This is a genomic window from Pseudonocardia sp. T1-2H, assembly GCF_038039215.1.
Taxonomy (GTDB): domain Bacteria; phylum Actinomycetota; class Actinomycetes; order Mycobacteriales; family Pseudonocardiaceae; genus Pseudonocardia.
In genome coordinates, this window is the sequence record NZ_JBBPCL010000001.1 from 3414676 (window position 1) to 3471510 (window position 56835).

At 71.0% G+C, this 56835-nt stretch carries 50 protein-coding genes and 4 pseudogenes (2 of these 54 cut by a window edge); 19 read left to right on the forward strand and 35 right to left on the reverse strand.

Features of this window, described 5'->3' with window-relative positions:
• From hemE to WBK50_RS16850, 3 genes and pseudogenes are all read right to left on the reverse strand, one after another.
• Nucleotides 1-1040, reverse strand: a pseudogene (gene hemE / locus WBK50_RS16840) (uroporphyrinogen decarboxylase); its annotated part reaches 31 nt to the left of the window's first position; the annotation flags it as partial.
• Between the two features lie 200 nt (nucleotides 1041-1240).
• Nucleotides 1241-1510: a hypothetical protein gene (locus WBK50_RS16845; protein WP_341336526.1), complete on the reverse strand. Its 270-nt coding sequence runs from the start codon at nucleotides 1508-1510 to the stop codon at nucleotides 1241-1243.
• Between the two features lie 306 nt (nucleotides 1511-1816).
• On the reverse strand, nucleotides 1817-2089 hold the full coding sequence (locus WBK50_RS16850; protein ID WP_341336527.1) for a hypothetical protein: 273 nt from the start codon (nucleotides 2087-2089) through the stop codon (nucleotides 1817-1819).
• A 507-nt stretch (nucleotides 2090-2596) separates the two neighbouring features.
• Here WBK50_RS16850 and WBK50_RS16855 point away from each other — a divergent pair.
• The 5 genes from WBK50_RS16855 to WBK50_RS16875 all read left to right on the forward strand — a co-directional run bounded on the left by WBK50_RS16855 (nucleotide 2597) and on the right by WBK50_RS16875 (nucleotide 5668).
• Nucleotides 2597-3340: a hypothetical protein gene (locus tag WBK50_RS16855; protein WP_341336528.1), complete on the forward strand. Its 744-nt coding sequence runs from the start codon at nucleotides 2597-2599 to the stop codon at nucleotides 3338-3340.
• A 52-nt stretch (nucleotides 3341-3392) separates the two neighbouring features.
• Nucleotides 3393-3638 (forward strand): hypothetical protein, encoded by a 246-nt coding sequence (locus tag WBK50_RS16860; RefSeq protein ID WP_341336529.1) that lies wholly within the window; start codon nucleotides 3393-3395, stop codon nucleotides 3636-3638.
• Nucleotides 3639-3874: 236 nt separating this feature from the next.
• Nucleotides 3875-4246, forward strand: a complete 372-nt coding sequence (locus WBK50_RS16865; RefSeq protein WP_341336530.1) for a YidH family protein — start codon at nucleotides 3875-3877, stop codon at nucleotides 4244-4246.
• A gap of 15 nt (nucleotides 4247-4261) precedes the next feature.
• Nucleotides 4262-4597 carry a DUF202 domain-containing protein gene (locus tag WBK50_RS16870; protein ID WP_341336531.1) on the forward strand — a complete coding sequence of 112 codons (336 nt, stop codon included), beginning with the start codon at nucleotides 4262-4264 and terminating at the stop codon, nucleotides 4595-4597.
• A gap of 183 nt (nucleotides 4598-4780) precedes the next feature.
• On the forward strand, nucleotides 4781-5668 hold the full coding sequence (locus tag WBK50_RS16875; protein ID WP_341339414.1) for a formylglycine-generating enzyme family protein: 888 nt from the start codon (nucleotides 4781-4783) through the stop codon (nucleotides 5666-5668).
• Nucleotides 5669-5796: 128 nt separating this feature from the next.
• On the opposite strand, the gene WBK50_RS16880 is transcribed toward WBK50_RS16875, so the two are convergent.
• From WBK50_RS16880 to WBK50_RS16890, 3 genes are all read right to left on the reverse strand, one after another.
• Entirely contained in the window at nucleotides 5797-6141 is a 345-nt protein-coding gene (locus tag WBK50_RS16880; protein ID WP_341336532.1) for a LapA family protein, read from the reverse strand.
• A gap of 364 nt (nucleotides 6142-6505) precedes the next feature.
• The gene (locus WBK50_RS16885) at nucleotides 6506-7192 is read right to left on the reverse strand and encodes a DUF1345 domain-containing protein (RefSeq protein ID WP_341336533.1); all 687 of its coding nucleotides are present in this window, start codon (nucleotides 7190-7192) and stop codon (nucleotides 6506-6508) included.
• Complete coding sequence (locus WBK50_RS16890) at nucleotides 7192-7983, reverse strand: trimeric intracellular cation channel family protein (protein WP_341336534.1); 792 nt, start codon at nucleotides 7981-7983, stop codon at nucleotides 7192-7194. Before WBK50_RS16890 ends, WBK50_RS16885 begins: the two co-directional genes overlap by 1 nt.
• Nucleotides 7984-8265: 282 nt before the next feature.
• Between WBK50_RS16890 and WBK50_RS16895 the strand changes: the two genes are divergently transcribed.
• Both WBK50_RS16895 and WBK50_RS16900 read left to right on the forward strand, forming a co-directional pair.
• Nucleotides 8266-8946, forward strand: a complete 681-nt coding sequence (locus WBK50_RS16895) for a response regulator transcription factor (protein ID WP_341336535.1) — start codon at nucleotides 8266-8268, stop codon at nucleotides 8944-8946.
• Nucleotides 8947-9011: 65 nt separating this feature from the next.
• Nucleotides 9012-9389 carry a response regulator transcription factor gene (locus tag WBK50_RS16900; protein WP_341336536.1) on the forward strand — a complete coding sequence of 126 codons (378 nt, stop codon included), beginning with the start codon at nucleotides 9012-9014 and terminating at the stop codon, nucleotides 9387-9389.
• A 166-nt stretch (nucleotides 9390-9555) separates the two neighbouring features.
• On the opposite strand, the gene WBK50_RS16905 is transcribed toward WBK50_RS16900, so the two are convergent.
• Nucleotides 9556-9981: a hypothetical protein gene (locus WBK50_RS16905; RefSeq protein ID WP_341336537.1), complete on the reverse strand. Its 426-nt coding sequence runs from the start codon at nucleotides 9979-9981 to the stop codon at nucleotides 9556-9558.
• 691 nt (nucleotides 9982-10672) lie between these two features.
• On the opposite strand from WBK50_RS16905, the pseudogene WBK50_RS16910 reads away from it, so the two are divergent.
• The 3 genes and pseudogenes from WBK50_RS16910 to WBK50_RS16920 all read left to right on the forward strand — a co-directional run bounded on the left by WBK50_RS16910 (nucleotide 10673) and on the right by WBK50_RS16920 (nucleotide 16107).
• A pseudogene (locus tag WBK50_RS16910) lies at nucleotides 10673-13079 on the forward strand (arylsulfatase).
• A 27-nt stretch (nucleotides 13080-13106) separates the two neighbouring features.
• On the forward strand, nucleotides 13107-13541 hold the full coding sequence (locus WBK50_RS16915; protein ID WP_341336538.1) for a hypothetical protein: 435 nt from the start codon (nucleotides 13107-13109) through the stop codon (nucleotides 13539-13541).
• Between the two features lie 760 nt (nucleotides 13542-14301).
• Nucleotides 14302-16107 carry a sensor histidine kinase gene (locus WBK50_RS16920; RefSeq protein ID WP_341336539.1) on the forward strand — a complete coding sequence of 602 codons (1806 nt, stop codon included), beginning with the start codon at nucleotides 14302-14304 and terminating at the stop codon, nucleotides 16105-16107.
• Nucleotides 16108-16286: 179 nt separating this feature from the next.
• Here WBK50_RS16920 and WBK50_RS16925 read toward each other — a convergent pair whose 3' ends face one another.
• The 13 genes from WBK50_RS16925 to WBK50_RS16990 form a co-directional block, all read right to left on the reverse strand.
• On the reverse strand, nucleotides 16287-17090 hold the full coding sequence (locus WBK50_RS16925) for a hypothetical protein (RefSeq protein ID WP_341336540.1): 804 nt from the start codon (nucleotides 17088-17090) through the stop codon (nucleotides 16287-16289).
• A gap of 133 nt (nucleotides 17091-17223) precedes the next feature.
• A complete protein-coding gene (locus WBK50_RS16930) occupies nucleotides 17224-17367 on the reverse strand; it encodes a hypothetical protein (RefSeq protein ID WP_341336541.1) in 144 nt (47 codons plus the stop codon).
• A 226-nt stretch (nucleotides 17368-17593) separates the two neighbouring features.
• The gene (locus WBK50_RS16935; protein ID WP_341336542.1) at nucleotides 17594-18250 is read right to left on the reverse strand and encodes a DedA family protein; all 657 of its coding nucleotides are present in this window, start codon (nucleotides 18248-18250) and stop codon (nucleotides 17594-17596) included.
• Nucleotides 18251-18728: 478 nt separating this feature from the next.
• A complete protein-coding gene (locus WBK50_RS16945) occupies nucleotides 18729-19277 on the reverse strand; it encodes a manganese efflux pump MntP (protein ID WP_341336543.1) in 549 nt (182 codons plus the stop codon).
• A 153-nt stretch (nucleotides 19278-19430) separates the two neighbouring features.
• Nucleotides 19431-20513: a pyrroloquinoline quinone biosynthesis protein PqqE gene (gene pqqE / locus WBK50_RS16950; RefSeq protein WP_341336544.1), complete on the reverse strand. Its 1083-nt coding sequence runs from the start codon at nucleotides 20511-20513 to the stop codon at nucleotides 19431-19433.
• The gene (gene pqqD / locus WBK50_RS16955) at nucleotides 20506-20787 is read right to left on the reverse strand and encodes a pyrroloquinoline quinone biosynthesis peptide chaperone PqqD (protein ID WP_341336545.1); all 282 of its coding nucleotides are present in this window, start codon (nucleotides 20785-20787) and stop codon (nucleotides 20506-20508) included. The genes pqqE and pqqD overlap by 8 nt, the downstream gene beginning before the upstream one ends.
• Nucleotides 20788-20810: 23 nt before the next feature.
• On the reverse strand, nucleotides 20811-21500 hold the full coding sequence (gene pqqC, locus WBK50_RS16960; RefSeq protein ID WP_341336546.1) for a pyrroloquinoline-quinone synthase PqqC: 690 nt from the start codon (nucleotides 21498-21500) through the stop codon (nucleotides 20811-20813).
• Between the two features lie 7 nt (nucleotides 21501-21507).
• Nucleotides 21508-22455 (reverse strand): pyrroloquinoline quinone biosynthesis protein PqqB, encoded by a 948-nt coding sequence (gene pqqB, locus WBK50_RS16965; RefSeq protein WP_341336547.1) that lies wholly within the window; start codon nucleotides 22453-22455, stop codon nucleotides 21508-21510.
• A 6-nt stretch (nucleotides 22456-22461) separates the two neighbouring features.
• On the reverse strand, nucleotides 22462-22557 hold the full coding sequence (pqqA, locus tag WBK50_RS16970) for a pyrroloquinoline quinone precursor peptide PqqA (protein WP_297493617.1): 96 nt from the start codon (nucleotides 22555-22557) through the stop codon (nucleotides 22462-22464).
• 47 nt (nucleotides 22558-22604) lie between these two features.
• On the reverse strand, nucleotides 22605-24305 hold the full coding sequence (locus WBK50_RS16975; RefSeq protein WP_341336548.1) for a PQQ-dependent dehydrogenase, methanol/ethanol family: 1701 nt from the start codon (nucleotides 24303-24305) through the stop codon (nucleotides 22605-22607).
• A gap of 13 nt (nucleotides 24306-24318) precedes the next feature.
• Nucleotides 24319-24780, reverse strand: coding sequence for an MSMEG_3727 family PQQ-associated protein (locus WBK50_RS16980; RefSeq protein ID WP_341336549.1), 462 nt, complete (start codon nucleotides 24778-24780; stop codon nucleotides 24319-24321).
• Between the two features lie 641 nt (nucleotides 24781-25421).
• Nucleotides 25422-27665, reverse strand: a complete 2244-nt coding sequence (gene katG, locus WBK50_RS16985) for a catalase/peroxidase HPI (protein WP_341336550.1) — start codon at nucleotides 27663-27665, stop codon at nucleotides 25422-25424.
• Between the two features lie 37 nt (nucleotides 27666-27702).
• Entirely contained in the window at nucleotides 27703-29097 is a 1395-nt protein-coding gene (locus WBK50_RS16990; RefSeq protein ID WP_341336551.1) for a DNA-binding protein, read from the reverse strand.
• 345 nt (nucleotides 29098-29442) lie between these two features.
• Between WBK50_RS16990 and WBK50_RS16995 the strand changes: the two genes are divergently transcribed.
• Nucleotides 29443-29892: a YkvA family protein gene (locus WBK50_RS16995; protein WP_341336552.1), complete on the forward strand. Its 450-nt coding sequence runs from the start codon at nucleotides 29443-29445 to the stop codon at nucleotides 29890-29892.
• A 75-nt stretch (nucleotides 29893-29967) separates the two neighbouring features.
• On the opposite strand, the gene WBK50_RS17000 is transcribed toward WBK50_RS16995, so the two are convergent.
• A complete protein-coding gene (locus tag WBK50_RS17000) occupies nucleotides 29968-30585 on the reverse strand; it encodes a DoxX family protein (RefSeq protein ID WP_341336553.1) in 618 nt (205 codons plus the stop codon).
• A gap of 372 nt (nucleotides 30586-30957) precedes the next feature.
• On the opposite strand from WBK50_RS17000, the gene WBK50_RS17005 reads away from it, so the two are divergent.
• Nucleotides 30958-32142 carry an alpha/beta hydrolase gene (locus WBK50_RS17005; RefSeq protein WP_341336554.1) on the forward strand — a complete coding sequence of 395 codons (1185 nt, stop codon included), beginning with the start codon at nucleotides 30958-30960 and terminating at the stop codon, nucleotides 32140-32142.
• Nucleotides 32143-32221: 79 nt separating this feature from the next.
• Here the strand turns inward: WBK50_RS17005 and hppD are convergent, their stop codons facing one another.
• Nucleotides 32222-33424: a 4-hydroxyphenylpyruvate dioxygenase gene (hppD, locus tag WBK50_RS17010; RefSeq protein WP_445942268.1), complete on the reverse strand. Its 1203-nt coding sequence runs from the start codon at nucleotides 33422-33424 to the stop codon at nucleotides 32222-32224.
• 144 nt (nucleotides 33425-33568) lie between these two features.
• Between hppD and WBK50_RS17015 the strand changes: the two genes are divergently transcribed.
• Complete coding sequence (locus tag WBK50_RS17015; protein ID WP_341336555.1) at nucleotides 33569-34078, forward strand: Lrp/AsnC family transcriptional regulator; 510 nt, start codon at nucleotides 33569-33571, stop codon at nucleotides 34076-34078.
• 29 nt (nucleotides 34079-34107) lie between these two features.
• Here WBK50_RS17015 and fahA read toward each other — a convergent pair whose 3' ends face one another.
• From fahA to WBK50_RS17055, 8 genes and pseudogenes are all read right to left on the reverse strand, one after another.
• A complete protein-coding gene (fahA, locus tag WBK50_RS17020; RefSeq protein ID WP_341336556.1) occupies nucleotides 34108-35283 on the reverse strand; it encodes a fumarylacetoacetase in 1176 nt (391 codons plus the stop codon).
• A pseudogene (locus tag WBK50_RS17025) lies at nucleotides 35280-36094 on the reverse strand (hypothetical protein). The gene fahA and the pseudogene WBK50_RS17025 overlap by 4 nt, the downstream one beginning before the upstream one ends.
• Nucleotides 36091-37287: a homogentisate 1,2-dioxygenase gene (locus tag WBK50_RS17030; protein WP_341336557.1), complete on the reverse strand. Its 1197-nt coding sequence runs from the start codon at nucleotides 37285-37287 to the stop codon at nucleotides 36091-36093. The pseudogene WBK50_RS17025 and the gene WBK50_RS17030 overlap by 4 nt, the downstream one beginning before the upstream one ends.
• The gene (locus WBK50_RS17035; protein WP_341336558.1) at nucleotides 37262-38908 is read right to left on the reverse strand and encodes an FAD-dependent monooxygenase; all 1647 of its coding nucleotides are present in this window, start codon (nucleotides 38906-38908) and stop codon (nucleotides 37262-37264) included. Before WBK50_RS17035 ends, WBK50_RS17030 begins: the two co-directional genes overlap by 26 nt.
• Nucleotides 38909-38951: 43 nt before the next feature.
• Nucleotides 38952-39911, reverse strand: coding sequence for an MBL fold metallo-hydrolase (locus WBK50_RS17040; protein WP_341336559.1), 960 nt, complete (start codon nucleotides 39909-39911; stop codon nucleotides 38952-38954).
• Between the two features lie 32 nt (nucleotides 39912-39943).
• Nucleotides 39944-41317: an MFS transporter gene (locus WBK50_RS17045; protein WP_341336560.1), complete on the reverse strand. Its 1374-nt coding sequence runs from the start codon at nucleotides 41315-41317 to the stop codon at nucleotides 39944-39946.
• A gap of 178 nt (nucleotides 41318-41495) precedes the next feature.
• Nucleotides 41496-42041 (reverse strand): MarR family winged helix-turn-helix transcriptional regulator, encoded by a 546-nt coding sequence (locus WBK50_RS17050; protein ID WP_341336561.1) that lies wholly within the window; start codon nucleotides 42039-42041, stop codon nucleotides 41496-41498.
• A 329-nt stretch (nucleotides 42042-42370) separates the two neighbouring features.
• Nucleotides 42371-42565, reverse strand: a complete 195-nt coding sequence (locus tag WBK50_RS17055; protein WP_341336562.1) for a DUF1918 domain-containing protein — start codon at nucleotides 42563-42565, stop codon at nucleotides 42371-42373.
• A gap of 443 nt (nucleotides 42566-43008) precedes the next feature.
• On the opposite strand from WBK50_RS17055, the gene WBK50_RS17060 reads away from it, so the two are divergent.
• Together WBK50_RS17060 and WBK50_RS17065 are read left to right on the forward strand one after the other, a co-directional pair.
• Entirely contained in the window at nucleotides 43009-44274 is a 1266-nt protein-coding gene (locus tag WBK50_RS17060; protein ID WP_341336563.1) for a hypothetical protein, read from the forward strand.
• 20 nt (nucleotides 44275-44294) lie between these two features.
• Complete coding sequence (locus WBK50_RS17065) at nucleotides 44295-47240, forward strand: FtsW/RodA/SpoVE family cell cycle protein (protein ID WP_341336564.1); 2946 nt, start codon at nucleotides 44295-44297, stop codon at nucleotides 47238-47240.
• A gap of 9 nt (nucleotides 47241-47249) precedes the next feature.
• Here WBK50_RS17065 and WBK50_RS17070 read toward each other — a convergent pair whose 3' ends face one another.
• Nucleotides 47250-48245: a rod shape-determining protein gene (locus WBK50_RS17070; RefSeq protein ID WP_341336565.1), complete on the reverse strand. Its 996-nt coding sequence runs from the start codon at nucleotides 48243-48245 to the stop codon at nucleotides 47250-47252.
• Between the two features lie 426 nt (nucleotides 48246-48671).
• Here WBK50_RS17070 and WBK50_RS17075 point away from each other — a divergent pair, with 426 nt between their 5' ends.
• Nucleotides 48672-49991, forward strand: coding sequence for a DUF2254 domain-containing protein (locus WBK50_RS17075; RefSeq protein ID WP_341336566.1), 1320 nt, complete (start codon nucleotides 48672-48674; stop codon nucleotides 49989-49991).
• Between the two features lie 47 nt (nucleotides 49992-50038).
• Here WBK50_RS17075 and WBK50_RS17080 read toward each other — a convergent pair whose 3' ends face one another.
• Complete coding sequence (locus WBK50_RS17080; protein ID WP_341336567.1) at nucleotides 50039-50962, reverse strand: MerR family transcriptional regulator; 924 nt, start codon at nucleotides 50960-50962, stop codon at nucleotides 50039-50041.
• Nucleotides 50963-51330: 368 nt separating this feature from the next.
• On the opposite strand from WBK50_RS17080, the gene WBK50_RS17085 reads away from it, so the two are divergent.
• Nucleotides 51331-52041, forward strand: a complete 711-nt coding sequence (locus WBK50_RS17085) for a PucR family transcriptional regulator (RefSeq protein WP_341336568.1) — start codon at nucleotides 51331-51333, stop codon at nucleotides 52039-52041.
• A 7-nt stretch (nucleotides 52042-52048) separates the two neighbouring features.
• Here the strand turns inward: WBK50_RS17085 and WBK50_RS17090 are convergent, their stop codons facing one another.
• Complete coding sequence (locus WBK50_RS17090) at nucleotides 52049-52813, reverse strand: DUF5995 family protein (protein WP_341336569.1); 765 nt, start codon at nucleotides 52811-52813, stop codon at nucleotides 52049-52051.
• 88 nt (nucleotides 52814-52901) lie between these two features.
• On the reverse strand, nucleotides 52902-53798 hold the full coding sequence (locus WBK50_RS17095; protein ID WP_341336570.1) for an O-methyltransferase: 897 nt from the start codon (nucleotides 53796-53798) through the stop codon (nucleotides 52902-52904).
• Between the two features lie 252 nt (nucleotides 53799-54050).
• Between WBK50_RS17095 and WBK50_RS35175 the strand changes: the two genes are divergently transcribed.
• The gene (locus tag WBK50_RS35175) at nucleotides 54051-54476 is read left to right on the forward strand and encodes an AMIN-like domain-containing (lipo)protein (RefSeq protein ID WP_445942369.1); all 426 of its coding nucleotides are present in this window, start codon (nucleotides 54051-54053) and stop codon (nucleotides 54474-54476) included.
• A gap of 243 nt (nucleotides 54477-54719) precedes the next feature.
• Here WBK50_RS35175 and WBK50_RS35180 read toward each other — a convergent pair.
• Nucleotides 54720-55412 (reverse strand): annotated as a pseudogene (locus WBK50_RS35180) (NmrA family NAD(P)-binding protein); the annotation flags it as partial.
• Nucleotides 55413-55601: 189 nt separating this feature from the next.
• Here WBK50_RS35180 and WBK50_RS17105 point away from each other — a divergent pair.
• Nucleotides 55602-56835, forward strand: the 5' portion of a protein-coding gene (locus WBK50_RS17105) for a serine/threonine-protein kinase (RefSeq protein WP_341336572.1). It continues 140 nt past the right edge of the window; 1234 of the gene's 1374 nt are visible here — the first part of the coding sequence; the start codon lies at nucleotides 55602-55604; its stop codon lies off the right edge, out of view.

Genomic DNA, 56835 nt, shown 5'->3' on the forward strand with positions numbered 1-56835 from the left:
TCCGGGTCGGTCTCCGGCAGCACGCCGTGCCCGAGGTTGAACACGTGCCCCGGCGTCCGGCGACCCTCCGACGCGATCCGCCGCACCTCGCTCTCGAGGGACCCGGCGTCGGCGAACAGCACCGCCGGATCCAGATTCCCCTGCACCGGGCGGGTCCCGCCGGCCCGCCGCGCGGCGACGTCCAGTGGGACCCGCCAGTCCACCCCGATGACGTCGGCCCCCGCCTCGCCCATCGCACCCAGCAGCTCCCCGGTGCCCACCCCGAAATGGATCCGCGGCACCCCGGCTTCGGCCAATCGGCCGAGCACCGACGCCGAATGCGGCAACACGAACTCGCGGTAGTCGCGCTCGGACAGCGCTCCGGCCCACGAGTCGAACAGCTGCACCGCGTCCACCCCGGCGTCGACCTGCGCCTGCAGGAACGTGGAGGTGAGCTCGGCCAGCCTGCCCAGCAGCGCATGCCACACCTCAGGCGCCGAGCGCATCAAGGTCTTGGTGCGTTCATGGTTGCGGCTCGGGCCACCCTCGATCAGGTAGGAGGCCAGGGTGAACGGCGCCCCGGCGAAGCCGATCAGTGGCGTCTGACCCAGCTCGGCGAGCAACAGCGCGATCGCCTCGGTGACCGGGGCGACCTGCCCGGACTCGAGCCGGGGCAGCCGCTCCACATCGGCCGCGGTACGCACCGGACGCCCCACGACCGGGCCGGTGCCCGCCACGATGTCGACGTCGACGCCCGCGACGTGAAGCGGGACCACGATGTCGCTGAACAGGATCGCCGCGTCGACCTCGTGCCGCCGCACCGGTTGCAGCGTGATCTCGCAGGTCAGGTCAGGAGTCAGGCAGGCCTGCAACATCCCGGTGCCGGCCCGGAGCGCGCGGTACTCCGGCAGCGACCGCCCGGCCTGCCGCATGAACCACACCGGCAGATGCGCGGGCCGCTGCCCACGGGCTGCCGCCAGGAAGGGCGCCGACCTCAGGTCACGCCGAGCGCCCGGAGAGCCGGCGGGCCCGGGGGGTACGGCGGGGACGTGGTTCGACAGTGCGGTCACGACTCCGGTCCACCCCGCTCGATCAACACCGTGGGTCGAGCTGTCACGGTGACCTCACCCCCGCAGTTCCAGCAGTTCGGCTCGGTCTCGGGGTCTCGCCCTTCGACCTCGCAGGCCCGGCAGATCCAATGCGCGAGGACCTGGAATCTCACAGCCATCTCTCTTCGGTATCGGCAGCCGTAGCGAGGACCTCACGCCGCCTCGACGAGCAACGCCCGGCCGGACGCGGTGAGCCGCGCCGGTCCGGGCTGCGGGCCGGCGGCGGCGATCAACCCGGCACTCGTCAACCGCGGGGCGACGAACTGATCACAGCAACACAAACCGTCAACGGTCAGCGACCCGCCGCTCGCCCCCGACATCTGGCACCGACCGGCGGCCACAGCCCGCAGGACGGCGAGGTCCCGCCGGCTCAGCGCGACGGACAGCGCCGCCGCCGGGGCCGCTGCCCCGTCCTCGGCCATGCCGTCGGCACGCCCCGGGCTCGGCTCGTACTCCGACCCGACTCGCTCCGCATGCGGTCGGGCCGCTGCAGTACGCGTCAGGCTCCTGCGATGTGCGCCTGTCGTCGTCATTCCTACTCGCCTGTTCCCGTTGATCGTCGTGGCGCGATTTCAGGTCACCCGGCTACATGCGCTCGGCGCAGAAGTCATGTCCGACGAAACGTGTATGAGAATCTGCGGTGCACACGCCGTCACTCGCGCCCCGACACGCCGAATCGACGCGGTCGACGCGGGCGTGGCCGGGCCGTCGCCCTACCCCCGGCCCCGTCAGGCAGCAGCGCTCAGCTGAGGGTTCAGCAACAGCCACAGTCGGCGATCGAGCAGCAGGTCGACGTCGGCCCAGAGCTCTTGAACGAGCTCCGGGAACCGCGGGGGCGTGGCCTCGATCTGCCTGTACAACCGGCCGATGTGCTGGTCCAGCGCGCAGAGGTCCGGGCACGGGTACGACGTGCCTCGGCCGCCGATCACCGTGGTGAGATCCACGTTCTGGGTGCCGCGGTCCGACTCCGGCTCGGAACTCCAGTTGATCATCCAGTTCATCATGCGATCCTCAAGTTGGGTCAGGGTGGGGCACGATCGGCCGATCAGCCCTACCTCTCGGTCTCTCTGCCGAGACCCCTGGGCGCAGACCTCTCGTGCCGACGGCTCGGTCGAAGCCCCACGCGAAGGGCTGTGCGATCGGCCTTGCTTCACGGGAACAGCGTCGCGGCCCCGCCCCACCGCGCGCATCACCGCCAGCGTCCCTCGCTCTCTGGTGCTGGCTGGAGTCCTCGGAGTCCTGCTGGCAGTAGTGGCTGACCGGTCACAGAACCCGACCTCGACCAGCTGCTTCCTCATCGCCCGACGAATGGAGATCCTCGAGGTGCAGCTGGCCGGTAAGCGGAGACTCCAACGGGCCGGAAGCGCGGATTCGCACTGGCGGGGACGACACGCACACCGTCCACGGCGACGCTCGACGAGATCGGAAGTCCTCGCGGCGGAGTACCAGGCCGTTGACGCGGCTCTGCGCCGGCGCCTCGTCGCCAGGCCGTCCCGAAGGAGGATTCGTTGCCTGACATCGCCTACGACCCGGGGACGACGGCCGGGGGGCGGGGCCCGGGCGGCCCGAAGACCCCGCTTCCGCCGCCTCCGCCGTCGGGACTGCAGCACTACACCGCCGCGTCCGACACCGAGCTCCGCGAGATGCGGCAGGCGTGGCGCCGCGAGCAGACCTGGGCTCCGTACTACGTGGCCGAGGAGATCGCTGATGCCCGCCTGGTCGCCGAGGGATACCGCCACGACGCGGTGTTGTGGCGGGCCGAAGCCGATCTGCTGCCCGAGGGGTCGTCGGAGCGCGAGCAGGCCGAGCGCGACATCGCAGGCGTCGAGCAGCTGGCTACTGAGTACAGCGCGCGGGTTGAGCAGCTGGCGGCCGTGCACGCCGCCCGCGGCGAGTGGGCCGAGGCGGCCCGGCTGCGCGATCAGCTCGCCGGCGACGAGCTGCAGCGTCGGGGTCTCCCCCGCGACATCCAGCCGGTCGCGGGCGAGCAGGCCGAGCTGTTCGAGGTTGTCGACGCCGACGAGGCCACGGTCGACACCGCGGCGGTGCGCAAGGACCGAGACCAGCTGTCGCTCGACCTGAACTTGGGCGGCGGCCACGACGAGCCCGTGCAGGTGATCCGGACGCCCGCCGAGAGCGGGGCGGTCGAGCCCGAGGCCGAGGTGGCGGGCACCGAGCTCGTCATCGACGAGAACCAGACCGCGCTGTTCACGGTCCAGCCCTCCCCCACCGACGTCGCGGCCGCTGCGTAGCGGCGAGAAGCCGGGCGGCACTGCGCAGGTCGAGTCCGGTGACCAGCAGCCGGTGACCCTCGGCGAGGCCCGGCGCCAGGTCAAGATCCTCGCCGCCCTGCGCGCCGAGATCGCCGCACGCACCGAGAACCACGAGGCGGTCCGCGGCTGGCAGCACGACCGCGACGTCACAGACCAGCAGGTCGAGGCGGAGCGGGTCCGGCGCGACCAGGCCGAACGCCACGGCCACCGCAGCGAGCGCCAGCAGGGCGTCGACCTCAACCGCGGCCCGGAACTCAGCCGAGGCCTAGGCCGGTAGAACCCCTTCTGCTGGTCAGATCTGGAGGGGGCGCGAGGCTGGGCAGCAGCGACTGTCGAGCCTCAGCGAAGTGCGGTCGTCTGAATGAAGGTGCGGGACCAGTCGGTCGGCTCGCGCCGGGCTAGGGTGGGTTCTGCCGGTCGGGCACCCCCGTCCGAGCGAGGTGCCCGACTCGCGGTGGTCGAGGAGGCGAAGGCCGCCGTCGGGTCCGGTGTGCTGGAGGCTCTGTGAGACTCATGAACCCAGCCGATCGGGAACGACATCATGAGCGGGCTAGCGAGGAGCAGGAGCCGGACTACCGGTTCACGCTCGCCAACGAACGGACCTTCCTCGCTTGGATTCGCACCGCGCTTGCCCTGATCGCCGGCGGCGTCGCTGTCGTCCAGTTGGTTCCGGAGTTCGGAGTTCCGGGAGGGCGGCACGCCCTCGGCGTGTTGCTCACGGCTGGGGGTGGTGTTCTGGCGGCTCTGGCGCTCCGCCGCTGGCAACGTGTACAAGCCGCGATGCGCCGGGATGTCGACCTGCCATCAACCCGGCTTCCGGCACTGCTCGGCATCACCCTCCTGGCCGTGGCGATCCTGGTGCTTGTCGTCCTTCTGGTCCCGTAGCCACAGGGGCGTGACGTGCCTCGTGAACCCCAGGACAAGCCTGGACTGCAAGCTGAACGAACCGAGCTGTCGTGGGAACGCAGCGCAATCGGATTCCTTGCCAGCAGCGCGATCCTGCTGTTCCGGCAGACAGGCCCACTCGCAGTCGGACGAACTCTCCTGGCCGCCACGGCGGTGTTGCTGGCGTTGCTCGTCCTGGGGCTCGGCCGCAGGCGGGGGCGGCGGACCAGAGCAATCCGTGTCATCGCGGGCAAGAGGATCGTGTCCGACGCCCGGATCGAGGTGCTCCTGATCGGCTGGGCCGTGGCCGGCTTCGCGACGGCCACCATCATCCTGCTACTCCTGCTGTAGCGGCGCTGAGCCCATGCTGTCGATCTACGCTGCGGCCGATTCCACCTCTCGGGGGTGAGGCACGCACCATCCGACGCGGCCAGGATCTCTGGCCAGATCAGGGCCGCGGAAGAGACCGAACGCAGGAGTGACGAGATGCAGGGGACGTCGCCCGGCTCACAGGACCCGGGCTTGGCCGGGGCGATGCAGCCCACGGCCCCGACGATCCTGCTTCGCGGCGGGGAGTTCCTCATGGGAACCGACCACCCAGCGGGCGGACCCGCCGACGGGGAAGGCCCGGTGCATCGGGTTCGGCTCAGCTCCTTCCGGATCGATCCGTACGCGGTCACCAACGCCCGGTTCGCGAGCTTCGTCGCGGCCACCGGTCATGTCACCGATGCCGAGCGTTACGGCTGGTCGTTCGTGTTCGGTGGGTTTCTTCCCGCGGCCTTCCCGCCGACCCGGGCCGCCGCGCCCGCCCCCTGGTGGCGGCAGGTCCACGGCGCGGACTGGAACCACCCGCAGGGCCCGCACTCGGACCTGGACGGACGCGAGGACCACCCCGTCGTGCACGTCTCCTGGAACGACGCGATGGCCTTCTGCGCATGGGACGGCACGCGCCTGCCCACCGAAGCCGAGTGGGAGTACGCCGCCCGCGGTGGTCTGGTCGGCCAGCCCTTCCCGTGGGGCAGCGTGCTCGAACCCGGCGGCCGGCACCGGATGAACGTGTTCCAGGGCCGCTTCCCGGCCGAGAACACCTGCGCCGACGGCTATGCCGGGACCGCACCGGTCGACGCCTACCCACCCAACGGCTTCGGCCTGCACAACGTCACCGGCAACGTCTGGGAGTGGTGCGCCGACTGGTTCGACCCCCACTACTACGCCCACAGCCCCCTGTGTGATCCGGCCGGACCGGACCGTGGCACCCACCGGGTGATGCGCGGAGGCTCCTACCTGTGTCACGCCTCCTACTGCAGCCGCTACCGGGTCGACGCCCGCAGCGCCAGCGAACCCGACAGCTCCACCGGCAACACCGGCTTCCGCGTCGTACAGGACCGTCCGGCGTCGAACCGCGCTGTCGCACATCCGTAGCAGTGGACTGCGTTGATCACCTGGCGGTGATTCCGCCACCGTTCGCCGCGACCACCGACTGCCGGCGGCATCGGTGCGATCTGCGAACCGCCCGGACGGTTTGTGCTCAACTGTAATGCCGCAAGAATTCAGGCGGGGGCTTGGCCTTGGGGTCCTCCTGATGTCGGTGATGCTTGGGTGCGCGTCTTCTGCCGACTTGATCGGCGCTGATAGCCGATCAGGTGCCCGAAGATGGCGCCGAGGATTACGGCTACGGCAATCACCTGCCCCAGGGAGGAGTGGGTGGTGAAGAAGATCCAATGGACCGTTTGGGATTCGGAGTTACTCAGCGCCCAGGCGATCACATGGGTGCCCACAACGATGGCCGTGAACAGCCACCAGTACTGACGGCAGAACGCGAGCGCGCGGTGCGTCGGCCTTGGTGCTTGATCACTCGCACCCGGCGCCGCTGCGGTCCCGTTGACTGAGTTCATCTGCCCTCTCCCTCCGCTCTGCGGCTCCTGACAGGGGTGCTACGACGTCGTGGCCGAGCAGTTGGAGGTCCGTGATCGCGACCGGGGTCGCGGCGCCGGTGGCCGCCATCGGGTCTGAACACCAGCCAGACCAGGTCACGGTCAGGAGCACGTTCGAGCTCTCCTAGGTCCGCCGAAGGGGGCTACGGTGTCACGGCGGTCGCCGCGCTGGCGATGGCGCCGGCGCCTCTCATCTCGGGGCGTGGGCACCACCTACCGACGCGGGGTACGGGCCGCAGCCGCCCGAAGCCGGGTGCCGGCGTTGGTAGGGATCGTGCAGCGCTCATGGGGAAGCAGTGGTGAGCTGTCGGTAGTGGGCCGCGCCTCAGCCGAGGATGCTGACCGCGCGAGATACGACGAGGGCGAGTAAGAGAAACGAGGCGAGGGCCTGAACCAGCATCAGTCCCTTCACGCGCCGGCTTAGCGGCATCGTGTCGGTGGGACTCAATGATGTCGAGTTGGTGAACGAAACGTAGAGATAGTCGAAGAACTCCGGGCGCCATCCCTTGCTCAGGCGTTCATCGGTGTTCTGGGGGAATTGAAAGTCCGGCCGTTGGTTCTCGGAACGGGCTCGGGCGCGTGGGCCTCCGCGGTCCAGCTCCCAAAAGCACAATCCGAACAGTACGATGTTCGTCGCCCAGACCACGAGCCCCGACAGGATCAGTGAACGGCCGTCTGCTTCGCCGCCGAGCACGAGGAAGTGCGCGAGGCGCACGACCGCCACACCGTTCGCCACGGCGAGCAGTGAAATCAGCGCGGCTTGCAGGTGACGGTGGGCGGGCGTCTCGTCGCGGGGATCGCGTGGGGTGGTGATGATGAGCGAAAGGAGCAGTAGGGCCTCAAGTCCGAGGATTCCCCACCGAGTGGGGATCAGGTTGTCCAAGAGCAGCAGGAGGTTGAGCGCCAGTACCGCCGCTACCGAGATCTGCGCGGGCAGGTAGACGTTGCTCGTGCTGAACCTGCCGGGCGCGGCCGCTCGCGCTTGCATCAGGTGTTCGGCCTCCTGCGCCATCAAGGCTTGCGCAGCTGCGGATCCGGGGGATCGGCAGTGGGGTGAGCCCGCGCTGTTCCCGCTGCGTCGTCGAGGGCGTGGGAGCTTCTCCCGGCGGGGGCCGTGGCATGAGCCGCCTCCGGTGGCTCCCACGGTTCGGGCTCCTCCCATTTGTAGTGCAGCGCCAGGATGCGGAAGGTGAAGCCCACGGCAACCGCGATGAGGGTCGCCGGCCAGATCGAGAGCCCCGCGTACCAGAGCGGCAGGTAGACGGCGCTGGTGAGGAGGGCGGTCCCGACGAACCACTCGCCCCGGAGGAAGTGCTTCGGAGTCATGCCCGAGGTGATGTCGATCAAGAAGCGACCCGTGGTGGCCCCGGTTACACCGACGGCCAGGGCGACGATCGGCGGCAGGCCGGCCTCCAGCGACTTGTAGGCCCCGAGTGCGGCGAACCAGGGCAGCGAGAAGGCAGCCATGAACCGGAACATGCCTTCGCGCACCTTCTGGCCGGTGTGGTAGTTGAGGTAGAGCGCGAGCACGGCCGCGAGGGTGGCGAAGACGACGTAGTACGGGCTCTGAAGCGGATCGGGCACCGTGTTGAGCAGGATGTCGCGCATGACTCCGCCCCCGATGCCACCGAAGATCGCGAGTATCACGATCCCGACCCGGGTGTAGTGGCGGTAGTGGGTGGGCCGCCGGGCCAGGAGGGCGCCGTTGAACGCGTTCGTCGTGGCCGCGATCAGGTCGATGATGAAGAAGCTCCCGAGTGCCGGTGTCAGGTTTTTCAGGATCGCGTCCCAGAGGCTTCCCATGTCATCTGCTCCGTACGATCGACCGTGCGCCGCAAGCTCATGTGTTCATCGGCCGTGTCGGTGGTTCGCTGGGTAGGTGATCGCCTCGGCGTGCCGAGCCACCCCGGTGTCCTGCGTGGCTTGCCACGCAGGGAGCCTGACCGAGCGTGGCTCGGGCGACAATGGGGCGGGCACGTGTGCTGCCGGGGAGCGGGCCTTACTTCTTACGGGGCCCTCCTAGGCTCCGATCGGTCCGCTCGCCCTGACCCGCGGGGCGCCTATGCTCGCCTCGTGGCCACTCGGGTGGTGCTGGCCGACGACAGCCTCATCGTTCGTGAGGGGCTGGAGCGATTGCTGGCCGCCTGCGAGGAGGTGAAGGTGGTCGACTCGTGCGGGGACGGTGGCTCCCTCCGCGCGGCGATCCGCCAGCACGACCCGGACGTCGTCGTCACCGACATCCGCATGCCACCGTCCAATACCGACGAAGGCATCCAGCTCGCGGCAGAGCTACGCGAGACCGCCCCGAAGATCGGCGTCGTCGTCCTGAGCCAGTACACGCAGGCTGCCTACGTGATGCGCCTGTTCGAGAGTGGCTCCAGCGGCAGGGCTTATCTGCTCAAGGACCGCGTGCACGACCGCGAGGAGCTCTTCCGGGCCATCGCGACGGTGGCCGATGGGGGGTCGGCGATCGATGCGAAGGTGGTCGAGGTGCTGGTCGAGGCTCGCGCCAGGGCGCACCGCTCCCCGCTCACCGAGCTGACCGCGCGTGAGGTCGAGGTCCTGCGGGCGATCGCCGAGGGGAAGAGCAACGCGGCGATCGCCGAGGAACTGGCGCTGACCAAACACGCCGTGGAGAAGCACATCAACTCGATCTTCCTCAAGCTGGGCCTCGCGTCCTCGCCGATGGCCGACAGCGTCAGCAAGCGGGTCAAGGCGGCCCTGCTCTTCCTCGCCGAGTCCGACGTGCCGGCCGGGGACGCCTAGCACCCCGAAGACCAGGGGTGCGTGCACGCTGGTCCCCTGACCTCCCCCACTGCGACCCTTCGGTGGTGGTGCGCGTGCTCACCGTCGACGACTATCCGCCCTTCCTCGAGATGGCCCACGCCCTTCTGGTCGCCACCCCAGGTTTCGAGCCGACCGCGGAGGTCGGGTCGGGGGAGGAGGGCCTGGCCGCGATCCGTGAGGAGGTCCCCGACCTGGTGCTCGTGGACGTACACCTACCGGGGATGGACGGCATCGAGCTCACGCGCAGGATCAGGGCCAGCGAGCGCGCACCCGTCGTCGTTCTGATCTCGACCGAGGATCCCAGCCGGCTCCCCGCCGCGGCCCGAAGCTGCGGCGCGGCCGCAGTGATCAGCAAACACGAACTCGCGCCCGCGCGCCTGCGCCAACTGTGGCAGGCGCACGGGCAGCCGGTAGCGGAATAGTCAACCCTCGGTCCCTCGCCGCGCCCCGCAGGACGCCAGATCGGGTTCGGCGCGGCGGCCCGAGAGGCCCCCTGATGATCACATGCCCCTGGCGAGCCTGGCCGAAGGGCTTGACGGGGACCTGCCCCCGGTCCGCAGCGGGCTCAGGAGCAGTCGGGCTCGAAGCTCAGCGAGGTGAGCGCCGAAGGAACAGACGGGCTCTCGTTGCGGGCCGCGCCCGAAGCGCGTGGGGGGCCAGAGCCGCCGCGGCACCGGCGTGGAACACGACGACCGGCCACAGGAGCACCCCGTCCGCGGCCTCCGAGGCGCCGGCAGCGCCCAGAATCGCTGCCGTCGAGGCGTTGTAGCTGGTGAAGGCGCAGACCACGCCTCTTGTCGGCGGTTCGCCGTCCGCTAGCAGGCCCGCCACGCCGAGAGCGACCAGCGCGCCTCCAAAGACCCTTCCGATGAGCGCCAGCCGCTCGGCAGCCGGAGGTCCGATCAGCAGCTTGATCACCACAGAGGGAACCGCGAGGAGCGCCAGGCCCGTGCCGAACTCGAGGCCTGCGCTGAGCCGCACCATCGCCGCACCGAGCTGATCTTCCTCCCTCATCAGGCAATCCTTTACAGGGTGGGTGCCGGTGGATGGGACCGGTCATCGGCCCGACCCCGGACCGGCAGCGGGGCATCCAGCCTGGCGATGGCGAGGCTCCCGCGCCATCCTGCCTGCACGTGGACGTGCCATCCTGCCTGCACGTCGACGTGAGGGGGGCCCGCTTTCCACCGGCCACCGGAACTGCGCCCCGCGCGGGGCGCGCTCACGGAGATCGCGGCCGTGGCCAAAGCCCTGTGAACGCGTCGGCGGCGAGATAGTCGGGGCGCTTGTAGATCGACAGGGCTTCCACGTCTGGCCCCGCCACCTCGGCATCGCCGTGCGCCCCCTGCGCGGCTGTAGCTGAGTTGCCCAAGGCACTCCCCGCCATGCCGAAGGTTGTGGGGTGCCGCAGTGCGCCATCGAGCATGCTCGTCGATCGGGGTGGTGTGCGCACATCCGTGGGTGGTGGAGTACGCACCACCGGAAGGATGCCGTCCGCATCATGGCGGATCCGTCGTGGACCTGCGAGCGTTGCTGGCCGTCCCACATCGCGCCTGGAGATCCACCAGACCGCCAGAAAATTCGCTTAGACGACGGAGGGCCCCAGGGGTGCGACGTCTTTACGGACGGGGTCTCTTGGGGCGCCTACTAGGCGACGGAATCGCTCGATCCAGGCGACGATAGCGTAGGGGAAGCGAGGACAAGGACCATGAGTGGTGAATCAGTTGACCGCACCGTTCTACCCATCCGTCGTCCGCCGTTCAGCGGCGTCGTGAGCAGAACTCTCGAGGGCTCGAAGCCGGATTGGGAGCACTCCAAGAACGTCAGGGCGCCTGACGGCGCCCCGAACGTCCTGCTCGTCCTGATCGACGACGCCGGCTTCGGCAACCCGGCCACGTTCGGCGGCCCCATCGACACGCCCAACTACACGCGAATGGCGGAGGGCGGGCTTCGGTACAACCGATTTCACGTGACGGCTGTCTGCTCGCCGACCAGGTCTGCCCTGCTGACGTCCCGGAACCAGCACCGGGTGGGATTCGGCCTGGTGAGCGAATTCTCGGGGCCGTTCCCCGGCTATAATGCGACCATCCCGCGGGATTGCACGCCGTTCCCGCGTGTCCTGCAGGAGAACGGCTACCTGACGGGCGCGTTCGGCAAGTGGCATCTGTCCCCGGACGACCAGACCGGTGCGTCCGGGCCGTTCAACCGCCGGCCGAACGCGCTCGGATTCGATTATTTCTGGGGCTTCCTCGGCGGCGAGGTGGGCCAGTTCGATCCGCTGATCACCGAGAATCAGTCGGTTGCGGGCGTGCCCGAGGGGAAGGACGGCGAGTCGTACTATTTCCCGGACGACATGGCCGAGAAGACGATCGCCTGGCTTCACGCCGTGCACGCCGAGGATGCCGAGAAGCCATGGTTCGTCTACTACTCGACGGGGTGTAGCCACGCACCCCACCACGTTCCCCAGAGATGGGCCGACAAATACAAGGGGAGGTTCGACCAGGGCTGGGACACCCTCCGCGAGGAGACCTTCGCTCGGCAGAAGATGCTGGGCGTGGTGCCGGCCGACGCCGAGCTGTCGTCGCGAGACGACGCGTTCCCGGCCTGGGAGTCTCTCGACGAGACGAGCAAGCGCCTGTTCGCCCGCCAGATGGAGGTCTACGCCGGCTACTCCGAGAACGCCGACTGGAACGTGGGCCGCGTCCTCGGTGCGATCGAGGAGATGGGGAAGCGAGAACACGCTGGTGATCTGGATCTGGGGCGACAACGGTGCCAGCTTGGAGGGCACGCTCACCGGGACGTTCAACGAGCTCACGTCGCTGAACGGCATCCCGCTCACGGCGGATCAGCAGCTCGGGCTCGTGCTGAAGCACGGGGGGCTCGAGGCGTGGGGCAGCGACATGATGGCTCCCCACTACTCCTGCGGCTGGGCGTGGGCGAGCAACTGCCCGTTCAACTGGGGCAAGCAGGTCGCATCGCATCTCGGCGGTACGCGCGACCCGATGGTTGTCCACTGGCCGGGCCACGTCCGCGACACGGGTGCTGTGCGCAGCCACTTCACGCACGTGATCGACGTGGGCCCGACGATCCTGGAGGTGGCGGGGATTCCGCAGCCGACGAGGGTCGACGGCATCGAGCAGGAGCCGATGCACGGCTTCACTTTCGCCGACTCGATCTCCGATCCGGACGCGGAGGAACGGCACACGCAGCAGTACTTCGAGGCGCTCGGGAATCGGGGGATGTACAAGGACGGCTGGTGGCTGGCGCAGCGGCTCCCGAGGGTCCCGTGGACGTTCGACCCGGAGACGATGAAGAAGTACGCGCCGGGCGTCTGGGACCCGGACACCGACCCGGTCGAGCTGTACTACCTGCCCGACGACTTCGCACAGGCACGCAACCTCGCGGAGGAGCGTCCGGACAAGGTCAAGGAGCTGCGGGAGCTGTTCTGGGTCGAGGCCGAGAAGTACCAGGTGCTGCCGCTGCTCGGGGGGCTGAGCTCGTTCTTCGGGATCGTGGCGCCGCGCCCGCGGCAGACGACGTTCACCTACCACGCCGACGTCCAGAACATCTCCGCCGGGATGATCCCTGGGATCTACAACCGCTCCTACACGATCAGGGTCGATCTCGTGATCCCGGAGGGCGGTGCCGAAGGTGTGATCGTGGCCAATGCCGATCACCTCGGCGGCTTCGCGCTGTTCGTCCAGGACGGCAAGGTCAAGCACACCTACTCGTTCCTGGGTGTGCAGGAGTACCGCCAGGAGGCAGAGGAACCGCTCCCGACCGGGGAGGTGACGGTGGAGATGGTCTTCGCCGCCGACGCGCCGAAGCCCGCGACCGGGGGAGAGGTGACGCTGCTGGTCAACGGCCGGCGCGTCGGCTCCGGACGGATGGAGCACACCGTGCCGAAGCGCTTCACCGGCTACGCGGGCATGGACATCGGTCGCGATAACGGCCTGCCGGTCGACCGCAGCTACGCACACAGGTCACCGTTCGCCTTCACCGGCGAGATCAAGCAGGTCGTCTTCGACATCGCGCCGAACCTGAGCGAAGAGGACGCGCAAGCGCTCCACGAGCACGCACAACAGGCGCTCGCGGCCCACGGGGCGAACGCTTAGATACACCGCCCTGCGAAAGGTAGGACGATGAATGACAAACCGCTGGACGTGCTGATCGCCGTCTACCTGATCCCAGATCTCGCACAACAGGACTTCGACAGGCTCGTGACGCTCGTCCAGGACGAGGTCATCGCCGGCAACAGCGTCGTACTGGTCAGCAAGGATGCCGACGGCGAAATCCACGTGAGCGAGGCGGGTGACGACACGGGCAAGCGCCTCAAGGTGGCCCGCAAGGCCATCAGGCACCTCGTCGCAAAGAAGATGGGCGACGAGCTCGACCAGCAACTGCCTCCGGGTTCGGCCGGAGTGGTCGCCGTCTACGACCACGCCGACGCCGACGCCGACGCCGTCGACAAGGCCCTCCTCAACGCGACCAGGAAGTCAACCAGCCAGATCGACAAGGCCGGCGCCAAGCAGCTGAAGGAGGGTCTGACCGAGGCCGGGACGGGACTGTCGGGCTGATGTGGCCCACGAACGCCTGATCGAAACGACGAGCATAGGCGCAGCCGTTGTTTGGCGCTGGTGAGCCGTAGCTGGACGGAAACCCTGGTCCGCTCCGGTGACGGGGGCGGAGCGGGCCGGGCACAGCACCCTCTGAATCGATCTTCGCTCGTGATTGTTGATCTCGGATTGGTTGTTCGCGATCGCGGGCGTGATGACGTATCGGCCTGCTCTGCGGCCAGTCGCCCGAGCCGGGGGTACGGACCGCCCTGCCGCACTACGCCGCTCCGCCCGCGACCAGCAGATGCCGGGGATGGGCTTGGCCAAGAGCCAGCGCAGAGTAGTGCCCATGCACCCGGATCTGGCCGACTTCGACGGCGCGGAGGGGTGCTGTTTATCGGTCAGCGCAGAAGAGAGGTCGGCATACTCGCACTGAACGCCGCCACGATTCCAGCGGGCGGCCTCCTGCCCGTGGACGGTGACGGCCGCCGGCATGGTCAACGCTGCGACCTCTATGCGGTCGACGCTGATCCCGCCAGCCGCGCACTCGGCGGTGCGAGGCAGTAGTAGGCGGTGCCGTAGTTGCCGGTCGGTGGGGCGGGGTGTCCCCACATCCAGCAGGGTCTGACACGGGCGTTCGGCCAAGACGGCGTCGGCGGTCGACGCGGGGCTTCACGTCGCTACGGCCTCACCTAGTCACCTAGTAGGGGTGATGCCGGGCCGTCCGTGGACCGGTGTGCTGGACCGCGGCTGCAGCTGGGACGGTGGAAGAAGCCCTGCGATGGCACTGAACGCGCACAAGCCGGGCGCGGCCTTCCCGGAGGTGATCGGCCCGACGGCCCTCGGCGCGGCGGGCCTGGCCTTATCGGCCTCGTCGGCCTGGATCGCGCTGGCAAACCACGGTGCCCCGAACGCGGCTCCCGCCGCCCTGGTCGACTCCGTCACGGTGGCGATCCTCGTCGGCGTCGGGCTGTTCGCCTGGGAGCGCGACCCTGCGAGCCGGTTCGGCGTCATGCTGGTCGCCGCCGGGTTCGGGTCGTTCCTGGCCTCGCTGAGCGCTTCGGGTGTCCCCCTCCTCTACAGCGTCGGTCGGGTCTCGTTCTGGATACTCCAGCCGCTCCTGATCTACCTGTTCCTCGCCTACCCCTCGGGGCGGCTGGCTACCAGGCCGGAGCGAGCAGTCGTTGCGATTGCGGCGGCCACGGTTGTTGTGCTCTATCTGCCGACGGCGACGCTCGTGCACGACTACCCGCTGCTGCCCGCCTACTGTTCCGAGGCGTGTCCCCGCAACGTTTTTCAGGTGGTCGGGGCAGAGCCCGACGTTGTCGGCTCGCTCGTCATCCCGGGGCGGGAGTTGATCACGATCGGGATCTACGTGGCGACAGCTTTCCTCTTGCTCGATCGGCTGCGCGCAACACGGCTGATGCGCCATAGCCTTACACCGGTACTCGCGGCGGTGATCCTGCACAGCTTGGCGCTGGCCGCTGGCATTGTGGCTCGTCGCATCGGGGCGGGCGCCGCCGTCGAGGCCTTGGTCTGGATCGCCCTGCTCACGAATCCGGTGGCCGCGCTGGGATTCCTGGTCGGGTTACTGCGCTGGCGCGTCTATGCGGCGCGCGTCTTCGAGCGTCTCGGGCACGCCCGCGATGAACCCTCCGATCCCGAGCAGGTCCGCGGTCGGCTCGCGGAGGCGCTGGGCGATTCCAGTCTTGAGCTCTACTACACCGGCGACGGCGAGTCGCAGACGTGGCACGATCACGCCGGCCGCCCAGTGGTCTTGCCGAGCGCCCCGGAACGTTGCGTGGTCAACGTTGACGATCAGGGAGACGTGATCGCTGCCATCGTCTGCGATCCGGCGCTGAACGATCAGCGCTGCATCGTCGAGGCGGCGGGCTCCTGGGCCGCAGCACGTCTGGTGAGAAGGCGCCTCACCACCGCGCTCGCCGCGTCGCTTCGCAGCGTCGAGGCCTCGCGACGCCGACTGGCCGTCGCGGCGGCGAGCGAGCGGCGGCGGATCGAGCGCAACCTCCACGACGGTGCCCAGCAGCAGCTCGTGATGGTGCGGATCGGGCTGGCCCTGGTGGAAGAAGAGATTGCCCGGAACCCCGAACGGGGCGCCGAGCTCCTGCGGGAGTTGGCCCCTCGCATCGATTCGGTAATCGATGAGGTCCGCTCGATCGCGCGCGGCATCTACCCATCGCTGCTCGCCGATGCCGGGCTTGCCGAGGCCCTGCGGGACATCGCCCGCTTCGGCCAGCCGCCGATCATGTTCGACGCACAAGCCCTGCAGAGATACCCCCTCGAGATCGAAGCCGCGGTCTACTTCTGCTGCGTGGAGGCCCTTCAGAACGTCACCAAGCACGCGCATGCCTCCGCGGTCTCCATGGAGCTCGCGGGCAATGATGGCGAACTTCACTTCGAGGTCAGCGACAATGGGAGCGGATTCGTGGTCGGCAACGGCACCGGCGGCGCCGGGCTGACCAACATGCGGGACCGCATCGCAGCCATCGGAGGTTCACTGGCGATCGACTCCTGGCCCGGCCGCGGAACGACTGTCAGGGGCAGGGTCCCGATCAAGCCGCGCTGACCGCGATGCGTCGACCAGTCCGGTGCAGCCGTTAGCAGCGCGAAGCAACTTCGTGTCGATACGTGAGACGTTCGTCTGCTACTGCCATCAGCAGGTGCTGCTGGTGCATCCAGCGTGGCGAGGAGGCCTGGCGACCAAGCCGGGGCTCCTCGCCACCGGCCCGGCGTGGCTCAGCCGGCTCACCGGCCTCGAGCGGGGGTGCATGATGACGCGGGGACGGAATCGGACAGAGACGGTCCGTACCGGCAGGGGCGCAGCGCCCGAAATTTGCTCGACATGCCGAATTCAGCGTCCATTAGCGGTCGCGGTAGCGCAGCCAGGGCCGGACCTGCTCGCGAACGATCCACCTGATGCCGTCGTGCCTGGGGGTGCCGCAGATCAGGCGGGGGTACTCCGCGATGAGGTCGGGGGAACACGGTGCCCAGCTCGGAGTACCCCGCGTCATCGGATGGTGCGAACGGCACGTTCAGGCTGGCTCGTAGGGACTGCTGAAGGGCGTCCTTGTAGGTGATCTCGACCAGGGACAGCAGCTGGGTGCGGAGGTTGTGCAGATCGACCGGCCAGTGCTGGCCGTCCTGTTCGGTGATGCCTTCGGGGCCGATGTAGATGTGATCGTGCAGGCGGGCGACGTCGCCCTGCCACTCGCCCTTCCAGCTGGCCTGTGGGTGCAAGACCGCGGTGAGGTAGAGCCGGCCGGGTGTGAACACCCCGACGCTGCGGCCGCTGGGCAGCCGCGCGTGATAGCCGACCTTGAGCATCACGTTCTCGCGCAGGCAGCGGAGTGCTGCCTGCCGCGCCTCGGCCCAGGCCGTGTCGATCGCCTCGACGTACTTCGGCTGGTCCTCGAGGATCCCGGCGAGGTAGAGGATGCCGATGCTGGTCGGCGTATCCAGGTACAGCTCGGCCGCCCCGAACGGCGGTCGCTCGGTGTCGGGATCGAACAGGGGCAGCGCGGGAAGCGGGGTGGCGTGCTTGGTCGTCATTGTCGCCCTCCCCCACCGGGCCGTTGTGGCCCGTTGCGGCTGATGGTACGGACGGGACCGACAAAACCGGGTCCGCACAACGAGCAGGCCCCCGACCGTTGGTCGGGGGCCTGCGGTGTCGTCTAGGCGGTTGTTACGGGGCTGCGGTGGGTGGGGTGGCGGTCGAGGTCTGCTGTTCGCGGGTGCGCCGCCACTGCAGGTCCTCCTGGACGGCCTGCTCGTAGAAGCCCCACCAGTGCCGGGGTTCGGCGAGCTGTCGGCGCGCGGTCCGGATCACCCCGTCCCAGTTGTGCCCGGCGGGCGGGGAGACCAGGGGCCGGCTCCACCGCCGGCGCGGCCCTGATCGGTGGCCTCGGACCGCCGCCCTACTGCTCACCGCCGCCGTTCGCCCTGCTGCTGGCCATGATTCAGGTGGTGGCACATGCGGCTGAATGGGCGCTCAGCCCGTCGATCTCGGCGGCCACCTCGCGGTCTGCGATCGTCACCCGTCGAGCATTCGGCAGTCACGCTTCCCCGCTGGGTGCCGCATCGCCGTCGGACGATTCATCACGGCCTAGCCGAGCCTCGGCGCGTCGGCTCAGGTAATGCGTGACCAGCAGGGCGCCGACCACCAGGACGAGTGCCCCGAGGGTCCCGGTCAGGCCCAGAGCACCTTCGGCACGGCCGTAGGCGGCACCCAGGAGATAACCGGCGCCGGCGACGCCGACGCCCCAGAGCGTCGCGCCCGCCACAATGAACGCGACGAAACGCCGGTACGGGAGGCCACTGGCGCCCGCGATCGACGGAACAAGGGTGCGCAGGAACGCGGCCCAGCGACCGAGCACGACCGCTAGCCCGCCGAACCGCCGGACGAAAGCCCGAGCCTCGCCCAGGCGCCGCGCCGCACGGCCGGAGATACGGGAGAACAGTGCCGGTCCGAGACGAGCCCCCACTGCGTATCCGACACTGTCGCCGGTGATCGCGCCCAGTACCGCAGCCGCCATCACAGCGACCAGCGGCACCCGGCCTTCGTGCGCGAGCACACCGGCGATCAACACCGCGGTCTCCCCCGGAACGACGAGGCCCAGCAGCGTGGAGGCCGCCAACGCCGGAACCACGAATGCCGCCAGGAGCAGCGCCCACGGCGGTGCCGCCGCCAACTCTTTCAAGAGGGTGCTCACCGGTCCCCACCCTCCTCGGCGGGACGAACGGGCCCACCCATCCCGGCGGCCACCATGTCCAGTGCGCGGGCCGTAGACGGGCTGCCCGCCGAGCCGTCAGTCACCGCTCCAGCATCACCGCGACGCGCTGTTACGTCTCCACGGCCAGCTTCAGGCCGATGCCCCCACTCGCCCGAACGTCGAGTACCGGCAAGCCGGAAGAGGACGGACGAAAGCGCCGTCCACACTTCTCGGCCGGCGCACCGGGGCATTCATCCTCGTCGCGGCCGGGCTGCTCGACGGCCGCCGTGCCACCACGCACTGGCGTCACATCGGCGTCCTGAGCAGAGGCTATCCGGACATCACTGTGGAGCCCGACGCGATCTTCGTCCGCGACGGCACGATGTTCATCTCAGCGGGCGTGACGGCGGGCAGTCGCACCTCTCCCCCACCCTGAGCGGCCCCCGCCCGCGGACCTCGGCGGATGGCGCGGTGCGGTCTAGAAGACGTTCTCGGCTTCCAGTACCAGCACGACGGCCATGAGGATGAGCGCTATGCCGCTCAGGAGATCGGAGCGGATTCGGATGAGGCCGGCGGCGGCTCGCCCCAGGTGCAACCCGACGAACGTCATCAGGGCTGTGATGGCAGCGAAGACCGCTGCCGAGAGCACCGGCGAGAACCCGATCAGTCCCAAGCTCGTGCCGGCGAGGAGATTGTCGAAGCTCAGCGAGAGGGGGATGCCGAACAGCATCCACGGATGGTCGATCTCCTCCTCCGGCGTTGCGGTCCTCAGGGAGCGGACGAGCAGGTACGCACCGTATACACCCAGCACGGCCGGCCCCACATAGTCTGCGATCGGGCCGATCGCCTGGCCGAAGTAGCGCCCGAGCACGACGCCCGTCAGCGGCGCCACGCCGTCCCAGAGCCCGAAGGTCAGGGCGACCTGGACGGCACGGCGTCGGCTGAACGGAATCGTCCCGAGCGCGATCGAGGCCCGGAAGTTGTCCAAGCTGAGGGTGAATCCGAGGACGAGAAGCTCGGGGATCATGTGACCACCGGTTGCGGCAACGGAGTCTCGCCGTGTCGACGATCTTCTCCCCTCGTCATCTCCACCCTCCAGTCCGTGGCTTCCGGATCGAATCCGTCGGCGGCTATGTGGTCCCTCGCGCCGACGCCGGTTCGGCGACGTCCAAACGACCGGTCAGGCCCGATGTGGACGAGGGACGAGCACTTCTTCACCTGGCCTGGTCCCCTCGTTGGCAGACCGCACGGTCTCGGCGACGATCTCGTGGTCCGGCGACAGATGGCAGACCGGATCGGTGCGGGCGGCGTCGCCGGTGAGCTGGAACGCCTGGCAGCGGCACCCACCGAAGTCGATCTCACGGCGGTCGCAGCTCCGGCACGGATCCGGCATCCAGGTGGTGCCGCGGAATCGCTGGAAGAGCGGCGATTCCGTCCAGATCCGCGCCAGGGAGTCCTCGCGCACACTCGCGCGCGGGAGGGGAAGCGCGTGCGCGGCGGGACAGGGCAGGACATCGCCGTTGGGCGTCACGGTGAGCTGTCGCGTCCCCCACCCACCCATGCAGGGCTTGGGGTAGCGGCTGTAGTAGTCGGGGAGGACATAGATGACGTCCATCTGTCCGGCCAGGCGCCTACGCGCGGCGCGCACGACCGCGTCCGCCCGCTCGAGCTGCACCCTGCTGGGCAGGAGCATGTCGCGGTTGCGCAACGCCCAGCCGTAGTACTGGGTGTTGGCCAACTCGACACGGTCGGCCTCCAACTCCTCGGCCAGGCCGAGGATGTCGGCGATCTTGTCGATGTTCTGCCGGTGGAGGACGACGTTCACCGTGAGCGGCCAGCCCAGCTCCTTCACGACGCGTGCCGCCTCGATCTTGCGCCGGAAGGACGGGATCCCGGCGATCCGATCCGAGACGATCGGCTCGTCGGCCTGGATGCTGATCTGGACGTGATCGAGCCCGGCCGCCCTGAGCTCTTCCGCGCGGCGCCGGGACAGTCCGATCGCGCTCGTGACGAGGTTCGTGTACAGGCCGAGTGCACCGGCGGTCCGCACGATCTCCACCAGGTCACGGCGCAGGAGCGGCTCACCGCCGGACAAGTGGCATTGCAGGACGCCCAGCTGCTGGGCCTCGGCCAGCACCCGTTGCCACTCCGCCGTGGCCAGCTCGTCGCGGTAGTCGGCGAGGTTGAGCGGGTTGGAGCAGTACGCACAGGACAGGGGGCAGCTGTAGGTGAGCTCGGCCAACAATCCGAAGGGTCTATCCATCGCTGATCTCCACGCACCTCTTGGCGACGAGGCGGGCGAGGAAGTGCTGCACCTCGTCGTCGACCACCCGGTTGTAGCGACCGTGCAGCTCCTCCTCGATCTCGGCCACCGTCCGCTGCCCGTCGCACAGGCCGAGGATGTCCGCGCCCGTCCGGTTCAGGAGCACGACGGATTCCGGCTGCAGCAGCACGTGTTGCTCGCGCGTCCGGTCGAACGTCAACCGGACGTGGCGCGCGAGCCGGGGACGGCTCGACGCCGGCACCGATGTCGTCATTGCTGCCTCGACCCCCATCGCGATCACTCGGGATAGGCCCGGTCGATGGCGTCCATCATGCTCCAGAGCACATCGCACTTGAACGACAGCGCCGCCACGGCGCGCGCCTGTTGCTCACCCGACCGGCAGTGCTCGGTCACCACCTGCAGCGCGTGTTCGGAGTCTCGGGGAGCCTGCTCCAGGCGGGACCGGAAGTACGTGAGGCCGTCCCGGTCGATCCAGGGATAGCAACGCTCGAACGCGACGAGGCGTTCCGACATCAGATCCGGGGCGAAGAGCTCGGTCAACGATGACGCCACCGCCTCCACCCACGGCCGGGTGCGGGCGAACGTGACATAGGCGTCGACGGCGAACCGCACGCCGGGGACGAGGTGCCGTCCGTCGCTCACCTCGTCGCGGGTCAGCCCCACCGCCTCGCCCAGGCGCAGCCACGCTTCGATGCCGCCTTGCCCGTTCGCCGTGCCGTCGTGGTCGACGATGCGGCGGATCCAGCGTCGTCGCACCTCGAGGTCGGGACAGTTGGCGAGGATCGCGGCGTCCTTGCGGGGGATGTTCTCCTGGTAGTAGAAGCGGTTGGCCACCCACCCCCGGATCTGCCGGCGGCTCAGCCGACCGTCGTTCATCCTCAGGTGGAAGGGGTGCTGGTCGTGGTAGCGCTGCGACTGGGAGCGCAGCGCGTCGACGAAGCCGTCGGTCCGTGTCGATGTCGTCATGGCGGTTCTAGACCCGTACCTCGAGCCCGTCTGTGGCCACTTCCATTCCACGCTCCTCGACGAGGCGCCGCTCCGGCGCGTCCTCCAGCAGGATCGGGTTGGTGTTGTTGATGTGCACGTAGATCCTCCGCTCGATGGGCAGCGACGAGAGTTGTTCGAGGCTGCCGTGGGGGCCGTCGATCGGCAGGTGCCCCATCTCGCGGGCCGTCTTGCCGGCCAGGCCGAGCCTGATCAACTCGTCGTCGTGCCAGCACGTCCCGTCGACGAGCAGGCAGGCGCAGTCGTCCAGCTGCTCGCGCACCGTCGAGAGCTCCTGCACGCCCGGCAGGTACACCGCGGCCCGGCCGCTGCGCTCGTCCGTCAGGCGGTAGCCCACGACCCGTCCCTCCTCCCTCACCCGTCCGAAGCGGGTCCGCTTGGTCGTGGGGACGTCGAAGGCCCGGTACGACAGGCCGTCGCCCAGGGACACGTCGGTTCCCGGAACGACCGGTCGCCACTCGACCGGGCAGTAGCGTTCGAGCGTCGTGAGCACCGCCGACCCCTCGCACAACGTCTCGCGCACCGCGGGGGTGGCGTGGAGCTCGAGCGCACGCCCCTCGCGCAGCAACAGCAGGCCGAGCGTGTGGTCGAGCTCGGCGTCGGTGAGCAGCACCGCTTCCAGCGGCGTCGCTCTGCCGTCGCGCGGATGCAGCGCGGGGAAGGCCTCGATCTGCGCACGGATGTCGGGGGACGCGTTGAGCAGGAACCATCGCCGTCCGTCGGCGCTCACCGCGAGCGACGACTGCGTGCGGGGGCGGCAGGGCCGGGAGCCCTCGCGTACCGCACGGCATGTCGGGCAACTGCAGTTCCATTGCGGAAAGCCGCCGCCTGCTGCCGCTCCGAGCACCCGCAGCCACACCCTGGCACTCCGTCCCGGACAGTGGAGGCGCCGGACCCTCGTCCGGCGCCTCCCCACGTCCCGCTAGTCCTCCATCCGGGCGACGTACATCGTCACCTCGGGTGCGACTCCGATCTCGTCGAACTCCGGTGTCTCCCACACGGCGAGCTGAGACTCCATGGATTCACCTCCTCTCTGCCAGATTCCAGCAGGCTCCCGTCACGGCACTACGACGATTCCGGGAGGGCGAAGACGATCAGCGCGCTTCCGTGGCCGGCCCCGAGCATTCCCGGTAGGAACCCCTCGGACCATGCGCCCCATCCGACCGGCACCGCGATGTACTGCCGTCCGTCGACCATGTAGGTCGTCGGGCTGCTGTGGTGGCCGCTTCCGCACTGGAACTGCCACAGCTGCTCCCCGGTGCGGGCGTCGAGCGCGTTGAGCTCACCTGAGGGTTCACCGGCGAACACCAGGTCGCCCCCCGTGGCCAGCACCGAGGCGCACATCGGAAGCTCGTTACGCCAGCGCCACTTCTCCTCGCCCGTCGCATCGAACGCGCTGATGGACCCGGTCATGTCCTCGATGTCCACCTGAACGCCCGCGCCCCAGTACGGGATGCTCTCCTTGAACTCCCGGCGCCGCCGGGTCGCCGTTGCCCCGACATCCTGGACCGGGACGTAGAAGAGCCCGGTCTTCGGGCTGTAGGCCGCGTGGGTCCATTCCTTGGCGCCGGCCGGCCCCGGATAGAAGTGGACCGGTTCTCCCTCCTTGTCGGGGTATACCTTGGCCGTCACCTGGCCGTCCCTCGTGATCGCCCCCCAGGTGATCCGGTCCACGAAGGGGGTGATCTGGACCAACTCACCGTTCGTGCGATCGAGGACGAAGAAGTAGCCGTTCTTGTCGAAGTGCCCGAGCAGTTTGCGCCCGTCCGACTCGAACAGGATGCACTCCGCAATGCTGTCGTAGTCCCACACATCGTGCGGGGTGCACTGGTAGTGCCAGCGAATCTGGCCGGCGTCGACGTCGACGGCGATGATGCTGTCGGTGTAGAGGTTGTCGCCCTCGCGGACGCCTCCGTCGAAGTCGGGCGCCGGGTTGCCGGTGCCCACGTACAGCAGGTTCGTCTCCGGGTCGAAGGTGCCGGTGAGCCAGCAGTTCGCGCCACCACGCGCCCAGGCCTCGCCGTCGGCGGGCCAGGTCTCGGAGCCGGGCTCCCCGGGCTTCGGCACCGTGTAGCAGCGCCAGACATGCTCTCCGGAGTCGAGGTCGAATGCGTCGAGGTGGCCGCGCACCCCGAACTCCCCGCCGGAGCTTCCGATGATGACCATGTTCTTCACGATCAGCGGAGCGACCGTGGCGCTCTCCCCGGCCCGCACATCTCCGTTGGTCTTGTCCCAGACGCGCTTGCCGGTGGTGGCGTCGAGCGCGAGCAGGTGGGCGTTCGGGGTGACGACGAAGACCTTTCCCTTGGCCACGGCGACCCCGCGGTTCACGTTCCCGCAGCACAGCGACACGTCGAAGGGGGTCGCGTGCTTGTAGCGCCAGATCTCCTTCCCGGTGCGGGCGTCGAGCGCCCAGACCCAGCCGTCCCAGCCGGAGAGGAACATGATCCCGTTGACGATGATCGGGGCGGCCTCGAACGAGTAGGTCGACGCGCCCGCGATCATGCCGGTCGTGCCGGCCTGGAAGATCCAGGCGGGGCCGATGCGCTTGACGTTCTCCGTATTGATCTGGTCCAACGGGCTGTACCGCTGCCCGTCGTAGGCGCCGTAGTAGGTGAGCCAGTTCTCGGGCTCCGAGCGGGCGTCGAGAATGCGCTCGTAGGTGACGTCGCGGACCACCGGCGGCGCGGTCTCCCCTCCCGGGGACTTACCGCTCAGAGTTCCCTGGTCGACGGCCTCGCCCGCATCCACGTATTCAACGGTCATTGCCTACTCCTTTCTAGGGCCGAGGCTGGTCGGGACGGTCGAGGCGAGCCTCCGGCGGAACGTCCCCCAGCACGACGATGGCCCCGGTCAGTCCTCGGCCTTCGTCGTTGCCCGTCGGCGAGCTGAACCAGTAGTAGCCCGGGCCGTCGAGGTTGAGGGCCGCCCTTCCTCGCGAATGGTTCACCAACCAGATGAATTTCCTGTCGCCATTGCTCGGCAAGAGCGCACAGTGCGTGTTCTGATCATCGTTGATGAGCTCGAGCTGAATATCACCCCCATGGGGCATGACCACGATCGAGGGATCCCAGCTCAGCTCATCAGGCCGGATCCGGATTGTCGCCTCCATTCGGCCATCGGCCCTCTCCGTGGCCTGCCCAATGCTTCCGGTCCCCAGCACCCGACCCAGAGCCGCCTTGTTCTGCGTGTCCAACCCGATCTTGTTCAGCAGGTCGGCCCGCTCCTGTGCGGTCGTCATCGGAGCTTCACCTCCTCATCTCGAATCCCTGTATCCTTTTCCGTTCCGCCCCGGTATCCCCGTATCCTTTTCCGCTTGGCACGGGAAACATCCGGTTGACCCAAGAAACGCCCCGGTCGACCGATCCCCCGCATTGCCACAACACAGCAGGCAGTAGCGAACTCGGACGCTCGACCTGGAAGGTAGCTCACGAGCCCGCAGCCTCGCCGCTCATCAGCAGCGACCCGATACACCTGCTGACTCATTCTTCGAGTTGGGCCCGAAACGTTCCGGGTCGACCAGATCCGGCCGAGTGACGACCCTCGGGACGTACTCCCACTTCAACTCCCTCGTCTCAGTGTGATCACGTACACCTGGCTGTGATTGCGGCAGCATATTGGCATGAGACGACATCCCATCGAACCAATTGCGTGGTCCGATGCCTGATTACAAATCTGTAATCGGGCAGGACTCTACGCCGGATGAATCACGCCGACAAGGGTGAGCGCCAATGCGGGCCGGCCTATGCCGTTCGTACGCCACAAGCTACCGTTCGTACCCGATACGCCACCGTTACCAGGAACAAGACTGCACCACGCCTGATCAACACCGGCTGACCGGTCACGACGCCCCTCCCGACATCTGAGCGCCCGAGGAGAGGATCAGGCGAGGTCGTACCGATCGAGGTTCATGACCTTGTCCCACGCGGCCACGAAGTCGCGCACGAAATTCTCCCGCGCGTCGTCGCTCGCGTAGACCTCCGCGACCGCACGCAGCTCGGAGTTCGAGCCGAAGACGAGGTCGACGCGGCTGCCGGTCCACGTGACCTCGCCGGTGGCGCGGTCACGGCCCTCGAAGTTTTCCGCGGCCGCGCCGTCTCCCGACGTCGCCGCCCACTCCGTGCCCATGTCGAGCAGGTTCACGAAGAAGTCGTTGGTCAGCGACCCGGGCGCCGAGGTGAGGACGCCCAGCGGGGACTGCCCGGAGTTCGCGCCCAGCACGCGCAGGCCACCCACGAGAACGGTCATCTCGGGCGCGCTCAGGGTCAGCAGGCTCGCGCGGTCGAGCAGCAGGTGCTCCGACGGCACCCGGTTCCCCTTCGCCCGGTAGTTGCGGAACCCGTCCGCGACCGGCTCCAGCGGTGCGAAGGACTCCGCATCGGTCTGCTCCTGCGACGCGTCCGTGCGCCCCGGGGTGAAGGGCACCTGCACGTCGTGGCCGGCGTCCCTGGCGGCCTGTTCGACGGCGGCGGTCCCGCCGAGCACGATGAGGTCGGCCAGCGACACCTGCTTGCCCCCGATGTGGGAGCTGTTGAAGGACTCCTGGATCCCCTCCAGGGTGCGCAGCACCTGCGCCAGCGTGTCGGGGTCGTTCACCTCCCAGCCCCGTTGCGGCTCGAGGCGGATCCGCGCCCCGTTCGCGCCGCCGCGCTTGTCACTGTCGCGGAACGTCGAGGCCGACGCCCACGCGGTGGAGACGAGCTGGGAGACCGACAGCCCCGACGCGAGGATCTGGCTCTTGAACGCGGCGATGTCCTCCGCGCCGACGAGCTCGTGGTCAACGGCCGGGACCGGGTCCTGCCAGATCAGCCTCTCCTGGGGGACCAGCGGCCCGAGGTAGCGCTGGATCGGGCCCATGTCGAGGTGCGTCAGCTTGAACCAGACCCTGGCGAACGCGTCCGCCAGCTGGTCCGGGTTCTCCAGGAAGCGCCGCGAGATCGGCTCGTACACCGGGTCGAACCGCAGCGCGAGGTCCGTCGTGAGAATCGTCGGGGAGTGTGTCTTCGACGGGTCGTGGGCGTCCGGCACGGTGCCGGCCCCGGCGCCGTTCCTCGGAATCCACTGCCACAAACCGGCGGGGCTCAGCGCCAGGTCCCACTCGTAGCCGAACAGGGTCTCGAAGAAGCTGTTGTCCCACCTCGTCGGGGTGGGTGTCCACGTACCCTCGAGCCCGCTGGAGATGGCGTCCGCGCCCTTCCCGGTGCCGTAGCTGCTCTTCCAGCCCAGGCCCTGCTCCTCGAGGGAGGCGCCCTCGGGTTCGGGGCCGAGGTAGCGGTCCGGGTCGGCCACGCCGTGGGTCTTGCCGAACGTGTGCCCGCCCGCGATCAGCGCGACGGTCTCCTCGTCGTTCATCCCCATACGGCGGAACGTCTCGCGGATGTCCCGGGCCGAGGTGTACGGGTCGGGGACCGTGTTCGGGCCCTCCGGGTTGACGTAGATGAGGCCCATCTGGTCGGCGGCCAGTGGGTTCTCCAGCTCCCGGACGCCGCTGTGGCGCTCGTCGCCGAGCCAGCTGCGCTCGGGACCCCAGTACACGTCCTCGTCGGGCTCCCAGACGTCCGCCCGGCCGCCGGCGAAGCCGAAGGTCGTGAAGCCCATCGTCTCCAGGGCGCGGTTGCCCGCGAAGATCATCAGGTCGGCCCATGAGATCTTGCGGCCGTACTTCTCCTTCACCGGCCAGAGCAGCCGGCGCGCCTTGTCGAGGTTGCGGTTGTCCGGCCAGCTGTTCAGCGGCGCGAAGCGCTGCATGCCGGCGCCCGCGCCGCCCCGGCCGTCCTGGATCCGGTACGTCCCGGCGCAGTGCCACACCATCCGGATCACGAGCGGCCCGTAGTGGCCGAAGTCGGCCGGCCACCACTCCTGCGAGGTGGTCAGCACCTCGTCGACGTCCCTCGCCAGGGCATCGAGGTCGAGGCTCCGGAACTCCGCGCCGTAGTCGAAGTCCTCGCCCATGGGGTTGGCCACGGCGGTGTGCTTCCGAAGGATCTTCAGGTTGAGCTGGTTCGGCCACCAGTCGCGGTTGCCCGGGCTCCCGGTCGGGTGACTGGGGCGCCCGACCGGGACGCCGAGCCCGCCCGCGCTCCCATCGTTCGTCTCGCCGACAACGGCGTCAGGGCTGTCAGACATGCAAATCCTTCCGGGAACGGAGGTCGTGCTCAGGAACTCAGATGGCCAGCGCCCGGCGCACGGCCGGCGCGTTCCGCCGGGAGACCGGCACCATCTTGTTCGTCCGGCCGTCCATGACCAGGGACAGCTCGCCCTTGAACCCGCGCTCGATCTCCCGGACGCGGCTGAGGTTGACCACGTAGCGGCGGTGCACCCTCAGGAAGCCGGCATCGGCCAGCTCGCCGTCGAGCTTGTCCAGGCCCTGGGAGGCAGCGCGTAGTCGCCCCTCGTCGGTCGACAGCCACACGTCGTTGCCGTCGGACTCGGCGAAGCAGACCTCGGACAGCCGCAGCAGCACCATCCGGTCCTCGCGCATCGCGACGAGCCGGCGCGGCGGCACTCGTGGGTGCGCGGGCTCCTCTGCCTCGGGCGGCTGCTCCCCGCCGGACGCGCCGAACGCGATCAGGCTCCCGACCAAGTGCCCGGACAGGAACACGGGCCGGATGCTGATCGACGTCGGTTCTTCGGCGAGGTGGGTGAAGATCTGCGTCGAGCCGACCCAGTCAGGGTTGTGGGCGGCCTGCTTGCCGGCGAACCGGGCGACGCCGATCAGGTCCGGCAGTCCGGGGTTCCATCGCACCGTCGGGTCGATCGCCGGGGTGGAGGCCGGGACGCCCATGAGCACGCTCGCCGTGTCGTCGGCGATCACCACCTTGCCTGCGGTGTCCACCGCGGCGAGCGCGGCGCCGAAGTGCCCTCTGGCCTGGGTGTATGCGGCGACCAACTCGACACCGCTGTCCCGGGCGCGCCTTCTCAGCATGCGCTGCGTCGCGGCGACCGCGTCGGACAGCCAGGCGCCCGTGGTTTCGGGAAGCTGGGTGCGCCAGCAGGAGATGTTCAGCACCGCGATCGGGTCCCTGGTCACCACGTCCCGCACCGCGATGCCCGCGCAGACCCAGTTGTGGAATGCCTGGCACCAGTGCTCCGCGCCCCTGATCAGTATCGGGCGGTGCACCTCCAGCGCCGTGCCCATGCCGTTCGTGCCGGCCGCGCACTCCGACCAGCAGAACCGGGGCGCCAGATTGGAGTCGGCGGCCCTGGCGAGCGTGACCTGGTCCCCCCAGGCGGCCAGGACCCGGCCGGAGCCGTCGGTGACGGTGACGATCGCACTGAGATTGTCCACCTCCTGCGCCAGGGACACCGCGAGTCCGCCCAGTTCGGTGAACACCACGTCGTGTTCGAGGGTGTGATCGATGTGGGCGGCGGCGACCGGGGCTGCGGTGAGGTGTGGGTCGACGCGGTACTGCTCCCGGCAGCGATGCCAGGAGATCGCCACCTCGGGACGGACGCCTCGGACATGGTCCTCGCCCCGCGCGAACCGTTCCCAGGCCGCGTACACGGTGTCCTTACCCGGGGGCACCGGCGTGCGCTCGAGTCGGTGTACATCCTTCATCGTGGAGAACCGCCTTTGGTCCATCCCCAACACCGGACCGCAGGCGACCGGTCTGCGCCGGTGGTCGCTCGTCACGGCGAGACCGACGGCGGCCCGAGCACCGTTCGCTGCTCCGGCGCTCCTTGCCGGAAGCGCCACGGACAGCACCGCCTGCTGCTGTGTGTACCCCTCTCTGGGCTGGGTCTGCAAGTGTTCCCCTCCTACTCCGCCCCGTGTCCGGCGGTTCCACCCACGCCTCGGCGCAATCCGGTGCGGCCGCTCGGCCGACCTCCACACCCGCGCCACCCTCCGACCGACTCCCCCCGCCGCGTCTCGGCGAATCGGAGGCCGCGGACAATCGACGCCGTGGACTGGTGGCAGACGCTGATCGCGACGTGCGGTGGGCTGCTGATCCTCTGGCTGGGCCTGCTCGGCGCGCTCTGGCTCACCGGACGCCGCACCCATGACCCGACCAGCTGGCAGGAGGGGCTGCGACTGCTGCCCGATGTGATCCGGCTGCTGCGGCGCCTGGCTGCCGACCCCGACCTACCCCGCGGCGTCCGGGTGCGGCTCGGGCTGCTGCTCGGCTACCTGCTCCTGCCCTTCGATCTGGTCCCCGACTTCATCCCGGTCCTGGGCTACGCCGACGACGCCATCGTCGTCGCCCTCGCTCTGCGGGCCGTCGTCCGCCGCGCCGGCCCGGACGCCCTGGCCCGCCACTGGCCCGGCACCCCCGCCGGGCTCGCCACTCTGCACCGGCTCGCCCGCCTCCCCGCTCCCGATGCGCCGGGCACGAGCAACGGCGGGACGCGGTGAGCCGGCCGGCCCCCCGGTCGCCCGCGCCCGCGGAGCGTCGGGTCGACCAGCCGGACGGCCGTCGCGGTCCGCAGCTCAGCAGCCGGACGACGCCGATCCCGTGCGAGGATCCGGAGCGGGTGCGGAACTCGCTGCCGGAGTGGCCGGGCTGTCTGCTGCGGCCTGCGCGGCCGGCGCGGCTTGCCGAGCTGCGACCGCGCGGCGCCGACGCTGCACGAGTACCGCCGAGAGCACCGAGGACGCCAGCAGGCCGGCTCCCGCCATCCACGGCCGGTTCAGCCGGTTCCCGATGGCCGCGTCGAGCGACCAGTCCCCCGGCCCCGTCAGGGACAGCGCAGCCGACGACAAGCCGAGCAGCGCGGGGTACTCGTACCCGCCGCTGGCGGCGAAGAAGCCGTTGGGGGCGTGAACCGACGCCGCCGCGATCATCGTGCCCGCGGCCACCGAACCGGCGACAGGAGTAGCCAGCCCGAGCCCGATCAGGGTGCCCCCGCCCGCCTCGGCGACCCCCGCGGCCATCGCGTTGGCGCGACCCGGCTTGAACCCCATCTGATCGAAGGCGCCCGCGGTTCCTTCGATCCCGGGCCCACCGAACCATCCGAACAGCTTCTGCGCCCCATGAGCGAACAGCACTCCCCCGACGCCGGCGCGCAGCGTCAGCAGACCGAGATTGTGCGCTGGCGTGAACCCCATGGCATGCATCCCTTCCCGTCGCTTCGCTGAGCGGGTTGCCCACACCGCAACCAAACATGCCGCTGATCTGCGCCGGGTTGAACGGAGTCGCTTCTGCTCGGACCGGCCGAACACGCTCGCCCCTACCAGCGCCGGCGACACGCGTTCGTGCTTGTCGACGCCTCGGCAATCGGTAGGTGTCGTTCCACGACGCTCCAGGTCCGCGTCGCGCAGGGGAAGGCACGGCGACGCCGCGGAGGTCGATCGGGACCGGGCGGCTTCGCTCGCGCGTTCGGCGTCCACACTCGTCCCGTCTCGAAGTGAGACGGCGCTTCGTTCTCCCCGTCCCACGCGGGACGCTTGATCGCCCGGACCCCGACCGGCGGAGGGGCGATGACGGCGCACGACCACCGATCCACCGACGTCGACGGCCTTCCCATGCTCGCCCGCTGGGGCGCCGAGCATCCCGCGGCACCGCTCGTCGTCGCCCTGCACGGGAACGGCACGAGCGAGCATTCGATGATCGAGATCGCGCCGTGGCTGCCGCACGGGCCTGTCGCCTATGTCGCCGTCCGGGGGCCGATCCAACAGGGCACGGGGTTCTGCTGGTTCACCACGACGGTCGACGGGCGCCCCGGACCCTCGAGTCTCGCCGCGACGTGCACCTGGTTCCTCGACTGGCTCGACACCGAAGGAGACCCCGAGCGGCCGGTGATACTCCTGGGGTTCCGAGACGGCGTGACCCTCGCCGGAGCCCTGCTGCTCCGTGCCCCGCACCGCTTCGCGGGCGGCATGCTCATCTACGGCGCGCTACCGGCCGATTCCGCGACCCGGGCCAACCGCGGCCGGCTCGCCGGCATGCCGGTGTTCCTCGCGCACGGCGACGACGACCCCCGCACACCGCCGGAGCTGCTCGCCCGTACCTGGAACTGGCTGACGAGCGCGAGCGGCGCCCCGGTGTGGGCCACGCGCGACGCCGGGGGCCGACAGCTGGCCGGATCGGTCGTCGGCGACGCCGGGACCTGGCTGGCGGACCGGCTCGACTTCCTGCGCGCCCACGGGGAGAACCCGCTGCCCGACGGCGACGAACCTCGCTGGCCGGCCCTGCCCGGCGACGGCAGGCTCCCCGCTCGCGCCGGGGATCCGCCCACGACCACGTCGGGAATCCCGCAGCACCAGACCTCGCAGAACGCCCCTGCGCACCTGCAGGACAGGCTCTGGCGTCGCCTTGCCGCTCTTGACGGAGTACGCACGGCGCCCGCGACCGTGGGGGTCGCGGGCACCCGGTCGCTGCTGGTCGACCGCGGCGCGACGGCCGGCCCGGATCGCGCCTTCCTCCTCCCCGACCTCGGCGAGTTCGCGCACCAGCACCCGGAAGCCGACGGCAGCCTGCACCTCGTCCTCCCCGACGGACTCGCCTACGACGGTCTGGCCAAGGGCTGGGCCGTCGCCCACCCGCTCGCCGGAGTGCGGCTGAGCCCGGGCATGGTGCTGGTACCCGGCCCACGCGACCTCGCCGAGCTGGAGATCGTGGCCGGGATCGTGGAGGCGTCGCACGGCTACGCGTGCGGACGCTGAGCCGGCGACCACCGGACACCGTTCATCTGCGGGTCGACGGAGAAGCTCCCCGACGCCGGGTCCGGGAACCCTCGCGCCTTCAGAAGTTGCCGCGCTTGTCCTGTTCGCGCTCGATGGCCTCGAACAGGGCCTTGAAGTTCCCGATCCCGAACCCGAGCGAGCCGTGCCGCTCGATGAACTCGAAGAACAGGGTCGGCCGGTCCCCGAGCGGCTTCGTGAAGATCTGCAGCAGGTAGCCGTCCTCGTCCCGGTCGACCAGGATCCCGCGCTTCTGCAGCTCCTCGATCGGCACCCGGACCTCACCGATCCGCGCCCGCAACGCCGGGTCCTCGTAGTACGAGTCCGGCGTCGCCAGGAACTCCACGCCCTTGGCCCGGAGCGTGTCCACGGTGCGCAGGATGTCGTTCGTGGCCAGCGCCAGGTGCTGGGCGCCGGGACCGCCGTAGAAGTCCAGGTACTCGTCGATCTGCGAGCGCTTCTTGCCCGGGGCCGGCTCGTTGAGCGGGAACTTCACCCGGTGGTTGCCGCTGGCGACGACCTTGCTCATCAGCGCCGAGTAGTCCGTCGCGATGTCCTCGCCCACGAACTCGGCCATGTTCGTGAAACCCATGATGCGGTTGTAGAAGTCCACCCACTCGTCCATCCGGCCGAGCTCGACGTTCCCGACGACGTGGTCGAGCGCCTGGAAGATCCGCTCGGGCGCGCCCTCCGGCCTGACGTGGCCGGAGCGCGCGACGTAGCCGGGCAGGTAGGGGCCGGTGTAGCGGGAGCGGTCGACGAGGCTGTGCCGGGTCTCGCCGTAGGTGGCGATGGCCGCGGTGCGCACCGTGCCGTGCTCGTCGGCGACGTCGTGGGGCTCCTCGACGATCGTGGCGCCCCGGGCGCGGGCGTGGGCGATGCAGCGGTCGACGTCCGGGACCTCGAGGGCGATGTCGACGACGCCGTCGCCGTGGCGGCGGTGGTGGTCGAGCAGTGGGCTCCTCGGGTCGACGCCGCCCTTGAGGACGAACCGGACGGCGCCGGACCGCAGCACGAACGCGTGGTGGTCACGGTTGCCGGTCTCGGGGCCGGAGTACGCGACCAACTCCATGCCGAACACCTGCTGGTAGTACAACGCCGCCTGGGTCGCGTTGCCCACCGACCACACGAGGGAGTCCCACCCGGTGACGGGGAACGGGTCGCGGTCGTCGTCGTACTCCACCAGCCCGACCAGCTGGCGGAGCTGGTCGAGGTCGAGCTCGGCGAGGCGTTCCTGGCTGGTGAGGGTCTGGTCGATGCTCACGGCGGAGCCTCCTGGGCGCGCGGGTTCGGGATTCGCTGCCGTCAGGAGACCCCCGCTCGCGCAGGTGCGCAAGCGAGCCGGTTCGATCTGGTCCGGCTGACCACTTTGCCGAGCCTGTGACCGCTGTAACTGTACGATCTGCCCATGAGCACGCCACTTGATGCGCTGGACATCGACCTGTTACGGGCGCTGCACGACAGTCCCCGCGCGGGCGTCCTCGAACTCTCCCGGACGGTGGGGGTGGCCCGTGGCACGGTCCAGGCCCGGTTGGACCGGATGGAGGAGTCGGGGATCCTGACCGGTTACGGCCCGGATCTCGACGTCGCGGCGGCCGGGTACGGGGTGCAGGCGTTCGTGACCCTGGAGATCGCGCAGGGCGCGCTCGACGAGGTGACGGCCGAGCTGACCGCCCTGCCGGCGGTGCTCGAGGCCTACGCGACGACCGGTTCGTCGGATGTGCTCTGCCGGCTGGCCGCGTCGTCGCACGAGGACCTGCAGCAGACGCTGCTGGCGCTGAACCGGTCGCCCGTCGTCAGCCGTTCGACGAGCGTCGTGGTGCTGTCGGTCGTCGTGCCGTCGCGGGCGTTGCCGCTGCTGGAGAGCACGCCCCGCCACGCACCACGGCGCGCCCCGGCGTACCGGGACGCGCCGTGAGAGGCGGGACCTGCGGAGGAGAGGCGGGCTCAGTGGGCGGGCAGGATCCGGCCGCGGACCTCGCCGAAACCGATCCGGCCGCCCCCGGCACCCGGGGCCGTCCCGGTGATGACGACCTCGTCGCCGTCGAGCAGGAAGCTCCGCTCCTCGCCCTTGACCGTGATCGGCTCCTTCCCGCCCCAGGTGAGCTCCAGGAACGCGCCCCGCTGACCCTTCTCCGGCCCGGAGATCGTGCCGGAACCGTAGAGGTCACCCGTGCGCGACGACGCGCCGTTGACGGTCATGTGGGCGAGCATCTGCGCCGGGGACCAGTACATCTCCCGGTAGGGCGGCCGGCTGACCTCCTCGCCGTTCCACTCCACGACCAGCTCGACGTCCAGCCCCCACGGGCCGGTCTCCCGCAGGTAGGGCAGCGGCTCGGGATCGGACTGCCCCGGCAACGGGATCCGCGCTGCCTCCAGCGCCAGGATCGGCACGACCCACGGCGAGATCGACGTCGCGAAGCTCTTGCCCAGGTTCGGGCCCAGCGGCACGTACTCCCAAGCCTGGATGTCGCGGGCCGACCAGTCGTTGAGTAGGACGGCGCCGAAGACGTGCCGCGCGAAGTCGTCGACCGGGATCGGGGCGTTCAGCGGGGTCCCGGTCCCGACGATGAACCCGAGCTCCGCCTCGATGTCCAGCCGCGCGCTCGGCCCGAACGACGGCGCCGCGTCCATCGGGGCCTTGCGCTGCCCGCTCGGCCGCACCACGTCCGTCCCGGAGACGACCACTGTGCCGGCCCGGCCGTGGTAGCCGACGGGCAGGTGCTTCCAGTTGGGCAGCAGCGGCTCGGCGTCGGGGCGGAACAGCCGCCCGACGTTCGACGCGTGGTGCTCCGAGGCGTAGAAGTCCACGTAGTCCGCGACGTCGATCGGCAGGTGCGTCGTCACGTCCCGCACCGCGTGCACCGCGCCGTCCGGCACGTCACCGGCCACCAGTGCGGCGACCTGCTCCCGGACCTGCACCCAGCGGTCGAACCCCTGGGCCATGAACGGGTTCAGGGTGGGCTCGGCGAAGACCTCGTCGCCCAGCGCCGCGGCCAGGTCGACCACGGAGTCGCCGACCCGCACGCCGACGCGCGGGGAGCCACCGGCGACGGAGAAGACGCCGTAGGGCAGGTTGTCCACCCCGAACGGCGAACCGTCGGGGACCTCGATCGCGGTCATGATTCTCCTCGGGGGCGGTCGACCAGGCCGAGGTCGACCAGCTCGGTCAGCGGGTCGGTGATGCTGCAGGTCCCGAACGACAGGAACCGCGCGCGGGCGGCGGCGACGCGCTCCTCCCCCAGTTCCCGCACGCCGGCGGCGACGACGGCGCCGTCCCGCTCCGCGAGCAACGCCCGGACGTCGGCGTCGTCGGCGCCCCGGGCGACGGCATCGGTGGCCAGCAGCAGGTTGAGGAACCCGTGCTGCTCGAACCCGGTCTCCGGATCGGTGTTGCGCAGCGCGTGGTGCAGCCCGGCCGTGGCCTTGAACGCCACCCCGCCCTCGACGGCGGCGCGGATCGCCGCGGCCAGCTCGGCGCGGCGAGGAGCTCGTCCGCCGACATGCCCGCGGGGACGGCCACCTCCAAGGCCCGCAGCGACGCCGGGAGCGCCGACACGCGGTCGAGCACGCCCGCGATCCCCGCGGGGCCGTCGGGGAGCGTCACCGCGATCGGCAGCGCGCCACGTCCCGTACCCCGGGCGGCGGCCACCCGCGGCGACGCGCCGCCGTCACCGTCGGCACCGACCGCGCCGTCGGCGTGTCCGAGCACCGCGCCGAGCTCCTCGAGTGCCGACGCCGCGACGACCAGCGGCCCGAGGAGACCGCCGAACCACGACCCCTCGTACTCGCGGTGCCCCGCCACCGCCTCCGGGAGCGGCGCCAGCCCCGGCGGGAAGACCGCGGCATCGTCGAGCAACCCCAGGACGACCGCCGGGAGACCCCGGCTCGGCGCACTCCGGGACCCGACTCGCGGGGATTCGGAGGTGGTCACGAGGCGGGTCCGCGGCCGGACCAGCTCCAGGCGTAGGTGCCGTCGTCGACCGCGCGGCCGCCTTCGCCGAGCTCCAGCGGGCGGAAGGTGTCGACCATGACGGCGAGCTCGTCGAAGAACTCGGCGCCGATCGAGCGCTCCATCGCGCCGGGCTGCGGGCCGTGGCTGTGTCCGCCCGGGTGCACGCTGATCGAGCCCTGGCCGATGCCGGAGCCCTTGCGGGCCTCGTAGTTCCCGCCGCAGTAGAACATGATCTCGTCGGAGTCCACGTTGGCGTGGTAGTACGGCACCGGGATCGACAGCGGGTGGTAGTCGACCTTGCGGGGCACGAAGTTGCAGATCACGAGGTTGTCCGCCTCGAAGACCTGGTGTGCGGGCGGGGGCTGGTGCACCCGCCCGGTGATCGGCTCGAAGTCGGCGATGTTGAACCTGTACGGGTAGAGGCAGCCGTCCCAGCCGACGACGTCGAACGGGTGCGTCGGCACCACGTACCGGGTCCCCGTGATCCCCGTGCTGCCGCGGTGCTTGACCAGGACCTCGACATCGGTGTCCTCGACGAGCAGCGGCTCGGTCGGCCCGTGCAGGTCCCGTTCGCAGTAGGGGGCGTGCTCCAGCAGCTGCCCGTAGCGGGACAGGTAGCGCTTGGGCGGGGCGATGTGGGAGTTCGCCTCGATGGCGTAGAGCCGCAGCGGGTCGCTGCCGGTGGGGATCCAGCGGTGCGTGGTGGCGCGGGGCAGGATCACGTAGTCGCCCTGCCGGGCGTCGAGCGCACCGAAGACCGTCTCGACGACCGCGGTGCCCGACTCGACGTAGACGCACTCGTCGCCGACGGCGTTGCGGTAGAGCGGGCTGGCCTCCCCGGCGACGACGTAGGAGATCCGGACGTCGGCGTTGCCGAGGACGAGGCGCCGGCCGGTGACCGCGTCGGCGGCCTTCCAGTCCTCGCCGAACAGGTCGTGCAGCTTGAGGTGCCGCGGCACCAGCGGGGCGTTCGGCGTGGTGGCGACGTCGCCGAGCTCCCACACGGTCGCGTCGACGATGGCCGAGGGGACGCCGCGGTGGTAGAGCAGCGAGGAGTCCGAGGAGAACCCCTCCTCGCCCATCAGCTCCTCGTAGTAGAGCCCGCCCTCGGGAGTGCGGTGCTGGGTGTGCCGCTTGGGCGGGATCTCACCGGCTCGCCTGTAGTGCGCCATCGGGGCTCTCCTCCTTCGGTGACGGGTGCGCGGCGGCACGGTGCAGCGCCGCGGTGATCTCTTCGATGGTCGGGTCGGTGAGGACCGCGGCGATGTGCGCGTCGGGCCGGACGACCCACACCTCGCCGGGGTGCGCGTCCAGCGCCTCGGTGAGGATTCCGTCCGGATCGAGTTCCGCGAGGGCCAGGACCCGGACCGGGCCCGGCACTGCCCCGGCGGCGTCCCGCACGGCGACAGCGTCGACAGCACCGGCCGTGAGCAGCAGGAAACCGTCGCGGGCCAGCTCTCGGGCCCGGCCCCGCCCGCCGCCGGGCATGGTGACGGGGGCATCGGGCAGCAGCACGCCCGGCCCGGCCGCCGGCGACTGCCCGCGTGGCGGTCGACCGGCGAAGGGCCGCTCGACGCTCGGCGTGGTCAAGGCGGAGCCGACGTACCAGAACGGTTCGGCGAGCCGCCCGGAATCCACCCGGTCCCTGCTCCGCGGGTCCGTGGCGGCGGCCGCGAGGATCTCGGCGCGGTGCCGGGCCTGCCGCTCGGTCCGGGGGACGAGGAAGTCCATGGTCGCGGTGGTGACGGCGATGTTCTCCGCCGCCGCGGCGTGCCGCTCGGTGTGGTAGCTGTCCAGCAGGGCCTCAGGTGCCCAGCCGTGGCCGACGTAGGCGATCTTCCAGGCGGCGTTCTCGGCGTCCGCCACCCCCGAGTTCAGGCCCCGGGCACCGAAGGGCGAGACCAGGTGCGCCGCGTCCCCGGCGATCAGGACCCGGCCGCACCGCATCCGGTCCACACAGCGGGAGTGGAACCGGTAGACCGACTTCCACACGATCTCGTAGTCGGCATCACCGATGATCTGCCGGATCCGCGCGTCCAGCGCGCCCGAGGCGACCTCGGCGTCGAGGTCGTAGCCGGCGGGGACCTGCCAGTCGATCCGGAACGTCGAGTCCGGGCACGGGTGGATCAACACCTGACGCCCCGGGTTCCACTCCGGGTCGAAGTAGAAGCGCCGCTCGCCGGCCCAGCCAGGCAGATCCGCCCGTATGTCGCAGATCAGGAACCGGTCGTCGAAGGTGTGCCCGTCGAAGGAGACACCGAGCAGGCGGCGCAGCTCATCGCTGCGGGCCCCACCGCACGCCACCAGGTAGGGCGCCCGGAACTCGACAGGGCCCGCCGCGGTCTCACAGCGGACCGTGACACCGTCGTCGTCCTGCGCGACGTCGACGACTCGATGGCCCCAGCGCAGGTCGACCAGCGCCTCGCGGACGATCAGCTCGTCGAGGATCTCCTCGCTGCGGGTCTGGGAGATGTTGACGAACGGCGGGAACGCCGGACGGCCCGGCTCGGCGAACTCGTAGCTGAACAGCTCCGCATCGCGGTGGAAGGTCCGCGCGGTGGTCCAGGTGACGCCCTCGGCGGCGATCCGGGCGCCGGCGCCGACGGACTCCCACACGTCGAGCACGTCGCGTTGCTGGCAGATGGCCTTCGACCCGACCGGGTCCCGCTCGGGGCGCCGGTCGAGCACCACCGTCGGCACACCCCAGCGGGCCAGCAGCAGTGCGGTGGTCTGCCCGACCGGGCCGGCGCCGAGCACGGCTACCGGACCATGGGGCCAGGATGTGGAGGACATCTCCGGGGCTCCCGTCGTCGCGAGTTGCTCGGGTCGGACCGGGTCAGCTCTGCAGCTGGGCCCAGACCTCCTGGTCGCGCTCGGCGGTCCAGATGACCGGGCGCTCGATGCCCGAGAGCTCGTCCCAGACCCGGGACACGTCGAACGGCAGGCAGTGCTCGAAGATCGGCCAGCTGCCGAAGTCCTCGACCAGGGCCGCGTGGGTGGCCTCGAAGGCCTCCTTCAGCGTGCCGCCGCGCTGCTGCACCGCGCCGACCTCACGCAGCATCGTGTCCAGGAACCCGCGGGTCTTCGCGATCGCCGCGTCAACCTGCGCGCGGCCCTTGCTGACGTCCCCGCGCCCACCGACGAGCTGCTCCGCCCCCAGCGCAGCCAGCCGATCCAGGGTGGAGGACGTCCACTCCCGGTGGAACGCATCCCCGGTGTAGAGCGCGGCCTCGGCCTCCACCAGATCCCCGGCGAAGAGGATCCGGTGCCGGGGCAGCCAGGCCACGATGTCGCCCTCGGTGTGCCCGCGGCCGTGGTACTGCAGCACCAGATCCCCCCGGCCCCCGCCGAGGTCGATGGTGAGCCGGTCGGAGAACGTCAACGTCGGCCAGGTCAGCCCCGGCACCGAGTCCGCGGCCTCGGCCAGCCGCGGCATCCGCGCGAACTCGCTCGCCCAGTCCTGCTTGCCGCGCTCCTCCACCAACGCCCGGGTGTTCTCGTGGGAGACGATCACCTCGGCGTCGAACGCGCTCGCCCCGAGCACCCGGACCGCGTGGTAGTGGCTCAGCACCAGGTAACGGACCGGCTTGTCGGTGTACTCGCGCAGCTTCTTCAGCCACTTCGCCGCCGCGACCGGGGTCGCGAGGGCCTCGAAACAGACGAGGAAATCCTCGCCCTCGATCGCCCCGATGTTCGGGTCACCCTCGGCGGTGAGGGCATAGACGCCGTCGGCGAGGACCTCGAGGGTCTGCTCCTTGGGCGCGGTGTCGGCGGACGAGGCGAACGGTTTAGCCATGGTTTCCTCCGTGAGAACCGGTTCGACGACGATCAGTGGCCGGCCGGGGCCGACCCGATGACGAAGGCCTCCCGCTCGGCCGCGGAGCGCTCGCGCAGGGCGAGAACGGCGGCGAGGGTGACCAGGCAGGCGAGCAGCATGTAGGCCGAGACCGACAACGACGTGCCGGTCAGCCCGATCAGCCAGGTGGCCAGCAGCGGTGCGAAGCCGCCGCCCAGGATCGCGCCGAAGGCGTAGGCGAACGAGACCCCGCTGTAGCGGACCCCGGCCGGGAACAGCTCGGCGTAGGCGGCGGCCTGCGGCCCGTAGGTGAGGCCCAGTCCGAAGGCCATCACGATCACCGCGACCAGCATCAGCGGGATCGAGCGGGTGTCGAACAGCAGGAAGAACGGGAAGGCCCACACCGCCATCGCGAGCGTGCCGATCAGGTACGTCCGGCGGCGCCCGATCCGGTCGGACCAGCGGCCGGCGAGCAGCGTGAACACACCCCACGCGACGGCGCCGACCATCCCGACGAACAGCATCGTCGTGCTCGACAGCTTCAGCGTGCGGGTGCCGTAGGAGTTGATGAAGGCGATGAGGATGTAGCCGATCATGTTGTTCGCGATGAACAGGCCGATCGCGACGACGAGCTCGCGGCGGTTGGAGCGCAGGACCTCGGCGAGCGGCGCGGAGCGGCGGGCGCGGCGGCGGCGCAGCTCGGTGAACACCGGGCTCTCCGCCACGCGGGACCGCACGAAGAACCCGACGGCGATCAGGACGACGCTGAGCAGGAACGGGATCCGCCAGCCCCACGCCGCGAACTGCTCGTCCGTCGTCAGGGCCGAGACGGTGAAGAACACCAGGTTCGCCAGCAGCAGGCCGATCGGCACGCCGATCTGCGGGAACGACCCGAAGTATCCGCGGCGCCCCGGCGGGGCGTGTTCGACGGACATCAGTGCGGCGCCGCCCCACTCGCCGCCGGCGGAGAGGCCCTGCAGCAGGCGCAGGACGACGAGCAGGATCGGCGCGGCCACGCCGATCGAGGCGTAGCCGGGGAGCAGGCCGACGCCGATCGTCGAGATGCCCATCAGCAGCAGGGTCGCGACGAGGATCGACTTGCGGCCGAAGCGGTCCCCGAGGTGCCCGGCGACGATCCCGCCGATCGGCCGCGCCACGAAGCTCACGCCCAGGGTGGCGAAGGAGGCCAGCAGGGCGGTCGAGCCGTCGAGCGCCGGGAAGAAGAGCTTGCCGAACACCAGGCTCGCGGCCGAGGCGTAGATGAAGAAGTCGTACCACTCGATCGTCGTGCCGACCAGGCTCGCGCCGACGACGCGGCGGATCTGGGCGGCGTCGGGGGCCGCCGTGGAAGCCGGACCGGTGGCCCCGGCCTCGACCGACGGACCGGCGTCAGGGGTTTGCGTCATCGGAAATCCCTTCCCAACTCTGGGTGTCGCGGGCCTCCACCGTCGACTGTACGACGATCAAAGGTTTGACTACCGAAGGAACGGTAGCGCTCCGGACTCACGAAAACCAGAACTAGTCAAAGATTTTATTGGCGGACTCGAGACTGCGAGCCCCTGAGGCGGGGGCGCGATCGCGCCCTCAGGAGCGCCGGCTGATCCACTCCTGGCCTTGCGCCGCCCGCGCGAGCTTCGTCAACACGCCGTTGAGCGTGGCGAGCTCGTCCTCGGTGACCAGCGAGGCCCACCTCGCCTCACGCTCGTTGTGCGCCCGGAACGTCGTCTCCAGCGCGTCGGCTCCGCGCTCGGTGAGCGAGAGGATGACGGCCCGCCGATCGCGCTCGTCCGACCGTCGGGCGAGCAGGCCCGACGCGCTGAGCGTCTTCGTCAGGCTCGAGACCGCGGCGCGGCTCATCCCGGAGAGGTGGGCGACCTGACGGGACTCGTGTGGCCCGGCGACCCAGAGGGTGAACAGCAGACGGAACGCCGACCAGCTCCAGCCCGCCGGCCGGTGCACGGTGGATTCGAGGTCGTAGACGATCGAGCTCGACACGCGGTGCAGGAGCAGCACCATCTGCATGGCGGAGCGGTCGATGCCCGGGAGCCGCTCGGCGGTGGTGTCGACCGCGACCTCGGCGAAGGAGAGGAAATCGGTGGCCGCGCTGTCGCCGTCGGCGGGATGACCCATCCCCTGATCGTAAAACTGTTGACAGCCGCAGCGCTCGCCACGGCCAGGGTTGCCGGCGTCGGCCGCGGCTCCCAGCGCCGCGACGTTCCACCTGCCGAAAGCCGACCCCGCGGTGGTCGCGCAGGACGAGGCGACGCGCCACGAGATCCCGGCGGGTGTCGAGGCGGCCGTCCCCGCCCACGTGCCGGCGACCCTGGGCATCGACGTCCCGGTACTGGTGAACGGACGGTTCGACAAACCCTTCTGCGCCCGGGGCGGTGGCGGATCGACCACCGACCGCACGACGCGGGGCCGCCCGCGGGTGGGACGACCGCTGCGGTCCGCGCTCGTCAGGCCGAGTCGGCGGCGGACTCGACGTGGGCGTTCGGGCCGGGGAAGTACACCGACTCGTGCCCGTCCTGCCAGCGCACCTGGTAGTGCTCGGTCTCCCCCTCGCCGAGGACCTCGACGACCTCCCCCCGGCGGCGCGCAACGTCCAAGGTCTGCGTGTCGATGATGATGTGGTCACCGCGCTTGGCATGCATCAGGGACCCCTCCACACGGTCGGCGAGCCTCCAGGATGGCGCACCGCGCGCGTCCGGGTCAGTCCCAATTTCAGGAGGCGGCGGCGCGCGATCGCCGAGGACCAGGGCACGGCCCGCCCCTGCCACGCGGCTGTACGGGCCAACCGGTCACCGCACCGGCAGTGTTCGACGCGTCGGACCAGTTCTGAGGAGCCCTATGACGTGGTTCACTTGACCCCGGGGCGAGGACACGGGGGACGGCCATGGACGGGGCACCGGTCCGGGGCGACAGGAGCCGCACGGCGCGGCACGGACAGCACGCCGGACGAAGAACGGCGTCTCCGTCGGTCTGAACGACGACGGCAGGACAGCACTGGATCCATCGCCAATCATGGGCCGCACGTGCCGACGCACGTCGCGGCCCCCGGTGACGTCGTTAGCTAGTCCTCTGAGGATGGCCTGTAATGGTGCTGTTCGGTTCACGTGATGGTGGAGCACCCACGACGACCCGCGACCGGCCCCGACCACCGCAGGAGCGCCGGGAGGTCGTGGTCCCGCCGCACGGGGAGCAGCCGGTCCGCCTCGGTCTCCCCCGGCTGCTCGAGATCGCCGGGATCACTCCCGCTCAGGCCCTCGCGCTGGGCGCCGACGTGCTGGCCGGGCTGGAGTCCAGACACGCGGCCGGAGGGGACGGGCTGTCCCCGAAGGACGTCCACGTCGGACCGGACGGCCGGGCCCGGCTGGCCGATCGGGCGCAGGTGGCCGATCGGGCGCAGGTGGCCGATCGGGCGCAGGTGGCCGATTGGGCGCAGGTGGACGGACACCTCCCGGGGACGGAGGAACCCGACCTCACTGCCGCCGCGACGTTGCTCGACGACCTGGGCGGGGCCGCCCGGCGGACGGCCCGGCACCCCGACGCGCGAGCGGTCGAGCGGCTGGCCGCGCTGGACGCGGCCGTCGTCGAAGCGACCCGGCCGGGCGGCAGCATCGCGGCGGTCGCGGCGGGGTTGCGCGACGCCGACGCCTCCGGCGGTACCGCGGCCCGGGCCGAGCTCGCCCGGCTGGTCGCCGCCGCACACGGCCGGGTCGCCGGTCCGGCGCCCGGGGCAGCCGGCACCGCACCCCGGCCGTCGGCGCCGCCCGCCCCCGCCGCAGGCCGGGCTCCGCGGGGCCTCGCACGCTCCGTCGCCGCCCGAACGTGGAAGTGGGCCGTCTCGCTCCTCGTGCTCGTCACGGTGATCGCGATCGAGTTCGCGTTCCTGCGCGACCAGATCGCCCGGGACATCGCGGCGCTCTTCGAGGCCGGCGGCCACGGCTCGACGACGTCGGACGCCTCCGCCGGGGAGCCGGCCCCGATCGTCGCCCCGGCCCCGCCCACCGCGGGCGCCGTCACCGCCGTCGACCTGCGGACGATGGGCCCCTGCGCTCCCGGCCAGGCCTGCGAGGCGCGGGTGCAGGTCCGGCTACGCCCCGGATCCGAGCCGCAGACCGTGGACTGGTCCTTCCACGTCGTCGACCGCTGCACCGGCGCGGTCGTGGTCCTTCCGGGCGGGACGGTCACGGTCCCGCCGAACGGCGATCGCGCCGACGCGGTCGACGCGCTCGCCCTGCCACCCGGGGACGCGCTCGCCGTGCTGGCCCTGACGGGCGCGCCCGACACGGCGGCCAGCGCGCCGGTGTCCGTCCCGGCGCAGGGCTCGTGCACGGTTCCTGCCGAACCGTCCCGCTGACCGCTCGAGGGGGCGATGGTGTGCTGATCGTGGAGAGTGGTGGTTCGCCGGGAACGCCGCACGAGCCCCCGCCGAACGAGAGGCTGCGGCGCAAGGACTCCGGCGGCATCGCCTTCGACGTGCTGGCTATCCTCGCCGCGCTCGTCCTGGTCGGGCTCGGACTGGCCAACCTCGAGGCGGTCGAGGGACCGGCCACGGCGGCCCGGCAGGCGGCGGTCGGCGCCGTCGGGATCGTCCTCGTGGGGGTCCTGTGGCGGTTCCGGGTGGGGTTGCTGGTCGTCCTCGGCTGGGTCACCTACCTCCTCGCCGTGCTGCTGCTCGGCGCCGTGCTGGTCATCGGCCTCTCGGCGAACGGCGCCACCCGGTGGATCGGCATCGGAGGGTTCACGTTCCAGCCCTCCGAACTGGCCAAGCTCGGGCTGCTGCTCGTGCTCGCCGCGGTCCTCGGTTCGGACCGCGCCCCGTGGCAGCGCTTCGTGTTCGCGATCGGGCTCGCGCTGGTGCCGATCGGGCTCACGCTGCTCCAGCCGGACCTCAGCACCACGACCCTGCTGGCCGTGCTCACGGTCGCGATGCTGATCATCGGCCGGGTGCCGGCGCGCTTCCTGCTGCCCATGTTCGCGGCCGCCGCCGTGGCGACGCCGCTGGTCATCGGGATGTTACGGCCCTACCAGGTAGAGCGGCTCGGCAGCTTCCTCGTCGGCGCGCACGTGTCTCCCACGGGCGCGGGCTGGGCGGTGCAGCAGGCGCGGATCGCCCTGGGCTCGGGGTCGCTCTTCGGTCGCTCGGGCGAGCCGCTGACCGACCTGCTGGCCCAGTACCTGCCCGAGCGGGAGTCCGACCTCGCGCTGGCCAGCGTCGTCGAACAGTTCGGTCTGGTCGCGGGCGGCCTCGTCGTCGTGGCGGCGATCGTGCTGGTGTGGCGGATCGCGCTGGCCAGCCGGGCGCCCCGCACGCCGCACGGGGCCCTCGTCGGCGGCGGTCTGGCGGTCCTGCTCGGGGTGGAGATCATCGTGTCGCTGGGAGGCAACCTCGGGTTGCTGCCGCTGGCCGGGGTGCCGTTCCCGCTGCTCAGCATCGGGGGGACGGCGCTTCTGGTGCACCTCGTGGCGCTCGGGGTCGTCCTCGGGGTGCGCCGGGACGGGGCGCGTCGGCGGCTGTGGGCGGTGCCGCGCTGGCGCGCCAGGCCCCGGCTGGTGCGGGCGACCGCGGTGGCGCTGACCGGGCTGCTCGTGGCGTTCGGGCTCTACGGCTGGAACGTGCAGGCCGCCGAGGGCGCGGCCCTGACCGCGGCGGGGCAGGTGCAGATGACGCGCTGCATCCGGCTCCCCGCCCAACGCGGGATGATCACCGATCGGCACGGCGCCCCGCTCGCCACCGGCACCGCCGGCTCCGCCGCCGGGATCGACCAGGTCGTCGCCGTGCCCGCCCTGCTGCGGTCCCGACCCGACGACGTCGCCCGGCTCGCCGCGCTCACCGCGCAGCCGGTCGACGCGGTGCGCGCCGCCCTCGACGGCGTGCCCGCGACCACCCTCGCGCTCCGGGTGGCCGACGTCCCCCGGGCCACCGGGAACGCGGTCGCCGCGGCCGGAATCAACGGCGTGCTGGTCGTGCCGGAGCCGCGGCGGTCCTACCCGACGGGCCCTCTCCTCGGCCCGGTCCTCGGGTTCGCGGGGGTGGCCACGCCCGCCGACCTCGAGCGGTGGCCCGACCTGCCCCCGGGCGAGATCGTCGGCCGCGCGGGCCTGGAGCAGCAGTACGACGCGGTCCTGCGCGGGACGAACGGCCAGCAGTGCGTGTACGTCACGCCGTCGGGCGTACCGGTGGCGATGGGCGCGCGCACGGAGCCGGTGCCGGGCGCGAACCTGAGGCTGTCGCTGGATCTGGGGCTGCAGCAGCAGCTGACCAGCAGCCTCGAGACGGCGCTGCGGGGCCAGCGGAGCCCGAGCGCGATCGGCGCGGCCGTCGCGATGGACCCGCGCGACGGCCAGGTCCTCGCGATCGCGAGCCTGCCCTCCTACGACAACAACGTCTACGGTCCGCCGATCGACCCGGCCGGGCTGCAGGCCGCCGAGGCGGCACCGGGGCACCCCATGATCGAGCACGTGACCCAGGCCGCCGTGCCGCCGGGATCGACGTTCAAGCTGGTCGTGGGCGCGGCCGATGTCGCGCATCCGGTGTTCCGGCCCGAGCAGGTGATCCCCACCGGGGCGAGCTTCACCCTCGGCGACCACACGTTCGGCAACTGGCAGCCGATGGGCCCGATGGACCTCGTCCAGTCCCTCGCCTGGTCGAACGACGTGTACTTCTACAAGCTGGCCAACGCGCTGGGGCCCGATCCGATCATCGACGCCGCCCACGCGCTCGGGGTGGGCTCCCCGACCGGGATCGACCTGCCCGCGGAGTCGGCGGGCTACCTCGGCACCCCCCGGTCGGTGCACGAGGGCGGCGGCGTCTGGTACGGCGGCTCGACGGTGATCCTCGGCATCGGGCAGGGCTACCTGCAGGTCACGCCGTTGCAGAACGCCCGGTGGACGGCCGGCGTCGCCACCGGCCGGCTCGTCACCCCGCGGCTGGGCCTGGCCACCGGCACCGGTGGCGGCGCGTTCACCTCCCTGCCCGCCACCGCGTCGACCCCGATCCCGTTCGCCGGCGCCCTCGGCCCGGTCCGCGACGGGATGCGGGCGGCCGTGACCGGGGGGACCGCCACCCGGCTCGCGGGCCTGCCCGTCCCGGTGGGGGCGAAGTCCGGGACCGCGGAGGACGGGAGCCTGTCCGCCGACAGCTACGACAACTGGATGACCGCCGCCGCGCCGATGCCGGACCCGGGCGTGGTCATGACGGCGCTGGTCCAGGGCCCCGGCAAGGGCGCCAACAACGCAGGGATCGTGGTCGCGGACGGACTGCGCTACTACCTCGACCACCAGGCCGACGTGCTCGCGACCCCGCCGGTGCAGTCGCCGTAGGCGCGGCGCTCAGCTGCGGCCGTAGGCCTCCAGCACGCCCGGGCTCCGCAGGCACCGCGCGGCACCCTCGGCGACGCAGGTCAGCGGGTTCTCGGCCCGTTTCACCGGCAGGCCGAACGCCCGCTCGAGGCCCTGGTCGAACCCGCTGGTGAGGGCGGCCCCGCCGAATATCAGGATTCCGTCGGCCAGCACGTCGCCGGCGGCCTGCGGCGGCAGGTCGTCCAGGCACCCCGCGAGCGTCCGGACGATCGTGTCGGTGATCGGCCGCAGGACCTCCGCGATCTCCGCGACCGGGATCGTCTCGAGCCGCGGGCGGCCCGACCCGATGTCCCGCCCGTGCACGACGAGGCTGGGCTCGACGTCGAAACCGGCCTGGACCTTGACCTCCTCGGCCGCCTGCTCGCCCACGACGAGCTGGTGGTGTTCGCGCAGGTGCTGGTGGACCGCGACCGTCATCTCGTCGCCGGCGACCCGGCAGGACCGGGAGGCGAGCACGCCGCCGAAACAGAACGCCGTCGCCTCCGCGGTACCCCCTCCTACGTCGACGACCATGTGGACACGCCGCTCCAGCGGGTCGATCCCACAGCCGACCGCGCCGGCGATGGACTCGTCGAGCACCGTCGTGCCGCTCATGCCGGCCTCGTCCGCAGCCTCCAGCAGCGCACGCCGTTCCAGCGTCGTGGCACCGCTGGGCACGCCGATGACCACCCGGCCCCTGCCCCGCAGCCAGGGGCGCCGCGCGATCCGGCGGAGGACGGCCTGCAGGTAGAGCTGCGCCGTCTCCAGGTCGACGATCACGCCGTCGTGCAGGGGCCGCATCGCGGTCAACCCCACGGGTGCCCGCCCGATCAGCTCCGACGCCTCCCGGCCGATCGCCACGATCCGCCCGCGACGGGCGCGCGCGCCGCGCAGCAGGAGTACCGACGGCTCGTCGAACAGGATGCCGTCGTCGGCGTGGCACACGACGGTGTTCGCGGTGCCGAGATCGATCCCGAGATCGGCCACAGATCCTCCCCCAGCACCAGCGTCGCCCCGAGAACCGGGAGTGCCAGTCTGCTGGTGCGGCGGGAGCCGGTCCAGCAACTCGGCCTCGTTCGCCGACGCATCCTCCTTTCGGTCGCGTCGACAGGCCCTTATGGGAGGACCTCTCCCGCCCCGGATGCCGTACGCCTCGGCCATACCGACGGGACGTGCATTCATGTCCTGGGCCATTCGGTTGCGCGCCATTGATCGCGGCCTCGGCGAATCGTGCGCGATCCGCTGGGCCCGACTCCACCGAGAAGCACGGAAGGACGCCGCCGGACCGTGTATCCGGATGAACGGCGGGTACCACCCGAACGGCTCGAGCTGATCGAGGAGCGGACCACGCGATCAGGAGCGGGTGGCGACGCAACGCACCTCTGCGCTGCGTGCGCCGTTCCCGAGGAGAGGATGGCAATGCTGTCACTGCGCCTGCGTCACCGCCTGCTGGCGAGCCTGTGGCTCGTCCCCCTGCTGTGCGTGCTGGCCTCGATCGGGCTCTCCCTGGTCACGGTGGCGATCGACCGGGCCTTCGAGGACCGCTTGATCCCGATGGCGATCACCGGTACCTCGGACGCGGTCAGAACCATCCTGAGCACCATCGCGTCGACCATGGTCACGCTGACGACGCTCGTCCTGACGGTCACCACCGTGGCCATCCAACTCGCCATGGGGCAGTTCTCGCCGCGAATCGTGCGGGCGCTGCTCCAGGACCGGTCCAGCCAGCTCGCCTACGGACTGTTCGCCTCCACCTTCACCTTCGCGATACTGGCGTTGCGCGAGGTGGGGGCCGTCGGCGGCAACACCGTCCCCGGGCTGACCGTCCTGGTCGCCTACCTGCTGATGCTGGGCAGCGTCGCCACCCTCTTCCTCTACATCCACCACTCCGGCAACGCCCTGCGCGCCGCCGGGCTGATCGACCTGGTCGGCGACGAGCTCCATGCGCAACTCGACCGGGAGTACCCCGCCGACCGCCCCCGGTCCGCCCCGCCCGACGTCGTACTCAGCGCCGAGGCCGGAACCGTGATCGAGGTCGACCATCCCCGGCTGGTCGCGGTCGCCCGGGACGCCGGCTGCGTGCTCGAACTGGTCCCGATGATGGGCGATTACGTGCCCTTCGACGCGCCGCTGTTCCGGATCGACGGCGACCCGGGGCGTCTGGACGGCGATCACGTCGCCGGGCTCGTCGTCCTCGCGGCCGAACGAACCCACGAGGACGACCCGGCCTACGGCTTCCGCAAGCTCGTCGACATCGCCGAGCGCAGCGTCGCGCAGCCCTTCAACGACCCGACGACCGCCATCATGGTGATCAACCGGCTGCACGACTGCCTGCGCCAGCTCGCCGGCCGGCGCTTCCCGTCCGGGCGCCACTGCGACGCCGACGGCGACGTGCGGCTCATCGAGCGCACCCTCGGCTGGGAGGGCTACGTCCGGCTCGCGTTCGACGAACTCCGGCTCGCCGGAGCCGCCTCACCGCAGGTGCCGCGGCGCCTGCGGGCCGCGTTGGAGGACCTCAAGACCGTCGCCCCGCCGGACCGGCACCCGCCCCTGGACCGGCAGCTGGACCTCCTCGCCGCCGGGGTCGCCCGCGGGTTCGACGACGGCGACGACCGGCGCGCCGCGCTCGTCCCCGATCAGCAAGGGATCGGATCCGGGCCCGACGTCGAGGACGGCCGCGCGCCCACGTCGTCCGGCGACCTGGCGTCGACAGCCCGCGGCCGCCACGACTGACGCCGCGCCGGGCTCCACCGGAAATCAGCCCCGCGCGAGCGAGAGCGTCACGCCATCGAGCCGCTGTCGCGCGCCGCGTGGAGCCGGGTGAGTGTCTCGACCGTGGCGGCGAGGCCGTCGACGAGCACGACGGGCGGTGCGAGCCCGGCCGACGTCCATCCGGGGCCCGCCGCGACCAGATCCGCCGGGCAGCGGATGGAGTCGAAGACCGAGGGATCGGTCACGTCCGGCGTCAGGGCCAGGACCGCCAGGACGGCGCGGGCGGCGCGGGTCGCGGTGTCTCTCAGGGTCGGAGCCGGCGTCCGGGCACCGAGGAGCGTGCTGACGATTCCTGCCGCGTCGAGTGCGGCGGCCGCCGCGACCAGGGGCAGCTCGTGCTGCTCCTCGGGCGCGCACGCGAGCAGGACCGCCGGCCCCGTCGATCCCGCCGGGTCGACGGGCTGAACGGCGCGGGTGAGCTCGACCGTGGCGATATGGGAGATCAGGTGCTCCACGGCGATGCCGTGGGCCAGGTCCGCCCACCGGCCGCCGATCGCGGACAGGACCGGGCGGAGCACGTTCTCCCACGTCGCCTCGACCGAGGTGCACGCGAGGTGGTCGGCCAGTAGCCGGCGGACCGCGGGCCCGTCGAGGTCCAGCGCGGCGGCCCCGAGCCGATGCGCGACCGGGTCGACCTCGGGAGGCAGGCCGAGCGTCTGCGGTGAGGCTGCGAGCACCGTCCGCGCGGCCGCGGCGGTGGGGATGCCTTGGTCGACGAGCCGCCGAACAGCCTGCAGCCGTTCGAGGTCCGCCCAGGTGTAGCGGCGATGGCCGCCCGCCGAGCGGTGCGTGGGCCCCAACCCGTAACGCGCCTGCCACATGCGCAGCGTCGTGACGGTGAGCCCGGTCCGCGCCGCCACCTCCGATATCGGGAGCCCGGCCGAGGACGGAAGCGGCGGTGTCGAATCGGCGGGGTGCACGTCTCCGGCCACGTGAACTCCTCTGTTTCTCCGCTGGCCCGGATGGAGCATCGCAGCCAATCATCGAGCGTGGCCGGCCGCTTCCGCCAGGTGGCATATTTCGTCGACGTAACCTCCACAAAGCGGCCGTCGTCGGGCTACCGTCCCCTCGGAACAGCGTCTCGCCCCGACTGCAGGAACGACCATGCAGCACTTCTCGGGCGCGCTCCACCGAAGTTCGGGAAGGACGACCATGTGCACGGGAAACGGACTCCCCCGACGGCCGGCGCCGCCGCCTCCTCCGTCCGCTCCCCCGTCCCCGGCGCGCCACGCGCCGACCCCGTAAATCGTCCGGCGGCGCCCGAAGACGTCGGAGCCGAACCTCCGGGAGGGGACCCAGGATGGCGGACTCGGTCGAGATGGTGATCCAGCAGGCCCACGGCTACATCGTGGTGCAGCTGATCGGCGTGCTGTCGATGCACACCATCGCGGCCACCCGCACCGCACTGGTGGAACTGCTCGACGGCCCGGGCTGCGTGGTGGCCGACCTCTCCCGCCTGGAGCTGCGCCACCCCGGCTGCGTGGCCGTCTTCGCCGCCGCCGCCACACAGGCCGGCGGCTGGCCACTGGCCAGGCTCGCCCTGATCGGTGCCGATCCGAGGATGCTCAGCCACCTGTCGTCTCCAGGCGTCGGGCCGGCCGTCCCCGTCGCCGAGACTCTCGGAGCCGCACTCGCCATGACCGACCAGCCACCGGACCGTGCCCGAACCTCCTCCACCGGTCCGGCCGGGGACCAGCACGCCTCGCGCTTCGCCACGCTCGCGCAGACGAACCCGGACGGGGCCCGGTTCGTCCAGGACTGGCTCGGCGTGCTCATCGAGCACGACATGTTCGGCCGCCACGAGCTCGTCACCACCCTCTCGACGTTCCTCGAGCACGGCCGCGACTACACCGGCACGTCACGGGCTCTCGGGATCCACCCCAGCACGGCCCGCTACCGCATCTACCGGATCGCCCAGCTCACCCGATTCGACCTGCACGACTCGGAGACCCTCCTGAACCTGCACGCCGCGATCCGGCTCTTCACGCGGTCCTCGGACGAGCCGTTCTGAGGCGGGGTCAGGGCAGGCCGCGCGCGCTGAGCAGCAGCCAGCCCAGGAACCGGGCGCTGTCGTCGAGGCGCTGACGCTCCTCCTCGACGGCCTCGGGGTACCCCACCGGATCGCCGTGGTGTTCCCAGACCCGCTCGGCGGCCTCCCACGCGAGGGACCGGGTGACGCGGACGAGCAGGTCGGAGGCCGCGTTGCCGAACCGGTCGAGGATCCCGCCCTCCTCGGTCTCGGCGAGGAACGCGCCGAAGTCCTCACGCAGGTCGTCCATCTCCTCGGCGAAGATGTCGTTGACCAGGTCGTAGTCGTACCTCCGGTCCGCGGTCGGCGGGTAGGTCCTCCAGGTCTCGAGCAGGGCGAACGTCAGGTCGAAGTTGACGTGCGCATTCACCCCGGCGGCCGCGAAGTTGGGGTGCCCGACGGCCTGGTCGTCGCGGCGGTCGAACAGCACCGTCCAGCAGCGGGGCGTGTCCGGGGCCCCGGTCGCGTACTTCTGGATCGCCGCGAGGTAGCGCCGGGCGAACTCCAGGTCGAGCAGGGTGAGGAAGGCCGGATCGCGGAACTCCCGCTTCTCCCGCCTGCCCTCGACGGTCTCCAGGATGTTCTTGGTGATGGTGCAGTAGAGCCGGGAGAAGCAGGAGATCCCGTCGATCTGCGGCTGCACGAGGTCCGCGGCCGCGGTGTCCCTGATCGCGGCGAGCCGCTCGACCACATCCTTGATCGTCTCGACCTCGGTGCAGAACTCCGCCAGGTCCTTCGCGCCTTCTCGGGCCACCGTCCGTGCTCCCCCGCCTCGTCCACGTCGTCCACTGAGGAGAGCACGGAGAGAGCGGTTCGGATACCCCGGTCCCGTCCCGCGGGGATCAGCCGACGTACTCGGAGACGAGGACGAGATCGGGCAGGAGCGACTGGTACTCGGCGTGGGTGCGGTGCTCGGTGGTGCGCCAGCGGCCTCCGTCGACGGTCCGCATCGTCTCCCGGTACCCGGGGACGCCGGGGAAGCCGACGTTGTCGGCCACCACGACGGAGCCGGGACGGAGCCAGCCGGCGGCTTCGATGCGTTCCAGATCGGGCAGGTAGGCGTTCTTGTCGTGGTCGAGGAAGAGCAGGTCGAGCGCGCCGGGGCCGAGGCCGTGCTCGTCACGGAGCGTCCGGAGCGTCGCGCCGCCGTCGCCGAGCGTCCCGACGATCACGCTCACGCGGTCGGCGACGCCGGCATGGCGCCAGATGCTGCGGGCGACGGCCGCGTTGGCGGGGCTGAACTCGACGGAGCAGACCGTGGCCGAGGGCATCGCGCGGGCGATCCGCAGGGCGCTGTACCCGCAGTAGGTGCCGAGCTCCAGGACCAGCCGGGGCCGGGCACGGCGGACCGCGGCGTCCAGGATCTCGCCCTTCTCGTCGCCGATATTGATCATGAAAGTGCGGGTGTGGCAGAACTCGTCGACGGCGCGGATCGCGTCGTCGACGTCGCCGGCGCGGGCGGTGGCGAGGACGTGGTCGGCGAGCGCCTGTTCGCGGCCGTCGCCGACCTGCCACTCCCGCAGCAGGCGCCTCGACCCGAGCACGAGCCGCAGGAAGGACCACCGCAGGAAGGGCACCGGCTTGCCCGCCGCGTCGTTGACGGCGACGGCGGCGCCCGCGGCTGCGGTGGCCCAGAGGATCCTGCGCAGGGACGCGGGCACGTTCACCCCGCTCGCGGCGGCTCCCGCGCCGACGGCGAGTGCTGCCGACGCCAGGAGTGAGCGGCGGTTCCGCAGCATCGACGATCCCCTCTCCTCACCGCGGACGTCCGGCGGCCCGACGTCGCAACCTCGTGCGCTTTGTGACGTCTATCACTACGTGGCCGGATGTGCCACCGCCGCGAGAGGACCGCCGCCGCCATGACCACGATCGCCCGACTACTCGTCGCCTCGCTCCTCGCGCTCACCGGCGCGCTCGCCTTAAGCGCCCCCGCCGCCGCGGCGCCCGCCTGCGACCCGGCCGTCGGGTCGCAGCCGAGGACGGCGGCGCCGATGAGCACCTCACCGCTGGTCGCGATCCGTACCGGACACGACCGGTGCTGGGACCGGGTCGTCTTCCAGGTCGCCGGCTCCGTCGGCGCCGGGTGGGACGTGCGGTACGTGGACACCGTCGTCCAGGACGGGTCGGGCGCCCCGCTGGCCGTGCCCGGGGGTGCGCGGCTGTCGGTGGTGCTGCACCACCCGTCGACCGACGAGCAGGGCGCACCGACCTATCCGGCCCGGATCGGGCCGGTCGCGAACGTCGTCGGCTATCCGACGCTGCGCAGCGTCGTCCTCGGGGGGTCGTTCGAGGGGTACACGACCTTCGGCGTCGGGGTCCGCGCGCGCCTGCCCTTCCGCGTCTTCACCCTCGCCGGGCCTGCTGGCGACACGCGCATCGTGCTCGACGTCGCGCACGGATGGGACGCGCGCCGCTGACGTCCACCGCGTTCGGTGGCCGGCCCACGCGCCACCCGGCCATGTTCCGTCCTCAGAAACGGGCCTCGCGGGTGTCCGGCGACAGCCCGAGGAACGCGCCGCGCCGATCGTCCAGCCAGCGTTCCAGCGGACGGGGGACTCGCCGGTCAGCGTCGGCGCATCGTCGGTGACCGCGGCGCAGGCCCCACCGCGCACCCACTCGAACAGCTCGACCATGCCCTCGGCCTGCCACTCCGAGAAGCCCGCGGCGAACATCGCGGAGCTGGCCTCGTCCGGGGTGATGTCGACGTACTCGACCTGGCGGGCGAACACCGCCGAGATCCGTGCGGCGACATCGGCGTAGCTCAACGCCTCCGGCCCGCCGATCACGTAGACGTCGTCCGCTCCGTCGAGGGTGAGCGCGCGTGCCGCCACCGCGGCGACGTCGGCGGCTGCTATGAACGCCACCCGGCCGTCCCCCGCCGGCGCCGACACCACGCCCTGCTCGCGGATCGTGTCCGTCGCCGTCAGCAGGTTCTCCATGTACAGGTTCGGCGCGACGTAGGTGACCGGCAGGTCCATGGCGTCGAGGTGCGCGGCGACCTGACGGTGGTTGCGCATGAACCGCACGGTGCAGTCGGGGTCCTGGAACCCGTCGGCCGCGAGCTTGACCAGGTGCGGGCGGTGCCCCGCCGCAAGGACCGCGTCGATGAAGGAGGTCTCGAGCTCGACCTGTTCCTCGCTCGACGGGCTCATCAGGAAGATCCGGTCGAACGTCCGCAGCACGTCCGGAGAGGGTGGGCCGTCCAGGGTGGCCACGATGTGGTCCGCCGCGGGGGGCAGGTCCAGGGCCTTCGCCTCCACGCGGACCATGCCCGTGACCGGCTCACGGGCGTCCGTCAGCTCCTCCACCAGGCGATAGCCGACCTGGCCGGTGGCCCCGGTCACCAGGATCATGGTGCCTCCGACGTCGAGGGCCGCAGCGCTGTACCCGACGACGATCGCGGACCGCGCCCGTCCGCGCGTGGGCCTGCCGGGCGCATCCGGGGATGTCGCATTCGGCCCGGTGGGCGGACGTGCGGGGACGGAAGGGCGCCCGGCCCGGCCGAGGTGTCGACGACACGAGGCGGGGGTACCCCGCGCGCGATGAGCACGAACGCACTCCCCGAAGACACGTCGCCCCTGGTCGAACGGTTCCGGTTCGGTGAGCTCCTCGGGGTGGGAGCGACCGCCGAGGTGTACCGGGCCGTCGAGCGCGCCACCGGCCGGCAGGTCGCCATCAAGCTGCTCAGCCGAGAACTGATGCTCATGCACGGGTTGCCGCCCCGGTATGGCGAGGACGCCACCGTGGCCCGGCTCGACCATCCCGGCCTGGTCGCGGTCCACGAGACCGGGTACGACCGCGGCCGGTTCTACCTGATCATGCAGCTCGTCGACGGCGAGACGCTGTACCAGCGCCTGCTGGGCGGGCCCGTTCCGGCTCCGCAGGTCACGGCGATCGGGACCTCGCTGGCCGACGCCCTGTCCTACATCCACGGGAAGGGCGTGATCCACCGCGATCTCAAGCCGGCCAACATCCTGCTCGACAGGCAGGGGCGCCCGTTCCTCACGGACTTCGGCGCGTCGCGACTCGTCGACGCGACCCGGATCACGGCCACCGGCGCGGCCGTCGGCACCCCCGCCTACATGGCGCCCGAGCAGATCCGCGGCGAGCACGTGGGGCCCGCCGCCGACATCTACGCGCTGGGACTCGTGCTGTTGGAGGCCGTGACCGGACGCCGGGAGTACCCCGGCGGCCTCGTCGAGTCGGCCGTCTCCCGTCTGCACCGTCGCCCGGCGGTACCCGACGACCTGCCCGAACCGCTGCCCGCCGTGCTCCGCGCGATGACCGACGACGACCCCGCCGACCGGCCGACCGTGGCCGAAGTCCGGGACCGGCTCTCGTCGCGGGCGGTCCGGGAACCGGTGCCGCCCCGCAGCTCCCGCATGACCCCTCCGCGGCGCAGCTCCGTGCTCGTCGGAACGGCGGCCGCCGTCCTGATCGCCGCGGCGGGGCTCGGCACGATGGCGTTGCAGGCCCCGGCGCCCGCCACCACGACGGCCGGCGATCGGTCACCGGCCGGACCCGCCCCAACCGCGAACGGTGGCCTGTCGCCCGCCGCCGCGGCCGTCCCGCCTGTCGTGGCGCCGGCTCCCGTGGCCGTGCCGGCGGCTGCGGCCCGGGCGGCCGTCGTCGATCGGGCGGCCGTCGTCGACCAGGCGACCACTGATCGGAGCGCCGTGATCGATCCGAGCGACTCGAGGCCCGGGCGTTCCGCTCCCGACGCGTCCTCGCCGGGAACGGATCGGGAGGAGGAACGGCGCGCCGGGTCGGCGGACG

Bases quoted from the DNA above. Each gene is read 5' to 3' on its own strand.
- WBK50_RS16845 (WP_341336526.1), bottom strand. From the start codon at position 1,510: ATGGCCGAGGACGGGGCAGCGGCCCCGGCGGCGGCGCTGTCCGTCGCG.
- WBK50_RS16850 (WP_341336527.1), bottom strand. From the start codon at position 2,089: ATGAACTGGATGATCAACTGGAGTTCCGAGCCGGAGTCGGACCGCGGC.
- WBK50_RS16865 (WP_341336530.1), top strand. From the start codon at position 3,875: ATGAACCCAGCCGATCGGGAACGACATCATGAGCGGGCTAGCGAGGAG.
- WBK50_RS16875 (WP_341339414.1), top strand. From the start codon at position 4,781: ATGCAGCCCACGGCCCCGACGATCCTGCTTCGCGGCGGGGAGTTCCTC.
- WBK50_RS16880 (WP_341336532.1), bottom strand. From the start codon at position 6,141: ATGAACTCAGTCAACGGGACCGCAGCGGCGCCGGGTGCGAGTGATCAA.
- WBK50_RS16885 (WP_341336533.1), bottom strand. From the start codon at position 7,192: ATGGCGCAGGAGGCCGAACACCTGATGCAAGCGCGAGCGGCCGCGCCC.
- WBK50_RS16890 (WP_341336534.1), bottom strand. From the start codon at position 7,983: ATGGGAAGCCTCTGGGACGCGATCCTGAAAAACCTGACACCGGCACTC.
- WBK50_RS16905 (WP_341336537.1), bottom strand. From the start codon at position 9,981: ATGAGGGAGGAAGATCAGCTCGGTGCGGCGATGGTGCGGCTCAGCGCA.
- WBK50_RS16915 (WP_341336538.1), top strand. From the start codon at position 13,107: ATGAATGACAAACCGCTGGACGTGCTGATCGCCGTCTACCTGATCCCA.
- WBK50_RS16920 (WP_341336539.1), top strand. From the start codon at position 14,302: ATGGCACTGAACGCGCACAAGCCGGGCGCGGCCTTCCCGGAGGTGATC.
- WBK50_RS16925 (WP_341336540.1), bottom strand. From the start codon at position 17,090: ATGACGACCAAGCACGCCACCCCGCTTCCCGCGCTGCCCCTGTTCGAT.
- WBK50_RS16945 (WP_341336543.1), bottom strand. From the start codon at position 19,277: ATGATCCCCGAGCTTCTCGTCCTCGGATTCACCCTCAGCTTGGACAAC.
- pqqE (WP_341336544.1), bottom strand. From the start codon at position 20,513: ATGGATAGACCCTTCGGATTGTTGGCCGAGCTCACCTACAGCTGCCCC.
- pqqD (WP_341336545.1), bottom strand. From the start codon at position 20,787: ATGACGACATCGGTGCCGGCGTCGAGCCGTCCCCGGCTCGCGCGCCAC.
- pqqC (WP_341336546.1), bottom strand. From the start codon at position 21,500: ATGACGACATCGACACGGACCGACGGCTTCGTCGACGCGCTGCGCTCC.
- pqqA (WP_297493617.1), bottom strand. From the start codon at position 22,557: ATGGAGTCTCAGCTCGCCGTGTGGGAGACACCGGAGTTCGACGAGATC.
- WBK50_RS16975 (WP_341336548.1), bottom strand. From the start codon at position 24,305: ATGACCGTTGAATACGTGGATGCGGGCGAGGCCGTCGACCAGGGAACT.
- WBK50_RS16980 (WP_341336549.1), bottom strand. From the start codon at position 24,780: ATGACGACCGCACAGGAGCGGGCCGACCTGCTGAACAAGATCGGGTTG.
- katG (WP_341336550.1), bottom strand. From the start codon at position 27,665: ATGTCTGACAGCCCTGACGCCGTTGTCGGCGAGACGAACGATGGGAGC.
- WBK50_RS16990 (WP_341336551.1), bottom strand. From the start codon at position 29,097: ATGAAGGATGTACACCGACTCGAGCGCACGCCGGTGCCCCCGGGTAAG.
- WBK50_RS17000 (WP_341336553.1), bottom strand. From the start codon at position 30,585: ATGGGGTTCACGCCAGCGCACAATCTCGGTCTGCTGACGCTGCGCGCC.
- WBK50_RS17005 (WP_341336554.1), top strand. From the start codon at position 30,958: ATGACGGCGCACGACCACCGATCCACCGACGTCGACGGCCTTCCCATG.
- WBK50_RS17015 (WP_341336555.1), top strand. From the start codon at position 33,569: ATGAGCACGCCACTTGATGCGCTGGACATCGACCTGTTACGGGCGCTG.
- fahA (WP_341336556.1), bottom strand. From the start codon at position 35,283: ATGACCGCGATCGAGGTCCCCGACGGTTCGCCGTTCGGGGTGGACAAC.
- WBK50_RS17030 (WP_341336557.1), bottom strand. From the start codon at position 37,287: ATGGCGCACTACAGGCGAGCCGGTGAGATCCCGCCCAAGCGGCACACC.
- WBK50_RS17035 (WP_341336558.1), bottom strand. From the start codon at position 38,908: ATGTCCTCCACATCCTGGCCCCATGGTCCGGTAGCCGTGCTCGGCGCC.
- WBK50_RS17040 (WP_341336559.1), bottom strand. From the start codon at position 39,911: ATGGCTAAACCGTTCGCCTCGTCCGCCGACACCGCGCCCAAGGAGCAG.
- WBK50_RS17045 (WP_341336560.1), bottom strand. From the start codon at position 41,317: ATGACGCAAACCCCTGACGCCGGTCCGTCGGTCGAGGCCGGGGCCACC.
- WBK50_RS17050 (WP_341336561.1), bottom strand. From the start codon at position 42,041: ATGGGTCATCCCGCCGACGGCGACAGCGCGGCCACCGATTTCCTCTCC.
- WBK50_RS17055 (WP_341336562.1), bottom strand. From the start codon at position 42,565: ATGCATGCCAAGCGCGGTGACCACATCATCATCGACACGCAGACCTTG.
- WBK50_RS17060 (WP_341336563.1), top strand. From the start codon at position 43,009: ATGGTGCTGTTCGGTTCACGTGATGGTGGAGCACCCACGACGACCCGC.
- WBK50_RS17075 (WP_341336566.1), top strand. From the start codon at position 48,672: ATGGCAATGCTGTCACTGCGCCTGCGTCACCGCCTGCTGGCGAGCCTG.
- WBK50_RS17085 (WP_341336568.1), top strand. From the start codon at position 51,331: ATGGCGGACTCGGTCGAGATGGTGATCCAGCAGGCCCACGGCTACATC.
- WBK50_RS17095 (WP_341336570.1), bottom strand. From the start codon at position 53,798: ATGCTGCGGAACCGCCGCTCACTCCTGGCGTCGGCAGCACTCGCCGTC.
- WBK50_RS35175 (WP_445942369.1), top strand. From the start codon at position 54,051: ATGAGCACCTCACCGCTGGTCGCGATCCGTACCGGACACGACCGGTGC.